The sequence below is a fragment of the uncultured Cetobacterium sp. genome (genome assembly GCF_945952365.1).
Taxonomy (GTDB): domain Bacteria; phylum Fusobacteriota; class Fusobacteriia; order Fusobacteriales; family Fusobacteriaceae; genus Cetobacterium_A.
Window position 1 is genome coordinate 57672 of record NZ_CAMFHX010000001.1, and the last position, 57671, is coordinate 115342.

General features: G+C 30.7%; 57 protein-coding genes and 2 riboswitches (2 of these 59 cut by a window edge). Of the genes, 19 read left to right on the plus strand and 38 right to left on the minus strand.

Annotated elements, in window-relative coordinates:
• The 11 genes from smc to pssA form a co-directional block, all read right to left on the minus strand.
• Positions 1-2356, minus strand: the 5' portion of a protein-coding gene (gene smc / locus Q0O83_RS00295; RefSeq protein ID WP_294092927.1) for a chromosome segregation protein SMC. It extends 1160 nt beyond the left edge of the window; 2356 of the gene's 3516 nt are visible here — the first part of the coding sequence; its start codon is at positions 2354-2356; the stop codon falls past the left edge of the window.
• A 49-nt stretch (positions 2357-2405) separates the two neighbouring features.
• Positions 2406-2996: an XTP/dITP diphosphatase gene (locus Q0O83_RS00300; RefSeq protein ID WP_294092929.1), complete on the minus strand. Its 591-nt coding sequence runs from the start codon at positions 2994-2996 to the stop codon at positions 2406-2408.
• Positions 2996-3727, minus strand: a complete 732-nt coding sequence (gene rph, locus Q0O83_RS00305; protein ID WP_294092931.1) for a ribonuclease PH — start codon at positions 3725-3727, stop codon at positions 2996-2998. Before rph ends, Q0O83_RS00300 begins: the two co-directional genes overlap by 1 nt.
• Before the next feature lie 13 nt (positions 3728-3740).
• Positions 3741-5582 (minus strand): ABC transporter ATP-binding protein, encoded by a 1842-nt coding sequence (locus tag Q0O83_RS00310; protein ID WP_294092934.1) that lies wholly within the window; start codon positions 5580-5582, stop codon positions 3741-3743.
• A 1-nt stretch (position 5583) separates the two neighbouring features.
• On the minus strand, positions 5584-6654 hold the full coding sequence (lpxB, locus tag Q0O83_RS00315; protein ID WP_294092936.1) for a lipid-A-disaccharide synthase: 1071 nt from the start codon (positions 6652-6654) through the stop codon (positions 5584-5586).
• Positions 6651-7454 (minus strand): UDP-2,3-diacylglucosamine diphosphatase LpxI, encoded by an 804-nt coding sequence (gene lpxI, locus Q0O83_RS00320; RefSeq protein WP_294092939.1) that lies wholly within the window; start codon positions 7452-7454, stop codon positions 6651-6653. Before lpxI ends, lpxB begins: the two co-directional genes overlap by 4 nt.
• The gene (lpxA, locus tag Q0O83_RS00325) at positions 7454-8227 is read right to left on the minus strand and encodes an acyl-ACP--UDP-N-acetylglucosamine O-acyltransferase (protein WP_294092941.1); all 774 of its coding nucleotides are present in this window, start codon (positions 8225-8227) and stop codon (positions 7454-7456) included. The genes lpxI and lpxA overlap by 1 nt, the downstream gene beginning before the upstream one ends.
• Positions 8228-8246: 19 nt before the next feature.
• Complete coding sequence (gene fabZ / locus Q0O83_RS00330) at positions 8247-8672, minus strand: 3-hydroxyacyl-ACP dehydratase FabZ (RefSeq protein WP_047384272.1); 426 nt, start codon at positions 8670-8672, stop codon at positions 8247-8249.
• Positions 8666-9508 carry a UDP-3-O-acyl-N-acetylglucosamine deacetylase gene (gene lpxC, locus Q0O83_RS00335; RefSeq protein WP_294092944.1) on the minus strand — a complete coding sequence of 281 codons (843 nt, stop codon included), beginning with the start codon at positions 9506-9508 and terminating at the stop codon, positions 8666-8668. Before lpxC ends, fabZ begins: the two co-directional genes overlap by 7 nt.
• Before the next feature lie 18 nt (positions 9509-9526).
• Positions 9527-11716, minus strand: coding sequence for a UvrD-helicase domain-containing protein (locus Q0O83_RS00340; RefSeq protein ID WP_294092946.1), 2190 nt, complete (start codon positions 11714-11716; stop codon positions 9527-9529).
• Between the two features lie 109 nt (positions 11717-11825).
• Entirely contained in the window at positions 11826-12542 is a 717-nt protein-coding gene (gene pssA, locus Q0O83_RS00345) for a CDP-diacylglycerol--serine O-phosphatidyltransferase (protein WP_294092949.1), read from the minus strand.
• A 107-nt stretch (positions 12543-12649) separates the two neighbouring features.
• On the opposite strand from pssA, the gene Q0O83_RS00350 reads away from it, so the two are divergent.
• The gene (locus Q0O83_RS00350) at positions 12650-13426 is read left to right on the plus strand and encodes a YlmH/Sll1252 family protein (RefSeq protein WP_294092951.1); all 777 of its coding nucleotides are present in this window, start codon (positions 12650-12652) and stop codon (positions 13424-13426) included.
• Positions 13427-13434: 8 nt separating this feature from the next.
• On the plus strand, positions 13435-14448 hold the full coding sequence (locus Q0O83_RS00355) for a molybdopterin-binding protein (RefSeq protein WP_294092953.1): 1014 nt from the start codon (positions 13435-13437) through the stop codon (positions 14446-14448).
• 60 nt (positions 14449-14508) lie between these two features.
• On the opposite strand, the gene Q0O83_RS00360 is transcribed toward Q0O83_RS00355, so the two are convergent.
• The 10 genes from Q0O83_RS00360 to Q0O83_RS00405 all read right to left on the minus strand — a co-directional run bounded on the left by Q0O83_RS00360 (position 14509) and on the right by Q0O83_RS00405 (position 23268).
• Positions 14509-15225, minus strand: a complete 717-nt coding sequence (locus tag Q0O83_RS00360; RefSeq protein WP_294092955.1) for a hypothetical protein — start codon at positions 15223-15225, stop codon at positions 14509-14511.
• Between the two features lie 3 nt (positions 15226-15228).
• Positions 15229-15846: a hypothetical protein gene (locus tag Q0O83_RS00365; RefSeq protein WP_294092960.1), complete on the minus strand. Its 618-nt coding sequence runs from the start codon at positions 15844-15846 to the stop codon at positions 15229-15231.
• Positions 15847-16258: 412 nt separating this feature from the next.
• Positions 16259-17146, minus strand: coding sequence for a hypothetical protein (locus tag Q0O83_RS00370; protein ID WP_294092962.1), 888 nt, complete (start codon positions 17144-17146; stop codon positions 16259-16261).
• A 22-nt stretch (positions 17147-17168) separates the two neighbouring features.
• A complete protein-coding gene (locus Q0O83_RS00375) occupies positions 17169-17711 on the minus strand; it encodes a peptidylprolyl isomerase (protein ID WP_294092964.1) in 543 nt (180 codons plus the stop codon).
• Between the two features lie 126 nt (positions 17712-17837).
• Positions 17838-18491 carry a hypothetical protein gene (locus Q0O83_RS00380; protein ID WP_294092966.1) on the minus strand — a complete coding sequence of 218 codons (654 nt, stop codon included), beginning with the start codon at positions 18489-18491 and terminating at the stop codon, positions 17838-17840.
• Positions 18492-19724 carry an NAD(P)/FAD-dependent oxidoreductase gene (locus Q0O83_RS00385; RefSeq protein WP_294092969.1) on the minus strand — a complete coding sequence of 411 codons (1233 nt, stop codon included), beginning with the start codon at positions 19722-19724 and terminating at the stop codon, positions 18492-18494.
• Entirely contained in the window at positions 19724-20857 is a 1134-nt protein-coding gene (locus tag Q0O83_RS00390) for a class I SAM-dependent RNA methyltransferase (RefSeq protein ID WP_294092970.1), read from the minus strand. Before Q0O83_RS00390 ends, Q0O83_RS00385 begins: the two co-directional genes overlap by 1 nt.
• Positions 20858-21937 (minus strand): AI-2E family transporter, encoded by a 1080-nt coding sequence (locus Q0O83_RS00395; RefSeq protein WP_294092972.1) that lies wholly within the window; start codon positions 21935-21937, stop codon positions 20858-20860. It abuts the gene before it with no gap.
• A gap of 27 nt (positions 21938-21964) precedes the next feature.
• The gene (locus Q0O83_RS00400) at positions 21965-22363 is read right to left on the minus strand and encodes a NusG domain II-containing protein (protein ID WP_294092974.1); all 399 of its coding nucleotides are present in this window, start codon (positions 22361-22363) and stop codon (positions 21965-21967) included.
• An 8-nt stretch (positions 22364-22371) separates the two neighbouring features.
• Positions 22372-23268 carry a phosphatidylserine decarboxylase gene (locus Q0O83_RS00405; protein ID WP_294092976.1) on the minus strand — a complete coding sequence of 299 codons (897 nt, stop codon included), beginning with the start codon at positions 23266-23268 and terminating at the stop codon, positions 22372-22374.
• Positions 23269-23336: 68 nt separating this feature from the next.
• On the opposite strand from Q0O83_RS00405, the gene mgsA reads away from it, so the two are divergent.
• Positions 23337-23705 carry a methylglyoxal synthase gene (gene mgsA, locus Q0O83_RS00410; protein WP_294093113.1) on the plus strand — a complete coding sequence of 123 codons (369 nt, stop codon included), beginning with the start codon at positions 23337-23339 and terminating at the stop codon, positions 23703-23705.
• A gap of 31 nt (positions 23706-23736) precedes the next feature.
• Here mgsA and Q0O83_RS00415 read toward each other — a convergent pair whose 3' ends face one another.
• Positions 23737-25245, minus strand: a complete 1509-nt coding sequence (locus Q0O83_RS00415) for a nicotinate phosphoribosyltransferase (RefSeq protein WP_294092978.1) — start codon at positions 25243-25245, stop codon at positions 23737-23739.
• 98 nt (positions 25246-25343) lie between these two features.
• On the opposite strand from Q0O83_RS00415, the gene dtd reads away from it, so the two are divergent.
• Genes dtd through tpx form a run of 3 tightly spaced genes read left to right on the plus strand, consistent with a single transcriptional unit; the run spans position 25344 to position 27400 of the window.
• Complete coding sequence (gene dtd, locus Q0O83_RS00420) at positions 25344-25790, plus strand: D-aminoacyl-tRNA deacylase (RefSeq protein WP_294092980.1); 447 nt, start codon at positions 25344-25346, stop codon at positions 25788-25790.
• 41 nt (positions 25791-25831) lie between these two features.
• The gene (locus Q0O83_RS00425) at positions 25832-26857 is read left to right on the plus strand and encodes an alpha-hydroxy-acid oxidizing protein (RefSeq protein WP_294092982.1); all 1026 of its coding nucleotides are present in this window, start codon (positions 25832-25834) and stop codon (positions 26855-26857) included.
• Positions 26858-26893: 36 nt separating this feature from the next.
• Positions 26894-27400: a thiol peroxidase gene (gene tpx, locus Q0O83_RS00430; protein WP_366515938.1), complete on the plus strand. Its 507-nt coding sequence runs from the start codon at positions 26894-26896 to the stop codon at positions 27398-27400.
• A 50-nt stretch (positions 27401-27450) separates the two neighbouring features.
• Here tpx and Q0O83_RS00435 read toward each other — a convergent pair whose 3' ends face one another.
• Positions 27451-28194, minus strand: a complete 744-nt coding sequence (locus tag Q0O83_RS00435) for a DUF368 domain-containing protein (protein ID WP_294092984.1) — start codon at positions 28192-28194, stop codon at positions 27451-27453.
• A gap of 8 nt (positions 28195-28202) precedes the next feature.
• Positions 28203-29264: a helix-turn-helix domain-containing protein gene (locus tag Q0O83_RS00440; protein ID WP_366515939.1), complete on the minus strand. Its 1062-nt coding sequence runs from the start codon at positions 29262-29264 to the stop codon at positions 28203-28205.
• 169 nt (positions 29265-29433) lie between these two features.
• Between Q0O83_RS00440 and ptsG the strand changes: the two genes are divergently transcribed.
• Positions 29434-30909, plus strand: a complete 1476-nt coding sequence (ptsG, locus tag Q0O83_RS00445) for a glucose-specific PTS transporter subunit IIBC (RefSeq protein WP_294092988.1) — start codon at positions 29434-29436, stop codon at positions 30907-30909.
• A gap of 33 nt (positions 30910-30942) precedes the next feature.
• Here ptsG and Q0O83_RS00450 read toward each other — a convergent pair whose 3' ends face one another.
• From Q0O83_RS00450 to polA, 5 genes are read right to left on the minus strand one after another with little or no spacing between them, the layout of a single operon-like run.
• Positions 30943-32481 (minus strand): TaqI-like C-terminal specificity domain-containing protein, encoded by a 1539-nt coding sequence (locus Q0O83_RS00450; protein WP_294092989.1) that lies wholly within the window; start codon positions 32479-32481, stop codon positions 30943-30945.
• A gap of 1 nt (position 32482) precedes the next feature.
• Positions 32483-33163: a ScpA family protein gene (locus Q0O83_RS00455; RefSeq protein WP_294092991.1), complete on the minus strand. Its 681-nt coding sequence runs from the start codon at positions 33161-33163 to the stop codon at positions 32483-32485.
• Entirely contained in the window at positions 33138-34097 is a 960-nt protein-coding gene (locus Q0O83_RS00460; protein ID WP_294092993.1) for a bifunctional riboflavin kinase/FAD synthetase, read from the minus strand. The genes Q0O83_RS00455 and Q0O83_RS00460 overlap by 26 nt, the downstream gene beginning before the upstream one ends.
• 10 nt (positions 34098-34107) lie before the next feature.
• Entirely contained in the window at positions 34108-35010 is a 903-nt protein-coding gene (gene whiA / locus Q0O83_RS00465; RefSeq protein ID WP_294092995.1) for a DNA-binding protein WhiA, read from the minus strand.
• An 11-nt stretch (positions 35011-35021) separates the two neighbouring features.
• Positions 35022-37769: a DNA polymerase I gene (polA, locus tag Q0O83_RS00470; RefSeq protein WP_294092997.1), complete on the minus strand. Its 2748-nt coding sequence runs from the start codon at positions 37767-37769 to the stop codon at positions 35022-35024.
• Positions 37770-37917: 148 nt separating this feature from the next.
• On the opposite strand from polA, the gene Q0O83_RS00475 reads away from it, so the two are divergent.
• The 7 genes from Q0O83_RS00475 (at position 37918) to Q0O83_RS00505 (ending at position 43365) form a co-directional block, all read left to right on the plus strand.
• On the plus strand, positions 37918-38343 hold the full coding sequence (locus Q0O83_RS00475) for a single-stranded DNA-binding protein (RefSeq protein ID WP_047383136.1): 426 nt from the start codon (positions 37918-37920) through the stop codon (positions 38341-38343).
• 14 nt (positions 38344-38357) lie between these two features.
• Positions 38358-38447, plus strand: a riboswitch (TPP riboswitch).
• A 103-nt stretch (positions 38448-38550) separates the two neighbouring features.
• Positions 38551-39204 (plus strand): thiaminase II, encoded by a 654-nt coding sequence (gene tenA / locus Q0O83_RS00480; protein ID WP_294093000.1) that lies wholly within the window; start codon positions 38551-38553, stop codon positions 39202-39204.
• Position 39205: 1 nt separating this feature from the next.
• Positions 39206-39928: an ATP-binding cassette domain-containing protein gene (locus Q0O83_RS00485; RefSeq protein WP_294093003.1), complete on the plus strand. Its 723-nt coding sequence runs from the start codon at positions 39206-39208 to the stop codon at positions 39926-39928.
• A complete protein-coding gene (locus Q0O83_RS00490; RefSeq protein ID WP_294093007.1) occupies positions 39915-40655 on the plus strand; it encodes an ABC transporter permease in 741 nt (246 codons plus the stop codon). The genes Q0O83_RS00485 and Q0O83_RS00490 overlap by 14 nt, the downstream gene beginning before the upstream one ends.
• Positions 40655-41638: an ABC transporter substrate-binding protein gene (locus tag Q0O83_RS00495; protein ID WP_294093008.1), complete on the plus strand. Its 984-nt coding sequence runs from the start codon at positions 40655-40657 to the stop codon at positions 41636-41638. Before Q0O83_RS00490 ends, Q0O83_RS00495 begins: the two co-directional genes overlap by 1 nt.
• A gap of 49 nt (positions 41639-41687) precedes the next feature.
• Entirely contained in the window at positions 41688-43031 is a 1344-nt protein-coding gene (locus Q0O83_RS00500) for an MATE family efflux transporter (protein ID WP_294093011.1), read from the plus strand.
• A 1-nt stretch (position 43032) separates the two neighbouring features.
• Positions 43033-43365: an arsenate reductase family protein gene (locus tag Q0O83_RS00505; RefSeq protein ID WP_294093014.1), complete on the plus strand. Its 333-nt coding sequence runs from the start codon at positions 43033-43035 to the stop codon at positions 43363-43365.
• 54 nt (positions 43366-43419) lie between these two features.
• Here Q0O83_RS00505 and Q0O83_RS00510 read toward each other — a convergent pair whose 3' ends face one another.
• Entirely contained in the window at positions 43420-44262 is an 843-nt protein-coding gene (locus tag Q0O83_RS00510; RefSeq protein ID WP_294093017.1) for a WYL domain-containing protein, read from the minus strand.
• 113 nt (positions 44263-44375) lie between these two features.
• Here Q0O83_RS00510 and Q0O83_RS00515 point away from each other — a divergent pair, with 113 nt between their 5' ends.
• A complete protein-coding gene (locus tag Q0O83_RS00515) occupies positions 44376-45170 on the plus strand; it encodes a MurR/RpiR family transcriptional regulator (RefSeq protein WP_294093019.1) in 795 nt (264 codons plus the stop codon).
• A gap of 33 nt (positions 45171-45203) precedes the next feature.
• Here Q0O83_RS00515 and Q0O83_RS00520 read toward each other — a convergent pair whose 3' ends face one another.
• Positions 45204-45629 (minus strand): GNAT family N-acetyltransferase, encoded by a 426-nt coding sequence (locus Q0O83_RS00520; protein ID WP_294093022.1) that lies wholly within the window; start codon positions 45627-45629, stop codon positions 45204-45206.
• Positions 45630-45840: 211 nt separating this feature from the next.
• On the opposite strand from Q0O83_RS00520, the gene Q0O83_RS00525 reads away from it, so the two are divergent.
• Positions 45841-46488, plus strand: coding sequence for an N-acetylmannosamine-6-phosphate 2-epimerase (locus tag Q0O83_RS00525; protein WP_294093024.1), 648 nt, complete (start codon positions 45841-45843; stop codon positions 46486-46488).
• Between the two features lie 77 nt (positions 46489-46565).
• On the opposite strand, the gene fic is transcribed toward Q0O83_RS00525, so the two are convergent.
• The 6 genes from fic to Q0O83_RS00555 form a co-directional block, all read right to left on the minus strand.
• Positions 46566-47171: a protein adenylyltransferase Fic gene (gene fic, locus Q0O83_RS00530; RefSeq protein ID WP_294093026.1), complete on the minus strand. Its 606-nt coding sequence runs from the start codon at positions 47169-47171 to the stop codon at positions 46566-46568.
• 77 nt (positions 47172-47248) lie between these two features.
• Positions 47249-48400: an aminotransferase class I/II-fold pyridoxal phosphate-dependent enzyme gene (locus tag Q0O83_RS00535; protein WP_294093032.1), complete on the minus strand. Its 1152-nt coding sequence runs from the start codon at positions 48398-48400 to the stop codon at positions 47249-47251.
• Between the two features lie 14 nt (positions 48401-48414).
• Entirely contained in the window at positions 48415-49398 is a 984-nt protein-coding gene (locus Q0O83_RS00540) for an aspartate-semialdehyde dehydrogenase (RefSeq protein ID WP_294093034.1), read from the minus strand.
• A gap of 15 nt (positions 49399-49413) precedes the next feature.
• Positions 49414-50616: an aspartate kinase gene (locus tag Q0O83_RS00545; protein ID WP_294093036.1), complete on the minus strand. Its 1203-nt coding sequence runs from the start codon at positions 50614-50616 to the stop codon at positions 49414-49416.
• A 98-nt stretch (positions 50617-50714) separates the two neighbouring features.
• Positions 50715-50889: riboswitch (Lysine riboswitch) on the minus strand.
• A 36-nt stretch (positions 50890-50925) separates the two neighbouring features.
• Entirely contained in the window at positions 50926-52128 is a 1203-nt protein-coding gene (locus Q0O83_RS00550; protein WP_294093038.1) for an argininosuccinate synthase, read from the minus strand.
• An 11-nt stretch (positions 52129-52139) separates the two neighbouring features.
• The gene (locus Q0O83_RS00555; protein ID WP_294093041.1) at positions 52140-52853 is read right to left on the minus strand and encodes a basic amino acid ABC transporter substrate-binding protein; all 714 of its coding nucleotides are present in this window, start codon (positions 52851-52853) and stop codon (positions 52140-52142) included.
• A 435-nt stretch (positions 52854-53288) separates the two neighbouring features.
• Here Q0O83_RS00555 and Q0O83_RS00560 point away from each other — a divergent pair, with 435 nt between their 5' ends.
• Genes Q0O83_RS00560 through Q0O83_RS00570 form a run of 3 tightly spaced genes read left to right on the plus strand, consistent with a single transcriptional unit; the run spans position 53289 to position 57385 of the window.
• Positions 53289-55310, plus strand: a complete 2022-nt coding sequence (locus Q0O83_RS00560) for a urocanate hydratase (protein WP_294093118.1) — start codon at positions 53289-53291, stop codon at positions 55308-55310.
• Positions 55311-55322: 12 nt separating this feature from the next.
• Positions 55323-56267: a formimidoylglutamase gene (gene hutG, locus Q0O83_RS00565; RefSeq protein ID WP_294093044.1), complete on the plus strand. Its 945-nt coding sequence runs from the start codon at positions 55323-55325 to the stop codon at positions 56265-56267.
• Between the two features lie 20 nt (positions 56268-56287).
• A complete protein-coding gene (locus Q0O83_RS00570) occupies positions 56288-57385 on the plus strand; it encodes an SLC13 family permease (protein WP_294093047.1) in 1098 nt (365 codons plus the stop codon).
• Positions 57386-57420: 35 nt separating this feature from the next.
• On the opposite strand, the gene Q0O83_RS00575 is transcribed toward Q0O83_RS00570, so the two are convergent.
• Positions 57421-57671 carry the 3' portion of a metallophosphoesterase gene (locus Q0O83_RS00575; protein ID WP_294093049.1) on the minus strand. The gene runs 721 nt beyond the window's last position, so the window shows 251 of its 972 coding nt (coding positions 722-972); its start codon lies beyond the right edge, outside the window; its stop codon occupies positions 57421-57423.

The following is a 57671-nucleotide window of genomic DNA, read 5'->3' on the forward strand; positions in this document are numbered from 1 at the left end:
TTTTCAATTCAAGAACTATTTTTTCTGTTATCTCTTTTTCACTTTGTGAACTTTCAACTCTTTTAGCATACTCTTTGCTATAATTTTCCTCTTCTGCTATCTCAATAGTTATTACTCTACTATCTTTACTTAGTTTTTCACCTTTAGATTTCAAATCATTATATAGCTCTTCTGCTAGCTTCGATTGTTTTCTTAGCGAATCTTCTAAAGCATCTATTCCACCGATTTCATCTTCATATTTTTCAAGCTTATCACTCATTATAGTAACTTTTTCGTTCCACTCTTTTAACTTTGATGTCATCTCTTTTATACTATCTTCTAAAATTTTTATCTCTTTTTTTCTCTCAAAAATTTGACTTACTATAGAGTTAGTATTTTCTCCACCTGTAATTCTTCCTCTAGAGCTCAGCAACTCTCCAGATAGCGTTACAATATTTCCACTATAACTATTACTTTTTAAAATCTTTAAAGCGATATCTGTCTCTTTTACAACTAAAATATTTCCTAGTAACATATCTAATACTTTAGAATATTTTTTTTCAGCTGAAACTAAATCACTTGCTCTTCCAATAACTCCATCTAGTTTAGGAACATCTTTAATTCCTCCAACTTTTATTGTATCTAATGCTAAGAATGATGCTCTTCCAGCTTTTTTCTCTTTTAAAACTTCAATACCTTTTTTTGCAACTTCACTAGTTGTAACAACTATATCTTGTAGATTTCCTGGAATAGCTGCTTCAATTGCTTTTTGATAATCTTCTGGAACTGTTATTAAAGATATTACAGCACCTTCTACTCCGGCTATCTTAGCATTTAAAACCTCTTTAACCCCTTTATAGAACCCTTCATTACTCTCTTGAACTCTATAAAGACCTCCAAGTCTTGCAGAAGCTCTTTTCTCTTCAAACTCAGCATTTCTTATAAGTTCAGCAGCTTTATTCATATCACGGCTTAACTCACTAATCTCTTGCTCTAGCTTTATCTGTCTCTCTTCTGTCTCTTTTAGCTCTTTTAACTTTAAATCTCTATTTTTTAAAGCTTTCTCTAGCTCTACTGAATTCTCATCAATTTTTTTCTGGAATCCTTCTTGCTCCTCTTTTAAAGAGTTAATCTTGAATTCGCTTCCCTTCATTCTTCTTGTTGAACTCTCTATCTCATTTAATAGCTTTAGTTTTTCAACTTCTAAATCCATTATTTTTCTCTTTTTTAGCTCAATACCAATCTCTTTATCTTTTTTACCGCTCTCTTTTTCTTCGATAGCTTTTTCAAACTCTCTGTTTTTACCCTCTATCTCAAGAACTCTCTCTTTTACTCTCTCTTTTTCCTCTTCTAACTTTTGAGCTATCTCTTTTTTAGAAAGAATTGTTTTTTCAATTGAAATTAACTCTTCCTCTTTTTGTTTTAACTCTCTAGTGTAAGATGTAGTTCTTTCTCTTACTCTTATCTCCTCTTTTTCTAAAACCTCTATCTCTGATTTTAAAGAGGTATTACTTTCTGAGAAGTTTTCTATTTTTTCATATAACTCTTTTCTTCTAGAATCTATACTATTCAATTGTACTTCAGCTTTCTTTAACTCTTCATCTAAAGTTGAAGTCATACTTTGAAGTCTTTCCTGCTCTTTCTCTCCAGATTTTAGAATCTCCTCTTTCGAAGTTAAATCAAATGTTAAAACTCCCTTTTGAAGAGTATTTTTTTCATCTTTTATCTCTAGATACTCCACTGCTTTTTTAGATTGTCTCTCTACTCTACTTCTATTTTCTCCAATTTCAGTTAAAACTAGCTCTATTTTCTCAAGTTCATTTTGAACTTTTTCCAATCTTTTTTCAGCTTCTAGTTTTTTATATTGGAATTTTTTTACTCCAGCAGCTTCCTCGATTATACTTTTTATCTCTTTATTTGAAGATGATATTATTCTTTCAACTTTTCCTTGTCCAATTACAGAGTAAGCACTTTTTCCAACTCCAGTATCTAAGAATAACTCTCCTATATCTTTAAGTCTAACCTTTTTATCATTTATTAAATAATCATTATCACCATTTTGTGACATTTTTCTTGTTATCTTTATATTTTCAGCTTCTATCGGGAAAAAATTATCTTTATTGTCTATAAAAAGTGATACCTCAGCATAACTAGCAGGTTTCTTTCCTTCTCCACCTGAGAATATAATATCCTTACTCTCTTTTGCTCTTATATTTTTATATGATTGTTCACCTAAAACCCATAATATTCCATCTAATATATTTGATTTTCCACTTCCGTTAGGTCCTACGATTGAGGTGATTCCACCATCAAAGTCGATTCTTATTCTCTCTCCGAAAGATTTAAAACCATAAATCTCTACACCTTTTAAGTACATTTCAACTCCCTAATAACTTCTTTTATCTTAAAAAAAGCTAACCCTTAGGTTAGCCTCTATTTAATATTTTATCAATTCCACTTTTTAAGGCTTCTAAAGCCTTTGCTCTGTGACTAATTTGATTTTTTATCTCAGGCATCTCTGCAAATGTTTTATCATACTCTGGTAAATAGAAATGAGGGTCATAACCAAATCCTTCTTTCCCTCTTGCTTCATCTACAATTACTCCTTCAATCTCTCCTCTGAAAGAGTGTGACTCTCCATTTGGCATTCCTAAAGTTATAACTGTTACAAACTTAGCTTTTCTATTCTCTATACCTTTCAGATTCTCTATAAGCTTTTTGTTGTTAGCAGCGTCATTGCTATCCTCACCAGCATATCTAGCAGAATAAACTCCCGGCTCACCATTTAAGGCTTCTACACAAAGCCCTGAGTCATCTGAAATTGTAATCATATTTGTAAACTTTGCAAGTTCTAGAGCTTTTTTCTTTGAGTTTTCTTCAAAAGTATCTCCATCTTCTATAACCTCAGGAATCTCGATTCCATCTTTTATAGAAAGTATCTCAAAATTAGAGTTACTTAAAATTTTAGACATTTCATCTATTTTTTTCTTATTTCCTGTGGCTAAAAATATCTTCATTACTTTGAAAACTCCTCCTCTATCTCTTTTCTTTGGATATCTATTAACTCGTAGATACCTTTTTCAGCTAAATCTAACATAGCATTTAACTCTTTTCTTGAGAATGTTGATTCCTCTCCAGTTCCTTGAATCTCAACAAACTCTCCTTTGTCGTTCATGATAACGTTCATATCAACTTCAGCTTCTGAATCCTCTGTGTACATTAAATCTAAAATTGGAGTTCCTTTTACAACACCTACTGAAATTGCTGCTAAATTAGAAACGATTGGATTCTCTTTTAAAGTTCCAGCTTCCATAAGTCTTCTCATAGCCATCTCTAAAGCGATAAACCCACCTGTTATAGAAGTAGTTCTTGTTCCACCATCAGCTTGAATAACATCACAGTCAACAGTGATTGTTCTTTCTCCTAATTTCTCTAAGTCTATACAAGCTCTTAAAGCTCTTCCTATAAGTCTTTGAATCTCCATAGTTCTTCCACCAAGTTTACCTTTAGCAGCTTCTCTTTGATTTCTCTCTCCAGTCGCTCTTGGTAACATTGAATATTCAGCTGTTATCCAACCTTTCCCTTGATTTCTTAAGAATGGAGGCACTTTATCTACAACTGTTGCTGTACATATTACCTTTGTATTTCCCATCTCTATTAATACACAACCTTCTGCATACATTGTGTAATTTCTCGTTATTTTTACTGCTCTTTTTTCATCTGTTTGTCTTCCGTCTAATCTTATCATCATCTCTTCCTTTCTATACGTACTGCTCTAACTCTTCAAGCTTTTGAGCTTCAATTAAATCCACTATCTCTATTGGTTCTATCTTCCCAAATTGAATTTCGTAAAGTTTTCTGTATATTCCATTATTTTGTAGTAATTCTTTGTGGTTTCCAACCTCTTTTATCTCTCCATTTTCCATCACAACAATCTTATCAGCATTTATTATTGTTGAAAGTCTATGAGCTATAACAAAAGTTGTTCTACCTTTCATCAATTTATCTAAAGCGTCCTGTACCAATCTTTCTGATTCAGTATCTAGAGCTGAAGTTGCTTCATCTAATATCATTATACTTGGGTTTTGAACTAAAGCTCTAGCTATAGCTATTCTTTGCTTTTGTCCTCCAGAAAGAAGAACACCTCTTTCTCCAACCTCAGTATTAAATTGATTTGGTAACTCCATTATGAAGTTATAAGCATTTGCCATCTTAGCAGCATTCATTATCTCTTCCTCAGTGACATTATCTTTTCCAAATCCTATATTTTCACCTATAGTTCCACTGAATAAGAAAGTTTCTTGTGGAACTATTCCTATATGGTTTCTATATTGTTTTAGTGACATCTCTCTTATATCTGTTCCATTAATTTTAATACTTCCCGCAGTTATATCGTAATATCTTGGCAGTAAGTTTACTAGAGTAGTTTTTCCACTTCCACTTTTCCCAACTAAAGCTACAACCTCTCCTGCTTTTACATTCAATGTAAAGTTTTTAAGAACTTTTTCATCTCCATCATCATATTTAAAATCAACGTTATTAAACTTAATAGTTTCTATAATCTCTGGAACCTCTTTTGGAGTTTCTCCTATATAATCAACCTCTAAATTTACATCTAAAATCTCTATAACTCTATCAGCTGAAGGTAGTGCTTCTTGCAACTCACTATTTCTTTTTATTAAAGTTTTCAGTGGTTGTTGCATAAGTCCTATCGCTGTTATAAATGATATTAAATCTCCTGGAGTCATTGTTTGAGCAACTATTATTTGATATCCTCCATAAGCTGCAACTAACAATATCATTATTGTTGATAAAACCTCATTTATCGGTGAAACTTTTGCTTTTATCTTTGTAGCTTTATATATCTTATCAAACTCGTCCTGAGTTACACCTCTATAGTTATCTATCATCTTCTCACTTCTATTAAACCCCTTTATAACAGAGATTCCAGATAGTGACTCTTGAACGAAAGCTGTTACATCTCCAACAGTATCCTGTCTAATTCTTCCAGATTTTCTAATCTTTTTAGTATACTTTTTTACCAATGATAAAATAGCTGGTAAAACTGTCAGTGATATCAATGCCAAAATGAAATCCACTTGGAACATTCTAACTAAAAGCGCTATAACTGTCACAAACTCTTTTAGCATATCAAATAACATAAACCCAATTCTTCCTAAAGTTGTTGAATCTCCAGAAAGTCTAGCCATTAAATCCCCAAGCTTATTTTGTTTGAAATAAGCTAAAGGTAAGTTTTGTAGATGCGAAAAAACATCTATTTTAATATCTCTTCTAATTTTTTCTGTTATGTATCCAGAATAAACATCTGAGAAATAGTTTGTAATAACTTTTAAAATTGTAGAAAAGAATATAGCCCCTATTACAATTGACATCATTTTAGAATTTTTTGCAACAAGAACATCATCTATTAAATATTTACTAAGCCAAGCTGGTACAGCACTCATTAAAGAGGTAACTGTAGATAATATTATTACACCTAACATAGCCATTTTATATTTTAAACTATATCTTAAAAAAGTTTTTAAAGATTTATTTTTAAAAAACCCCATTATTTTCGAATCTATTTTATTAACTTTTTCCATTCTATTTTCCTTTCAATAAAAATTCAGCATACCTTTTTGTAATGTCTGTACCTGAAAGTTTCTCTCTTATTCTCTCTATATCTTTTTGAACAGAGTCTAAATCTTTTAAAATTATTTTCATGCTCTTTTCTATCTCATTTGCATTACACTCTTTTTGAAGTAGCTCTGGGAAAACTTCCTCATTCAATGTTAAGTTTGGCAGTGATACAAAACCAACATTCAGAATATATTTGGCTATAAAATAGTTTATAAAATTAGTTTTATAAACAACAATCGTAGGTATACCTAGCAGTGCTAACTCTAAAGTTACCGTTCCTGACGCTGCTATTGCAATTTTACTTTTTCTTACTGCTGATGATAAAGTCAAATCATAACTAATCTCTAAGTTACTATATTTTGTTAAATCCTCATCAATCCATTTCAGATGATCTTTCGAAGATAGTTTTAAAAGATAACTTTCACTTTTATTTCTTTTTACAATCTCTAAGAAATCAGGCATTAAAGATTTTATCTCCTGTTTTCTACTTCCAGGCAATAAAAGAATACTTTTATTTTCTCTTTCTATATTTTGATATCTCTCTGTGAAAGGATTTCCATAATAAATCGCATCCACTCCATGACTCTTATAAAAATCAACTTCCCAAGGAAATATAACCATTATATGGTCAGCTAATTTTAACTTTTCAATTCTTTTCTCCCCCCAAATCCAAAGTTTTGGTGGAATATAGTAAAATACTTCGATATCCTCAATCTCTTTTTTTAGCATCTCTAAAAATTTAAGATTAAATCCTCCATAATCTACCATAATAACTTTTTTTATCTCTTCTTTTTTTATAAACTCTAAATACTCTAGTGCTTTATTTTTTAGATAACTATATTTTTTTATAGCTTCTGTAAATCCCATAATTGAGAGTTCGTCTATATCTTGAATAATATTGACACCTGCATTTTTAGAGTGCTTTCCAGCAACTCCATAAAATTGCACACTTCCATCCAACTCTTTAGCCTCTTTAACTAAATAAGATAGATGTAAATCTCCTGATACCTCTCCTGTTGAAACAAATATTTTCATATTTTCACTCCAATAATAAAGATATTATTTTTTTCTGCTAACTCTATACACTCTTTCATATCCAAGAATAACATTTTATTAGCTTCTGCTACTATCCCTTTAGCTTTTATTTTAACAGCTCTTTTCACTGTTTCAATTCCTACAGCAGGAATATCTACTCTCATATCTTGTTGAGGTCTTGCCATTTTTACTATCACACAACCCTCGCCTGCATACTCTCCAGCTCTATCAATTGTTTTATCAGTTCCCTCTATTCCTTCTAAAGCAACAACAGAGGATTCTTTACAAACAACAGTTTGCCCTGCATCAACTTCACTTAAAGCTTTTGCAGCTTCTGTTCCTATTTTGAGTGTTTTCTCATCCTCTTTAGTAGGTTTAATAGACGTGTAACATCTCTCTTTAAACATCATATCACCTAAAAGATGATTTTGAGGTAATACTTTTATTTTGTTTAATCTTAAAAAAGAGATTACTCCAAATAAAAGTGTTTCATCTTTCTTATCTGGTAGCTTCTCCATTAATCCTTCACCAAAAGAATCTAACTTCATCTCTTGGAAGAGTATTGACTTTTCAACTTTTCCAAGCATAACTACCTCTTTAATATCATTTAACAGTAAAAATTTTGTAATTTTTCCAATCTCTCCAATATTAAATCCTCTATAATTTTTATGAGATTTAATCTCCTCTTCGATAGTTTCAAATAATCCTATTAAGTATACCTCTATCCCTTTAGCCTCAGCTTCTCTAAGGAAATATAGAGGTAACTTCCCGTTACCTACTATTATTCCAACTTTTTTCATTATCTTGTAATCCCCCTATTACTATCTTTTATGAAGTCTACAAGATATTTTATATTTTTATCCTCTGGGAATGTAGCCTCTAATTCAGCTAAAGCATCCTTCAGTGGATTTCCATTTCTAAATATTATTCTGTAAGCTTTTTTCAGATTTGAACGATCCTCTTCTGTGAACCCTTTTCTTCTAAGCCCAACTGTATTCAATCCTCTTATTACAGCTTTGTTTCCTTCAGCCATAACAAATGGACAGATATCCTGGTTTATTGCACTTCCTCCACCTGTCATAGAGTATGATCCTACTCTACAGAATTGATGAACTGGTGTTAATCCACCTATTATTGCAAAGTCATCCACTGTAACATGACCAGCTAAAGTAACTCCATTAGCTAATATGCAATTGCTTCCAACAATAACATCATGAGCAACGTGAACGTAAGCCATCAATAAGTTGTTACTTCCAACTCTTGTTTCCCATCTATCATCTGTTCCTCTATGAATTGTTACAAACTCTCTAATACTATTATTATCTCCAATTATAGTTTTAGTTGGTTCTCCTTTATATTTTAAATCTTGAGAAGCCTTTCCTATTGAAACAAAAGAGTAAATTGTATTATTCTCTCCTATCTCTGTTATTCCTTCAACTACAACGTGAGATTGTAACTCTGTATTTTTTCCTATTTTAACATCTTTCCCCACTATACAGAAAGGACCTATCTTAACTCCAGGTTCCAGTATCGCTCCATCCTCAACTATAGCAGTGCTATGTATTTCAGCCACTATTTTTTCACCCTACTCTCTATTTGTCCATTATAGTAAATGTAAACGATGCTTCTGTTACAACTTTTCCATCTACTTTTGCTACTCCTGTAGCTTTTACTATATTTCTTCTTAATTTATCTACTTGTACTTCATATATTAATTGGTCTCCTGGTCTAACTGGAGCCTTAAATTTTACTCCTTCTATAGCTGCGAAGTAAGGAACTTTTGATCCTGAATCATCAAGTATTAAAACTCCTAAGCATTGAGCCATTCCTTCAACGATTAAAACACCTGGCATAATTGGATGTCCTGGGAAGTGACCATTAAAAAACTCCTCATTTACTGTTACGTTTTTTAATCCTCTTATTTTTTGTCCTTCTACATCCATCTCTAAAATTCTATCAACTAATAAAAACGGATATCTGTGTGGTATTCTCTTCATTATCTCCATAACATCTAACATATTTCTTCCTCCTGCTTTTTAAGTAATTTTGCAAATTCTATATCTAAAGCATGTCCTGCTTTAATAGCTATTATGTGCCCTTTGATCGGTTTGTTTAAAACCTTTAAATCTCCAATTAAATCAAGTATCTTATGTCTTACAAACTCATCCTCATATCTCAATCCACTTGGATTTAAAACACCATCTTTTTTTACAACAATAGCATTATCTAAAGTTCCACCTAAAGCTAAGTTGTTTTTCTTTAAATAATCAATCTCATAGTCAAATCCAAAAGTTCTAGCGTTAGCTATCTCATTTTTATAAGACTCCATATTTAAAACAACTTCTAACATTTGGCTTTTTAAAAACGTATGATCAAACTTTATAGTGTAAGTAACTTTATATCCATCAAATGGTAGTGCTACAATATGTTTATCTCCTACCGTTAAGTTCAGTGGTGATTTTATAACAATCTCTTCAATCTCCTCTTCTAACTCTTTCACTCCAACACTCTCAATAACTTCTATAAAAACTTTAGCACTTCCATCTCCTATTGGTAATTCGTTACCATCTAGTTCAACTACTAAATCTGTTATTTCTGCTATATAAAGTGCTGATAAGAAGTGTTCTATTGTATAAACTGCTGCTCCGAACTCGTTTTTCAGATTCGTTCCTCTTGTTAGATCAAACGTATTTTCTAAAGACATTGAGATTATATTTTTTCCCTCTTCTAAATCAACTCTTTTAAAAATTATTCCACCTTTTTGGGCTGGAACTAATCTCATTTTAATCTCTTCTCCTTTATGAAGTCCAATCCCGTTATATTGAACCTCTCTGTTCAGAGTTTTTCTTTTCATAAAATTCTCTCCTTTGAACTATGCTTTAGTTAAAAATTTCGTAGCTAAAACTAAAGCAATCTCTTTTTTCCCATCTACAAATTGAACTCCTATTTTTTTCTCTGATATCTCTACCACTTTTCCTAGTCCAAATTTTGTATGCATTACTTTCTCACCCATTTTAAATGGCGAATTTGCAATATTTTTCATCTTTTTTAAATCACTTGCATCTATAACATTTTTAAACCCTGTTACTTTTTTTGTTTCAGTTGAAATTCTTGATTTAGGCAGAAGCTCTTCAACTTTTCTTTCCTCTTCAACAACCTCTCTAGGTAACTCATCTATAAACCTAGACTTTATCTTACCTAAAAACTCGCCATATACAAATCTACTTTTAGCATAACTCATATATAACTTCTCTTCAGCTCTCGTTATAGCTACATAACAAAGTCTTCTTTCCTCTTCTAACTCTTCAGGATTGAAGAGAATCTTTTTAGACCCTGGGAATATATCATCCTCTACTCCAGTTAAAAATACAACTGGAAACTCCAATCCTTTTGAGTTGTGAATAGTCATAAGTTTTACATAGTCTACATCAGTATTTAAATCATCTGTTGCACTCACTAAAGAGATATTCTCTAAATACTCTCTTAAAGTTAGGAAATCTACTGTTTTTTCTAACTCGACGATTGAGTTCTTCAACTCTTCAACGTTTTCTATTCTTCCCTCAGCTTCAACTCCATAAGTTGAATTTAAGTATGAGAAATATCCGACTCTTCTTATAAGTTCGTCATATATCTCACTCACAGACCCATCATTTGTTAGCTCTATTAAATCAGTTAGTGTTGTATACAGCTCATCTAAAGCAATTTTAACTCCAGCTGTCAATCCTGGAATATCACTTCCTTTTCCAAGAGCTTCAAACATTGAAATTCCACTTTCATTTGCAAAATCTCTGATTTTCTCTATACTTTTATCTCCTATTTTTCTTTTAGGAACATTTATTATTCTATTTAAATTGATTGTATCTTGAGGATTATTTATAACTGTTAAATAAGCTACAACATCTTTTATCTCTGCTCTTTGATAGAACTGCATTCCACCAAAAACCTTATATGGAATATTGTATTTTAATAACCCTTCTTCAAAAAGTCTTGACTGAGCATTTGTTCTATAAAGAACTGTAAAATCTTTATAAGCTTTTCCAAGATTTTTTCTTTTTATAATCTCCTCGATTACATAGTTTACTTCTGCTCTTCCATCTAGACACTCTTTAACTGTTATAAGCTCCCCTTGAGGTTTCTTAGTCCAAAGGTTTTTATCTTTTGAAGTTTTGTTATTTTTTATTACCTCATTTGCTGCTGTTAAAATTGCAGATGTCGAACGATAATTTTCCTCTAGTTTTACAACTAAGGCATCTTTATAATCCTTCTCAAAATCAAGTATATTTTTTATATTAGCTCCTCTAAATCCATATATACTTTGATTTTCATCTCCAACTACACATATATTTCTATACTTAGCAGCTATTTTAGTTATAATGTTGTATTGGATATTATTTGTATCCTGATACTCATCCACCATAACATATTGGAATTTATCCTGTAACTTCTCTAAAACTTCAGGTACATCTAACAATTTATGTAGATTTACCAATATATCTGAGAAATCCATTCCATTATTTTCTTTTAAAACTCCATTATATCTTCTATAACACTCTAAAATTATTTTATAGTTGTTATCAAATCTATTTTCTTTTTCATAATCAGATACACTTACACTATTTTCTTTTAACTTTGAGATTATTGATACAACTGCACCCTCTGTTAAAGTTTTATCTCCAACAACAAGCTCTTTCATTATAGCTCTAATAACTCTTTTCTGATCGTCTGTGTCGTATATTGTAAAGTTAGCTCCATAACCTAGTTTATCTCCATAAACTCTAAGTAATCTTACTCCAAACGAGTGGAATGTTGATATCATAGCTTTATGTGCATCATCACCTATCAGTGACTCAACTCTCTCTCTCATCTCTTTAGCGGCTTTATTTGTAAATGTAACTGCCAGTATTTTATACGGAGAGATACCTTTTTCATTTATCATATGAGCTATTCTGTAAGTTATTGTTCTTGTTTTCCCTGACCCAGCTCCCGCTAATATTAGAAGTGGACCCTCTATTTTTTGAGCTGCTGCTCTTTGCTTTTCATTTAATTTATCTAATATACTCATTTTTTTCTCCTTTAAAATTATACCATAGAAACGTATTATTCTTCAAATAAAATACCCGATTTTCCAATAGTTTTTTTGGATTTTATCGGGTATCATCGTTAATTATTTTCTATTCAAGTTCCTCTTTTGATCTCTCCGAGAAAAACTTTATTAAATTTACTAAAATATAGTAACATGTAACTATAAACATACTATATTTCAGCGTAACTAATATTACCACAACAAATGGTAACATAAGTTTTTTAGGAACAAATCCAAACACCTTATCTGGAGTCTTAAATGGAATTGTACTTACCATCAATATGGCTGCTAATAAAGTTAACCCTACAAAAGCTTCTATTGAAAAGAGATTCATTCCAAAACTTTCTTTCATCGCTTCAACAAACAGAAGATATGAACAAACTACTGACGCTCCAGACGGAATAGGCATTCCACTAAAGTCATCTTTTTCACTTGAAGCTGTCGTCACTATGTTAAACTTTACCAATCTCATAACTCCACATAACGCATATATAAACGATATAGGAACTACAAATGATTTTATGCTATTTAATCCTAGTGCATTAAGACGTGAGTAAACTAATATTGCCGGTGCTAATCCAAAAGTTATTGCGTCACAGAAAGAGTCAAACTCTTTTCCGAATTCACTAAATGCATCTAATTTCCTTGCTGTTTTTCCATCCAAACCATCGCAAACCATCCCCAAAATTATAAACCAGATAGCTTTTGAATAATCCCCCGCTATAGAAGCTGTGATGCTTAGATATCCTAAAAACATATTCGCTGCTGTAATTGCATTAGGTGCAATATACTTTCTTTCTACCATCTTTAACCATCTCCCTATTTTTACAAATCTATTTGATTTTATCACAAATGTACGATAAAATCAACTTATCTATGTTTTTCAAAATATTTAAGAGAAAGAGAGATTTTATGAATAAAAACTATTTTTTTAATCTTTTCAAAGGAGAGGATGAGTTTCTAATTGCGTCTATTTTCGAGGATATATCTCTATGTATAGATATCGATTACCCTGTTTATGGAACAACTTTTTTACCACCTCAAATTGCGAGTAAACTTTGTGAATTTTGTAGCTCTATCGGGCTCCAAACTAAGAGTTTTAGTTTAACTCAAAGTAGTGAAAAAAAGCTGATTGTATTCACTCCAAAAGATTTTGATATCTCTACACTAGATTCACCTGTAACCTATTTTAAAATCGACGCCAGTAATAAATTCAAAACTTTACAGCATAAAGATTTTTTAGGATCAATTATGAGTCTTGGTCTAAAAAGAGAGGGGTTAGGTGATATCTTAGTTAAAGATAATATCGGTTACTGTGTCGCTTTAACTGATATTTACAATATTATTTTTAACTCTTTAGAAGGAATAAATACAATCCCTATAAAAATTAAAGAGCTTTCCTCTTCAGAGATTCCAGAACCTCAATTTAAAGAGTTCACTGATACAATTCCATCTTTTAGATTGGATTCTATAATTGCATCTATCGGTAATTTTTCAAGAAATGTCAGTGTAAATTTGATTGAAAGTGGAGATGTTCTCGTTAACTACTCTATTGAAAAAAGTAAAAGTAAAACTGTTGAAATTGGCTCAGTCATAACTATCAGAAAAAAAGGAAAGTTTATCTTAGAGCAAAATCTAGGGGAAAACAAAAAAGGAAAATTTAAAATTCTAATCAAACAATACATTTAGGAGGAAAAATGAAAACTGTTAAAACTGTAGATGCTGTTGGTATGATTTTATGCCACGATATAACAAAAATTGTCCCTGGTGAATTTAAAGGTGTTGCTTTTAAAAAAGGACATATTATCACTGAAGAGGATGTTCCTGAACTTTTAAAGTTAGGTAAGGATAATCTTTTCGTTTGGGAGCACATAGAGGGAACACTTCATGAAAATGATGCTGCTATAAGAATTAAAGAGCACACTGCTGGTTGCGGTTTAGATTTTTCTGCTATCAAAGAGGGTAAAATAGATTTTTTAGCTGCTGAAGATGGTCTTTTAAAAGTTGATGTTGACGAGCTTTTAAAAATTAATAGTCTAAGAGAGATTGTTATTGCAACTTTACACAACAATACTCCTGTAAAAAAAGGAACTAAAGTTGCTGGGACTAGAGTTATTCCTTTAGTTATAAACGAAGAGAAAATTCTAGAGATGGAAAAAATCTCTAAAAAAGAGATTATAAAAGTTTTACCTATAAAACCAAAAAAGGTTGCTATAATTACAACTGGCAACGAAGTTTTTTATGGTAGAATCACAGATAAATTTGGACCTATTCTAACTAGAAAAGTTAATGAATACGGATGCGAAGTTGTTTATCACACATTCTCATCTGATGATAAAGAGATGATAAAAGAGAAAATTGCTCAAGCTTTAAACTCTGAGGCGGAAGTTATACTTTGTACTGGTGGAATGTCTGTTGACCCAGATGATAGAACACCTCTTGCTATAAGAGAGATGGGTGGAGAACTTATAACTTATGGATCACCCGTTCTTCCAGGAGCTATGCTTCTTTTAGCATATCATGGTGAAAAAGCAATTCTTGGACTACCTGGATGTGTTATGCACTCTAAAAGAACTGCTTTTGATTTAGTTCTTCCAAGAATTTTAACAGATGAAAAACTTACTTTTGAAGATATAGCAAAATATGGTCATGGTGGACTTTGTCTTGATTGTCCAATCTGCACATATCCTCACTGTTCATTTGGAAAATAATTTTTTTATATTTTAAAATAAAAAATAGCAACTCACGTCATTTTTGTGAGCTGCTATTTTTTATATTTTTATTTCATTCTTAATCTTATTCAACTTTTGTAAAAAATTTTTATCTCCTATTTTTTTCAATTCTAATTTCATTTTTTTTATGCTAACTTTCAAGTTATATAATTGATGTAATTTTTTACCTTTTATTTCATCCAACTCTTTATTTAATAGATTGATTTCAAAATCTATATGTCTATTTAACGGTGTATCCTGTTTCTCATCTTTTTTTATCAGTTTTGAAATCTTTTTTACCTCTGATAATTTCTCTCTTAATTGAATTAACTCTTTCTCTAAATCTTCTTTTAATTTATCAATATCCTTTAGATTTTCCATATTTTGCAACAAATCATCTTGTAGATTTTCTTTTCTTGAAATTAAACTAATTTTACCTAAAAAATCTTTTTCATTGTAAGAATCCGCATTTTTAATATTTTCCTCTTCTTTCTCTTTCAAGAAATAATTTTTTTCAATTGAATCAAAAAACTTTTTCTTTCCAACAACCTGAATATCTTCATAAAATCCATCATACTCTTTTACGGCATTCCAGCCAGAATCTTTCGTAGTTAGAAAATATATACCGTATTTTGCATTTGTATATTTAGTTTTTAACTCATCTTTCATTTTTTTGGCTTCTATCAAAAATTTTTGTGAGTTATCCTCCTCTATATGATACCCTATTCTTTTTCCAGAATTATAATCACTAAAAACAAAAATATAATGTCTATACATAAACTATTCACCACCTTTATAAACAAACGGAGCTTTTACATAACCTATTTTATATTTTTTATGAGATTCTAAATTCATTTTCTCATTTTTAACATCCCAAATTTGAACTTCAATATGAAATACAAAATTATCTTTTCCTTTTATATATATGTGATGAGCTCTATAATCTTCACTCGGATTATTTTTGGGTAAAAAACGATAATCTCTTTCTTTACACTTTAATTCCAACTTTTCTATAAAACTATCTACATCAGTAACTATACACCTTACTCCAAACAAATCATTTAGAACCCTTGAAACCATAATATGATCTTTTGAATTTCTTATTATTTTACTCATTATTGAGTCTGGACTCTTTTTTCTCATATTTACTTTAAAATCTTCACTTATATATTTAGATGAAATTTCTAAAACACGAAATTCAAAATCATCTATTTTATCTAAATAATACTGTAATTCCTTATTAAATTCACCATTTAAAGATTCGTTAGTGTATATTTTATTTGTTCTTAACTTATGTATATTTAAAGATATTTTTACATCTTCATGAAATGATAGATACTCTTTCTCTACATCTAAAATAAATTCTAAAATTTTATTTAATGTAATTTCCTTCTCCAAATTTAACCTCCTATATATCACAACCTAAGTTAGCTCTTATTTCTTCTAGGTGCTTACTCTTTAGAAATCACTCACATAGAATTGTCCTTCATTTTTCCCTCCGAGTTAGTAAACTTTTCTAAGAAAATTCATAAACTTAACCAAGTCCATCTTGCCCTTTATCTGTTTTAGCCTATAAGTTAATTCCACCAACTATATCTATCAACTCTCTTAGCTTTCCTTTATTTAAAAGAGAGTTTGAATACATCTTATATATTTTAAAAATACCAATCCTAGTGGCTAACTTTAACAAGTCTATTCATACATAGTATACCATATTTAAACTATCTATTTTAGATTTATTTTATAGTTGAAATAAACAAAAAGAGTGCTAAAAGCACCCTTCTAATTGTTCTTAAATTTTGTATACTTCCTAATACACTCTTATTATTTGAGTATGTTTTTTCTGCTCGTTTGAATTTAACTTTTGGATGTGCTTTTTCTCTTCAACTCTATTAGAGTTTTCAGTGAAATCAGTTATTCCAGCCCAAGGCTCTAAACAGATAAATTCGCTCGAATCAACACTTGTCCATACAGCTAAAGTATCTAGTTCTTCAAAAGTAAACTCAACACCATGTGATGATTTTGTATGCTTTATATTTACAGTGTTGCTCTCTAAACCTTCAAATACTAAAGCATCTTTTAAGAACTTCTCTTTAGATAACATAAACTTTTCTGGCAATCTATACTTTTGAATTTCTGATGATAAGAAGCTATTATTTCTAGCATCTATCATATATAAATCGCACTCTTGTTCTTGAAACTCAATATAATAATTTTCAAAGTTTTTATCCCCGTTATAGTTACAATAAAAAGCTGTATGTCCTCCTATGTGGTAGTACATCTCTATGACACCATTGTTTTTCACGTAATAGTTGTGATAAACTTTGTCTTCAACTAAGATATATTCTACTATTAAAGAGAAATTATACGGATATCTTTCCTCTGTATAAGCATTTGGTTTCAATTGAAACTTTGCTGTACTCTCTGTTATCTCTAAAATCTCAAAGTCTACATCTCTAGCAAAACCATGCTTAGTCATTGGAAGAGTTACCCTTTCATTTTTACCTAAAGGATAATCAATTGTCCCTGTAACTATATTTCCAATAAATGGAAAAAGATTGGGAGCACTTTTTTTGAAAGAACCCTCTGTTCCTGGCCAAATATATTCAATACCATTCTCTTTATTCGTTATACTTTTTAGTTCTGCACCGAATTTATTTATCAGTACAACCAACTTTTCATTCTCTATTCTTATCACGAGAATCTCCCCCTGTTTAAAATTAGTATTGTACTAAATTTGGAAATTGAGCGTCTAAAGCGTCATCCATATCAGCTATTATCTCTGCGTTTTCTTGACTCTTTAAGAACTCTTGAACATCTCCAGTTATTTCGATTTTCTCGATTATATCTCCTTGCTTTATAGAGTCTACAACTTTTTGGTCAGCTTCAGAAACAACTTCTCCAAATATTGTATGCTTATAGTTTAACCAAGGTGTTGGAACGTGAGTGATGAAGAATTGAGAACCGTTTGTTTCTGGTCCTGCATTAGCCATAGCTAAAATTCCTTTCTTATCAAAAACTACTCCTTCTTGGAACTCATCTATAAAGTTATATCCTGGTCCACCTGATCCAGTTCCTGTAGGGTCTCCACCTTGAACCATGAAGTCCTCAATCACTCTGTGGAATTTAATTCCGTTGTAGTACTCTCTCATTGCTAAATGAGCAAAGTTTAATACTGTTATAGGTGCTACTTCAGGGAAAAGAGTTAAATTAACCTCTCCTCTTGTTGTAACTATTTTTGCATTTAATTTAACTTGTTTCATAATTCTTACCTCCGTATTTTTTCCTAAAACTACTTTTTGTTTTGCAAACATCTTTTTCGAAAGAAAAAAGACAATAAATACTGCCAATAAAATTAAAATCTGTTTGAACCCTTTTTCCATTTCTAACTAGTCCTCCATTTTAAAAGCTTCTTTATATGTTTCTAAAAGTTCCTCCTCTGAAACAACCCCATACATCTCATAAGGCCATTTTGATTCTAACTTTCTTTTTAACTGATTAATATCTCTTTCTACTGATAGATATCTCTGTTCTATTTCTCTCAGTTTTTCTCTCACCGGTTGCAGCTTATAAATTATATCAAATTGTTCCTCTTCTTGTATAGTCTCTTTTAATAAGTTTTCTAAATTTTGTTCTTCTAAAGCTAACTCATTATATTTCTCAGTTATTTTATCCTTCTTATCTAAAAGTCTATTCAAGTTATATTTGAAAAATCTTTTTACTACTGTCGCTCCTGAAATTCCTTTTAACTTCTCTCTTTTCTCTAAGTTTTCCAATACTTTTTCCACTGATAAAGAGTTTTTCTCTCTTATCTCTTCTACCATCTCTTCAAAAGGTTTAAACTCATCATCTGACATGTTTTCAACCTTCATCTCTAAAAGAGCACCGTAGATTTTTTCGTAAGGAATAACAACCTTCTCTTCCAATATCTCTACTCCAGATAGATCTCCCATCTCTCTTAGTTTATCTATCTGTACAGAAGTCATCTTTAAAACTGTTAAAATAACTTCCTGTGCATATACTCTAAATCTTTCTCTCTCCATCTACCTCATCTCCTTTTTCTTCATAGACTTAGCAGCTAAAACTCCCATAGAACATGCAGCTTGAATATTATATCCACCTGTATCTCCATCTATATCTAAAATTTCACCAACTAAGTACAGTCCTGAAACTTTTTTAGATTCCATTGTTTTAGAATTTACCTCATCAATAGCTACTCCACCTCTAGTTACCATAGCCATTTCAAAGCTTCCAACTTTTGTTACCTCCATTTTATTAGATGATAACATTTTTACTAAATTTTCTCTTTTCTCTTTTGATAACTCAGATAGTTTCAACTCTTCAGATATCTCTGCTAAATATAAAACTCTTCTTATGAATCTATCCGGTAAGAAATAGCTATTTAAAACTCTTTTAACAGTTTTCTTTCCATCTTTATTCATCTCTTCAATTATCTCTCTATTCAAAGTTTCAAAATCTTTATCCACATAGTTTATCTCTAAGAAACTTCCGTTTTCTATGTATCTAGAGTTGTCTAAAATTCCTGGTCCACTAAAATTAGTATGTGTAAATAATACTGGCCCTCTTTTCTCAACAACTTTTTTATTCTCTCTCCAAACTGTCACTTTAACATCTTGGAAACTTATTCCAGATAACTCTTCAAACATATAGTCTCTAACAAAAACTGGTGTCAAAGCTGGTTTTGGTGGAACGATTTTATGCCCTAGCTCTTTAGCCATAACGTATCCATCCCCTGTTGTTCCAACTCCTGGATATGATTTTCCTCCAGTAGCTAAAGCCACATTGTCAGATATATATGTATCTTTATCTGTTGTTATTATAAATTCATCCTCTGATTTTGTAACGTTCTCTATTTTTATATTTTCAACTATTTTTACACCTAGATTTTCCATTTTTCTTTTTAATAAAGCTACTACATCTAGCGAACTAAACGTTTGTGGGAAATACTTCCCACTCTCCTCTACTAAAACCAAAGGTAATCCATTCTCTTTAAAGAAAGTTTTCAACATCTCTGGTGAAAATTTATTTATAGCTTCTTTTAAAAATTTTCCATTCATACCATACTTATCTAAAAATTCTTTTGGCTTTCCTGTATGAGTTAAATTACACTTTCCACTCCCAGCAACAAGGATTTTATTTCCAATACGTTTATTTTTTTCAAGCAAAGCAACTTTCAATCCTTTTTCTGCTGCTGTTATAGCTGTAAAAATCCCACCAGGACCTCCACCAACTACTATTAAATCAAATCTATTCATTATCTAGCTCCGTAATATTGGTAATAGTGACACTTTATTCCACCATTATATAACTTTCTATTTTTTGTAGCTTTCTTTCCGAAAGTTTTTTCAAAGTTTTCATACGATGTAATTATGTAGTAAGACCATCTAGGGAATCTCATTTGGAAAATATCTCCCATAAGTCCATATAATCTTTCTACTGCATCCTCATCTAAAAGACGATCTCCGTAAGGTGGGTTAGTTACTATACAACCTTTTTCTATTGTATTTTCTAATTCTAGGAAGTTCATACATCTAAACTCTATCTCTTCATCTACTCCAGCTCTCTTTGCATTTAATTTCGCAACTTCTACTGTCTCCTCATCTATATCAGAAGCATAGATAGTTACCTCTTTGTCGTAGTCCTCTCTTGAGAAAGCGTCATCTCTTAAATCAACCCAAAGATTTTCAGGTATGATTGGCCACTTCTCAGATGCAAAGTTTCTATTTACTCCTGGAGCAACATTTCTAGCTATCATAGCTGCTTCTATAGCTATAGTTCCCGTTCCACACATTGGATCTATAAGTGGTCTATCTCCACCTTTCCAACGACTTAATAAAACTAAAGCCGCTGCCATAGTCTCTTTTAATGGTGCTTCATTTATTAGGTTTCTATACCCTCTTTTATGTAGCCCCTCTCCACTTGTATCTACCATAACTAAGAATATATCGTTATGAGCTTGAATCTTAACTCTATACGCTCCTCCAGTTTCTGGCAATCTTTCCGTTTGATAAGCTACTCTAAGTCTTTCAACAATCGCTTTTTTTACAATCTTTTGAATATCTGATTTTGAGAATAACTTACACTTAACTGAACTAACCCAGCTAATTGGAAACTCTCCATCAGCAGATATTATATTTTCCCAAGGTAATCTTTTAATATTTTCAAAAAGATTATCAAATGTCAGAGCTTTAAACTCTCCCATTTTTATGAAAACTCTATCAGCACATCTAAGATGTAAGTTTGCTTCTACAATTTCTTTTTCATCTCCATCAAACTCAACTCTTCCGTTGAATGTCTCAACATTTTCAAATCCTAACTCTTTACACTCATCTTTTACAACACTTTCTAATCCCATTGTTGCTGACGCTATTAATCTGTACTTCTTCATCTATTCACTCCTTCTTTTTAAACACTCTAAATATATAAATTTTATAACCACAAATATAGGTACTCCTAAGAACATCCCTAGTGGTCCAAAAAAGTTTCCACAAACCATTACACCTATGATAGTCCAAAAACTACTCATTCCAACTGACTCTTCCATAATTTTAGGCCCTATTACAAATCCATCAACTGTTTGCCCTATAGCGATTGCTATAAATAGGTAAATCACTTTTAAAGGCGCAGCTAACAGTATTAAAAATGTAGCTATCGTTCCAGCTACTATAGAACCTACATACGGAATCATATTTCCAACTCCAACCATCACACCACTAAGTAAGGCATATGGTACTTTTGCTATGAATAGAACTATAAATACTAAAAGTCCTACAACTGCTGAAGTTAAAACTCTTCCTAAAACATATTTCAAGAAAACATCATTTACTTTTCTTACAAAGTCAACACCATATCTAGCATTTTTCTTTGTCATAAATAATAAAAATAGATTTTCTAAAAACTCCATAAAATACTCTTTACTATACATTAAATATAGTGAAATAAAAACTCCAATAAAAAAGTTTAATACTCCAACTAAGCTTCTTAAAACTCCTGCACCTAATCCAAAAGCTAAGTTTTTAAAATTACCCAAATTCGTTTTTATAACTGAAATCAAATTAGCTTCTATCTCCTTTGGATCAAAAAATAATAAATCTTTCGCCTCTAGAAAATGGATAACATTCTCTGTATTAGTTGTTAAAGTTCCTAACATTGTTGGAAATTTCTCAACTAAATCTGAAATACTATTAATTATATTTGGAATTACAATTAAAAACAACCCCAAAATAGTTGTAAAAACAATTATTAAACTTAATCCAATTGATGTAGCTCTTTTCAATTTAGTTTTACTCTCAAAAATTTTTACAAGAGGACTCACTAAAATCGCTATAAAAATAGCATATATAAATGGCTTTATAGAACTTACAGCTTGACCTACAATTGATGTAAAAGCGTCGTTATATTGAAAAAACGTTTGAATTAAAACTAGAATTACTCCAACAATAAAAAGATGTAAATACTCTTTTTTCATAAACTTACTCATCTCCTATAACTCTAATTACTTTATAATAAAATCAACCTCATCTGATCCTTCACTCTTTTTTCCAACTATTTTTATTATAAGTTTATCCGGAACCCCTATTATAACCTCACCTGGTTGTCCGATCCAACCCTGTTTGACATTTAATTTCAAAGGTGAATTTGATGTTATAACTCTTATTTTTTTATCCTTAATTTTTATATTTACTCCACCTATATCGGTTGGAACAAACATATCTTTCTCTTCATTTTGTAATGGATATACATATTTCAGAGAGTTATTTACATATATCTCTGCGTTAGCTGCATCTGCTGCTTTAAACTGCGTTATTCCATAGCCCAATGTAGAGAATGTAATTATTAAAATAAGATAGATTAATATATCCCCTTTTCTAAAATATTCCCTTCGTCTTTTCACAACTACACCTACTTAGCTTTCCCTATTTTTTCACCCATGTAAACTTTTGTTTCTAATCCTTTTTTACTATTTTCTAAAATATCCTCATCAAATTGAACTTTATCTTTCTCAAATAATAACACACAAGATGACCCTCCAAAGAAGAAGTATCCCTTTTCATCCCCTTTTTTTACAAAGCCCTCTTTATAAGTTTGCTCTATTCCACCAACCATAGTTGCACCAATCTCACTTAAAACTATCTCTCCAAACTTTTCTGTTTTTAAAATTGAAACCTCTCTTTTATTTTCACAGTAAACTCTAAAGTTCTTCTTTATAGCATAAGGAGAAACTGAATAGTAATATCCATCTATCAATTTAGATTTTCCAATTTGACCTGTAGCTGGGAAATGGAATCTGTGGTAATCAACAGGAGCTAATCTTATTATAAGAATTGTTCCTCCATGGAATTTTTTAGCTTCATCTTTATCCATTAAAAACTCTTCTATTGTAAATTCGTCACCTTTTAAAAAGAATTTTGTTGTTTCCTTTAAATCATTAAAAACTAAAACTTTACCATCAGCTGGAGATACAAGAGCTTCTGGATTATTATCAATCTCTCTTGCTCCTTCTTTTAGCTCTCTTATAAAAAAGTCATTAAATGATGTAAAATCCTCTACAGATTTTTTTGATTCCTCCATATTTATACAATTTTCTTGAACAAATGGCTTTATTTTTTCTTTAGATGAGGCTTCTGACATCTTCTTTCCATAAAAATCTGTTAAAAACTTTTTTCTAACTACTAAATTCAAAGGTAATTTTCCTAATGGATTATAATATAAAAACTTTAAAAATCCTTCTCCTGGTGGATTTTCTGTCTTTAATTCCTTAGTTTTTCTCTCAATATAATTAATTTTATCAAAATTCATACACTTACTCCTTTTACATATTAATTTTTTGTTGTATAATAGTTATAGCAAAACTTATGGAGGTCCAAATGAAAAAAATAGCATTAATCGCTCACGACAACATGAAGCCGGAAATAGTTAGCTTTGCACAAAGACATGAGCACATACTAGCAAAATATCCTCTAGTTTCTACTGGTACAACAGGACTTAGAATTATGGAGGCTACTGATTTAGAAATCCATCGCTTTAAATCTGGTCCCATCGGTGGTGATCAACAAATCGGTGCTGAAGTAGCTACAGATAAAATAGCCGCTATTTTATTTTTCAGAGATCCGCTAACTTCACAGCCACACGAACCAGATATCTCCGCTCTTATAAGAGTTGCAGATGTTCACAAAGTACCAATTGCTACAAACTTAGCTACTGCTGAACTGCTTATTTTAGGTTTAGACAAGTGATTATAATAGGCTGACTAAAGTCAGCCTATTTTTAATTTATCTGATTTTTTATTTTTTTAATTAAGTTATACTTTAATTCCAATAGATCTTTAGATAAATCAACTTTATACTGATGAGGGTTCTCAAGTCTTTTTCTTTCATCTGAAACTTTTTCTAAAGAGCTTAAGTAATACTTTCTCGATGATACAACATCATTTAACTGTGAAGCCTCTGGTTTTATAACTCCATTTTTTACAAATTCATTAGTTATTTTTCTAAATGAGTATTCTCCATTTTTTAATAAGCTCGATTTGAACTCATATTTTTCATCTCTTATAGTTAAGTCGTCCCCATTTAATAGTTTAACTTTATCTGTATCTTTATTTACAAGCGTTATTAAATCTGCGTATGCAAGACCTTCGCTATCATAAATTCTATAAACCTCTTTGAATCCTGGGTTTGAAATTTTTATTACATCTTCAGATAGCTTTATAACTGGATTACTATCTATTTCAACTATTTTATAAACTCCACCAAAACAAGGATTTGATTTACTCACTGCAATAGCATCTCCAACCCCGAATATATCCACTGCTGCTCCTTGCTCTTTTAAAGATTTAATCAACGACTCGTTTAAAGAGTTTGTTAAAAATATCTTTGCTTTTTTTAGCCCAGCCATATCTAAAGCTTTTCTACATTTTTTAGAAAGATATGCCAAATCTCCAGAATCTATTCTTATTCCATATATCCCTTCATATGAATCATCTATCCCACTATCTTTAAAACTTTGAATAGCATTTTTCAATCCAATACCTACTGTATTGTAAGTATCTATCAGTAAAATAAGCGAATTTGCTTTTCTTTCTCTTCTATGTTTTATAAATGTATCGAAAGCTTTTTTTTCAGCTTCAGCTCCAACACCAAAAGCTTGTATATAAGAGTGCGCCATTGTCCCAACACTTGGAACACCATATTTATACTCTGTCACTAAATTAGAGTGTGATAAACACCCTCCTATTATAGACGCCTTTGTTCCTGCTACAGCACTGTCAAAACCATGAGCTCTTCTACTTCCAAATGATGTAACTGGAATTGGTGAAGCTGCTCTAGTTATTCTAGAAGCTTTTGTTGCTATAGCTAGTTGCATATTCATCAAGTTTAAAATTGGAGTTTCCAATATTTTTGCTTGAATCAATGGTGCCTTTATCGTTATTATTGGCTCATTTGGATATACAATCTCCCCATCTCTCATAGCATATAAATTTCCAGTAAATTTCATTTTAACTAAGTACTCTAAAAGATGTTTCTCTTCTATTATTTTAGAAAAATACTCTCTTTTTTCATCCTCACTAGTTCTATTTAAAATATCAATAAGCTCAATTACTTCTTGTACTCCTGAAACAACTGCAAAACCACCATCTTCAGTTTTTCTAAAGTACATATCAAATATAGCTTCCTTCTCCTGCATCTCTTCCATTAAAAAAATGTCACTTTCAGTATATTGATATCTATCTGAATTAATAACCTTTGCAAAATCCGTTAAAACTCTTTCTCTCCCCATTTTGTACCTCTTTTTAAATTGTTAGTTTTTTATTTTTTCTTAATAATTATATCATTTTTATGGTATAATTACCAATAAAAATAGAAAAGGAGATATTGATGAGAGCTGTTATACAAAGAGTCAAACATGCAAGTGTTACTGTAGATAATGAAATTACTGGAAAAATAAACCACGGATTCTTAATACTTTTAGGTGTTACACATAGCGACACTGAAAAAGAGGTGGATTGGTTAGCTAAAAAAATAACTGATTTAAGAGTTTTTAATGATGCTGATGACAAAATGAATCTTGGATTAAAAGATGTTGATGGAGAACTACTTGTAATCTCACAATTTACGCTTTATGGAAACTGTATCAAAGGACGTAGGCCAGCGTTTATTGACGCTGCTAAACCAGATATGGCGAACGAGCTTTATGAAAAGTTTTTAGCAAAATGTAAAAGTCTTGGTTTCAAAACTGAAGCTGGTATTTTTGGTGCTGATATGAAAGTAGAACTTTTAAATGACGGACCTGTAACTTTAATTATTGATACAAACGACAGATAATTAATTTTGAAATAAACTATGAGTATTTTTTGGAGGGGATTATGGATATAAAAGAGATTAAAAAAAATGCAAAGGAAAGAATGAAAGATTTTTGTATACTATGTCCAGAGTGTAACGGACGTTGGTGTGCTGGAAAAGTTCCTGGCATGGGTGGAGCTGGAAATGGTGGAAGTTTTAATAGAACTTATGAAAAACTTAAAGAGGTTAAAGTTGCAATGAGAACTCTTCATAATGTTTCTGATCCAAAACTCTCTTGCTCTATATTCGGTGAAGAACTTTCTTTCCCAGCTATGATTGCACCTATAACAGGAACAAAATTTAATATGGGTGGATATGTTAACGATATTGAATATTCTGATGATGTTGTTTTAGGAGCCCTTGACGCTGGAACAATAGCTATGATTGGAGATACAGGAGACCCTAACTGTTTTGCAGCTGGAATTGAAGCTATAAAAAAAGGAAACGGAAAAGGAATCGCTATAATAAAACCTAGAGAAAATTCAGAAATTATAAAAAGAATTAAAATAGCTGAAGCTGCTGGTGCAGTAGCTATTGGAGTGGATGTTGACGGTGCTGGATTAGTTACAATGAAACTTTTCAACCAACCCGTTGGTCCTAAATCACTAAATGATTTAAAAGAGATTATCTCTTCAACTAATCTTCCATTTATAGTAAAAGGAATTTTAACTGTAGATGAAGCTAAACTTTGTGTTGCTGCTGGTGCTGCTGCTCTTGTCGTATCAAATCATGGTGGTCGTTGCTTGAATGAAACTTTTGCACCTGCAGAAGTTTTAAAAGATATTGCCGATGCTGTCGGAGACGAAATTATTGTTTTAGCTGATGGTGGAGTTAGAGAAGGTGTGGATATTTTAAAATATCTTGCTCTTGGAGCTAAAGCTGTTTTAATTGGAAGACCTATCATTTGGGGTTCGATTGGCGGAAGACAAGAGGGTGTAAAAGTTGTTTTAGATACTTTCAAATCTCAACTTTATCAAAGTATGATACTTACTGGTGCAGAGGATGTTAAAAATTATAAAAATTTCTCTTGCATTTTATACACTAAATAAGTATAATTTAAATACAAAATTTAGGGAGGTTTTATCATGGAAAGAAAAGATGTTATTACATTCGCAGGAAGTCCACTAACATTAGTAGGAAAAGAGGTAGTTGTTGGAGATGTAGCTCCTAACTTTACTGTTACTAAAACTGATTTATCACCTCTTTCTTTAGCAGATTTAAAAGGAAAAACAATAGTTATTTCGGCTATGCCATCTATTGATACTCCTGTTTGTGAGTTACAAACAATCAGATTCAACAAAGAAGCTGCTGCATTAGAAAACGTTGTTATTTTAACAGTTTCAATGGATTTACCATTTGCATTAAGCAGATTCTGTGGAGCAAAGAGTATAGAAAATGCTATAACTACTTCAGATTATAAAGATAGAGATTTTTCAAACAACTACGGATTATTTATCAAAGAGCTTGCACTTGTTTCAAGAGCAGTTATCATCGTTGATAAAGATGGAAAAGTTGCTTACACTGAATACTTAAAAGAGATTACTGAAGAGCCTAACTACGATTTAGCTTTAGAAGCATTAAAAAAATTATAATAAAAAAATAACCCCACTCAGATATATTTTATATCTGGGTGGGGATTTTTTTATATAAATAAAGTTTGTATAATTTCAAACAGTGATACTATAATAATTCCTACTATAAAGTTTAATGTGTAACTTCTATATCTATTTAAAAGTATATTTATTCCTTTTGAAACTAAAACCAGTCCAATTCCTGTTCCAGCTGCAAAAAAGATTAATGGCAGTATCGCAAAACTTTTTATATATCCTAAAATATTATAATACTCACCTAACAATATAAGAAGTAACGATCCTGAAATTCCAGGGATAACCATTGCTCCCGCAGCAACTAACCCACATAAAAACAGTTTCATACCATATCCAATTGTAAATAAACTTTCAGCTGTTCTAGCTATCTCCTCTCCTGCTATAGCTTTTGTTAAAAACATAAAAGCTCCTGTAAAAGCTACTCCGCCAAAGAAAGCAATCAGATTATCTTTTTTAAAGAACTTCTCTCCTTTTAAAATAACAGGAATCGAAGGTAAAATTAAAAATAAAAATACAACCGTCGTTCCTTTAGGATAAAGTTCATACATCTTAGATATAACTCCTGCAAATGCCACTATTCCTAAAGCTGCACCCGCACCAATCTGAGATAAAAATTTAGCATACTCTATCTTTTTTTCAATTGAGGCTGTTAAAAAATTCCCCACCGCTTCTGTCAAATTATCATAAATGCCTAATACTACTGCTAATGTTCCTCCTGAAACTCCCGGCAATACATTTGCTATTCCTATTACAATTCCTATTAAAAAATTTCTTATCATAATCTCTCCTAGTATTCTTTTATCAATTTAGCACTACCTATAAACTTATCTTTTAAATATACATCTACACATTCATTAGTAAATTCACTATAAAAAACATCTGCAATTTCACCCTCATACTCCTTCAATATAGGGCTATTATATAAGTTATTTTTCACTCTAACTCCATTATTATAGATTTTCCTTTTATATCTATTTAAAAAATACAACAACTTTTGAATCTCATCGGGTAAAACTTTCTTTTCCTCATTTATTTCAATAAATAGATATTTTTTTATAAAAATACAAATTTTTTCTAATGTTATCATTTTTTCTTTATTAAACTCTTTCAATATATCTGTATCTATATATCTAACAAAGCCAAGCATATTTTCATCTGGTTCCTCTTGAAGAATATTTATTTTCGTTTCAAAATATATACTTCTTAACAGGTTTTTAGAAACCCCATCTATTTTGAAATCTAAAGATATATTTTTTGGATAGGCTCCCTCAATTATAATACTTTCTCTTATAAAATTAAACAAATTTTTTAACTCTCTTTTTTTTTCTTCAAAAATAAAATTAATCATTTTATAATTTTCTTTATTATAAAAAATAGTTAAATAAAATATTTTATTTTTATTATTAAAAAAAGGAATTGGAACTGCTTTTTGTATAATAGCATATTCATACACTTGATTTTTTTTTACAGATTTTATTGAATTTAGTTTTATATTTTCATCTAGATTGTTTATTATTCTAAAAAAAGTTGGATAACTTATCATGCTATTATATGAGTTTAAGGTTTTCTTTGCTTTTTCATATAGCTTTGTAATTGGCAGAGTGTGATACTCTTTATATAGAGTTTTTAGATGATCTAAAGCATCATCATTGACTTTTTTAAAGGTGTTTTTATCTGCTCTTATTTTTTTTGCTAAACCTTTTTCTCCAGAATCTTTATATTGACTCACCCATCTTTTAAGAGTAGCATAGGATATTTGAGTTTCTCTCTCTATCTCCCTGAGCTTTTTCTCTTTCTTGAAAAAGGGCTCAAGTATCTTATATTTTTTATTTTTTTCGTCCTGTTGCATAACTCGCTTACTCCCTTTTAAATTCTTTTGTTAAATTATAACACAGATGATGCGTAAAAAAAAGGCTCATTTATTTTGATAATTTTCTTGACTTTTTTTAAAATAAAATGTATTCTTTTAGTGACTTAATGATTCTTTATTATCACAATATAATATATGGAGGAGTTTTATGAAATTATTTGCTGAAGTTCAAAAAATCGGTAAAGCTTTAATGACACCGGTTGCAATTCTACCAGCTGCTGGTATATTCCTTGCTGCTGGAAACAAATTAGGAATACCTTTAATGGAACAAGCAGGGGGAATAATATTTGGTAACTTACCACTTCTATTCGCTGTAGGAGCTGCTATCGGTCTTGTTGGAGGAGACGGAATCGCTGCCCTTGCTGCTATTGTTGCTCTTTTAATAATGAACACAACTATGGGATCACTTACAGATGCTGCTAATGGAATCGCTGCTGGAAACCCAGCTTTCGCTGAAGTTTTAGGAATCCCTACACTTCAAACTGGAGTTTTTGGAGGATTAATCGCTGGTATTATCGCTGCTATTTGTTATAAGAAATTCTACAAAACAGAATTACCTGCATTCTTAGGATTCTTTGCTGGAAAAAGATTAGTTCCAATTATGACTGCTGTTCTTGCTTTCTTAGTTGGTTTAGCTATGCCATACATCTGGCAACCAGTTCAAGCTGGACTTGCTCAACTTTCTTTCCTAGCTAACGAAACAAACACAAACGTATCAACATTACTATTTGGTATCACAGAAAGAGCGTTAATCCCATTCGGATTACACCACATCTTCTACTCACCATTCTGGTACCAATTTGGTGAATATACAAACGCTGCTGGACAAATCGTTAACGGAGACCAAGGAATCTGGTTTGCAATGTTTAAAGATGGAGTTCACTCATTCGATTCAGCTACTTATTCTGGTGCTGGTAAGTTCTTAACTGGTAAGTTCCCATTCATGATGTTTGGATTACCTGCTGCTGCTCTTGCTATGTATCATGAAGCTAAATCTGAAAACAAAAAAATGGCTGCTGGAATTTTATTCTCTGCTGCTCTTACTTCATTCTTAACTGGAATAACTGAGCCTTTAGAGTTCTCATTCCTATTCGTTGCACCTGTACTATACGGAATTCACTGTGTATTCGCAGGATTATCATTCATGTTAATGAATATGTTTAAAGTTAGAATTGGTATGACATTCTCTGGTGGAGTTATTGACTATATCATGTTCGGTGTTTTACCTGGAACTGAAGGATTCAAAACTAACTGGCCAATGGTTATCGTTATCGGATTAGGATTCTCTGTTATATACTACTTAGGATTCAGATTCTTCATCAGAAAGTTCAACTTAGCTACTCCTGGAAGAGAAGCTGGAACTGATATGGACGATGCACCAAAAGCTGAAGGAAGCGAATTAGCTGCATTAGTTCTTGCCGCACTTGGTGGAAAAGAAAACATAATCTCTGTTGACGCTTGTATCACAAGATTAAGACTTGAGGTTAAAGATTCTTCAATCGTTAACGACGCTGAGTTAAAAAGATTAGGAGCTTCTGGAGTTTTAAAAGTTGGACAAAATGGGGTTCAAGCTATATTTGGTGCTAAAGCACAATTTATCGCTAACGACATAAAAGCATTATAATTAAAATCATAAAATAAAACTAAAGGGAGGAGCTTATTGCTCCTCCCTTATATCTATATTCATAACTTTACTAAAGTATAAATCTATCTCTTCTTGAGTTTCATCACTATAATTTTCTAACTGCTTTTTTACCAAAGAAACAACTTCTATTAACTCTTCAGATTTTTCTGGATAATAAAGCGGACACTCTTTTAAAGGTGTCGAATAAAACTCTAAATTCTTTCCTTTTTTCTTTCCTATATAATTAAACCAATAATAAAAAACTTTCGAATTTAAATAACCTAGAATATAAAATAGATTTACCTCAGAGGCTTTAGCTGTTAAATAGTATACATCAGCACTACTATAAAACGGATCCTCAGTATACCCGAAATTATTTGTCTTACATCTTTGTCTAACAACAATTTTTGGCTTTAAGAAAATCTCCTCATCTCTTCCCCATTGTAACTCCCACCAATTTATTCTGTTATTAACGACCTCTCTTCTCAAAGATAATTTTGCTTTATATTCCAATAGATAATTCATTAAATTCTCATCCAAAGTTGATTTTCCATTTAGATATATTATCCAAAATGGTGGTTTTTTTGAAACTTCATACTTTCCTATATCTTTATTTTTATAAAATGGTTTCAAATAGTTTTTAAACTCCTCTTTATACTCGTCAAAAACAAAGACCTTATCTGCTCCACTAACTATCCCTTGATTCACTTTCAATAGTTCTCCTAAAGTTCTATTGCTATTATCTCTTATTTTTTGAATATTTTTTTTACAAAATGGTGGTATCAAAATTATTTTACTGTGCTCTTGTGCAAATATATTGTTTTGCTCAATCGTATAGTCTATATTGTCATCATTTATAAAAACATCACTATTTTCCTTAGATTTCTGCCAATAAAATATGATATTATGTTGACCTATCGCATCTTTAAAAATAGAGTGACTATAGTTTTCAATTCTAAAAAATTCACCTTCAGCTCTCAATTTATCTCTCAACCCTTCTGCACTATCAGCTTTTAGCCAATAGTTAGTTGTAAGATAAACTAAAATTCCATTCTCTTTTAAAATATCTACTCCTTTTTCAATGAAAAAGTAAAAATAGTCCATTTTAGGTTTATAATATTTTTTCCCAAAATCAGTTTCTTTTATCGTATGAAAAATCTCTTTATGGTTTTTTTCACCTAAATAGGGTGGATTTCCAATAACTATATCATACTTTTCATCTATTATTTCATAAAGTGAATCACACTCTTTTAAATTTAAGTTGCCCTTTATACCATATGTAAAGAAAAGAGCCTCCGCTCTTTTTTTTAAAATATTTAATGCATTCGAATCTATATCATATCCTGTTAACCATTTTTCACTGTATCTATATTCTCCAAATACTTTCTTTGAAGTTTTCAATAACTCCTCTAACATAGCTAAAAGTAGATTTCCTGATCCACAAGATATATCTACTATTTTTATATCTAAAATATTTTCATTACAATTTTTTTCTAAATATTTAGCTAATGATATTTTTGCCATGCTCACAGCATATTGTTCTGGAGTATATATTTTATAATTATATTCCAAATCAGCCCCTCCTAAAGAGTTTTAAGCTACCTTCACCCTCTATTGATATAACCCCATCTCTGTACAAATCTAGAACCGCTAAAAATATATATACCAAGTGAGTTCTATTCTCTGCTCTTCTAAAAAGATCCACTACATTTTTCTCTGCTGAATAAAGTATTACTTTTATTCTATCCATCTCCTCTTTTAAAGAGTATCTTTTCTCCACTTCAATCTCTAAAAACTCCTCATCTTTTGGAAGATATTTAACATAGCTATTAAATACATCCTGAAGTTTTAAAGTTGTCAAATCAAACTCTTTAGGGATATTTTTTGTTATCTTTCTTCCCTCTCCTCTTGTATAAGCAATATTATATTCACACTCTATAGTAGCTATAACTGTCGCTACCTCTTTAAAGACTTTATAGTCCTCTAATCTTCTTTTTAAATCCTTTTCTTTTTCCTCTTCTTTATTTACACTTAAAATAGACACTGCTTTTATCTCTAAAAGTTCAGAAGCTATCTCTAAAAACTCTACCTTTATACCTAAATTGTCAGTTTGTGCTTTTTCTATATAGTGAATATATTCATCTATTATCTGAGATATTTTTATTTCAGATATTTTCATTTTTTTCTTTTCGATAAGATGTAGTAGAAGGTCTAATGGACCTTCAAAATTATCTATCTTTAGTACTATCTCCATCCTCTATTACCCTAACCTTAGCTCTCCAATTAAGAACATCATTTTTTATTGTTTCTTTTAACTCATCCATTGAATTAAATTTTTTCTCTTCTCTTAAAAACTCCATTAAAGATACATATATTCTTTTTCCATAAATATCTCTATCAAAATCTAAGATATGTACTTCTATACTTCTTTCATCAGGCTTTAGTGTTGGATTTTTACCAATATTAATGACAGCACTCCAACTTCTCTCTTCCCCTTCTACTACTACTCTTCCTCCATATAATCCAAATGGAGGATATATTTTATTTAAAATTTTCAAATTAGCTGTTGGAAACCCCATAACTCTTCCTAATTTTCTTCCATGTACAACCTCACCAATAATTAAAAATGGTTGCCCTAAACATCTATTTGCTATATCCAAATTCCCTGTTGCTAACATCTCTCTTATAAAAGTTGAACTTATTACCTGCTCTTGAAGCTTTATTGGCTCAATCACATTTACGTTCATATCTAAATTTTTTGCAAAACATTTTAAGTTATGAACTGTCCCTTTCCCACCTTTTCCAAAAGAAAAGTTAAATCCTACATAGATCTCTTTTGTATTTAAAGTTTCCTTTAACACTGTCTTTATAAATTGCTCAGGGCTCATACTTGAAAACTCTTTAGTAAAAGGTTGTAAAATTAAATAGTCTACTCCTAAAGATTTTATTATATGTACCTTCTCCTCTAAAGAGCTAATTAACTTCGGTGCTTTTATACTATTTGTCACCTCTAAAGGATGGTTTAAAAACGTAAATACCGCGGATTTACCTCCAGCTTTTTTCGCCTCTTCAACTGCTTTAGATATCAACTCCCTATGTCCCATATGAATTCCATCAAAAGCACCGATAGCAACATAAATATTTTCAAATTTTTCTTCAGTTAGCAAAATATTATCTATTATCTTCATAGTACTCCCCTTATGCCTCTCTATCTTTTTCTAAAAGTTCATTGTGTATATCTTCAATTCTTCTAAATCTGTTTCTTATTCCAGATTTAGATATTCCTATTATTTCTGCTAACTCTTGCAAAGAAGCTTCTGGATTTTCTAATCTCAAGAATGCAATCTCTTCAAGAACAGGACTAAGGTTATTTAGCCCCATTCTATTTCCTATTAGGTTTATCATTTTTATCTGTTTTCTCGCTGTATCCAATGTTTTCGTTTCATTGGCAACTTCCCAGTTCATCTCTCTAATAGTTTTATTTTTCAAATCTTTAATCATAGTAGTCTCTTCATAATTATAAAACTCTTTCATCGATCCTATTAAAACTATTATATCCATAATATCTTCAGCGTTTCTCATATAAACTAAAGGTTTATTTCTCTTGATTGTCTTATATGCTCTTTTCTCCATCTTTATTAAAAGATTATATAGTTCATCAGCTAATTCATCACTATCTACGAAAAAGTCTAATGCATACTCTTTTTCAGGAGATTTTATATATCCACACCCTAAGAACATCCCTCTTATAAATCCTTTTTCTATTGTCTCATTTATATTTTCACTATGTAAACTATACCTATCTAAACTATCTATAAATCTCTTTACACCTGGTTGAGACGGAATAGTTATTACATATGTATTATGTTCTCCAAACTTTTTACTTTTAGAAAATTTTATGAATATCTTTAATTTTGTTAATTCCTTTAGCATTGTGTATATTCTTTCAGCTATCTCTTTATTCTCTAGCTTCAACTCTATACTATTTTCATTTATGGCGTGTTTTAACAAGAGTATCGCTCTTATTTCAGCGTACTTTTCATCTTCTAATAGTTCACACCTATGAAGTATCTCATTTTTCACTTTATAAGTATACGACACAATTTTTCCTCCTACTTCGTTTCAGACCAATTCTGTCCTATAGAGCTATTTACCTCTAGATTTACTTTAGAGAACTTTATACTTTCTCTCATAACTTTCTCTATTTCAGTTTTATACTCTAAGGCTTTATCTTTTTCCACTTCGAATATAAGTTCATCGTGTACTTGAAGTAACATATGAATATCATTTTTATCTTTTAAAAGATTATATAAATTTATCATAACTTTTTTTAAAACCTCAGCAGCTGTTCCTTGAATCACTGTATTTACAGCCATTCTTTCAGCCTGACTTTTTATAACTCTATTGTTTGAATTGATTCCATCTATTATTCTTTTTCTTTTGAAATATGTTTCTACATATCCATTTTCTTCAGCAGACATTATAATCTCTTTCTCTAAATGTTTCACCGAAGGGTATTGTTCAAAATATCTACTGATATAATCAGACGCTTCTTTTGGAGTTATCTTTAACTCTTGAGATAATCCAAATGCTGTCTTACCATATATTATACTGAAGTTTACTGTTTTTGCTGCATCTCTTTGCTCTCTTGAAACACTCTCTTCATCTGACAATTGGAATAACTTTCTAGCTGTTAAACTATGTAAATCTAAATTTTCAGCATAAGCTTTTATCAGATTTTCATCCTGTGATATCTCTGCTAAAACTCTCAACTCAATTTGAGAGTAGTCTATACCTAAAAGTACACATCCCTCTTTAGCTACAAATCCAGCTCTTATCTTCATTCCCTCCTCTGTTCTCACAGGGATATTTTGAAGATTTGGGTCTGATGATGACAATCTTCCTGTAGCTGTTCCTGTTTGATTGAATGTCGTATGAAGCCTATCATTTTCATCAGCCATCTTTGGAAGTGGATCTACATATGTAGATTTCAGTTTACTCAGTTTTCTATATTCTAAAATATACTTAGCTATTGGGTAGCCTTGTTCATCTAACTTTTCTAAAACTTCACTGTCTGTTGAGAACCCTGTTTTTGTTTTCTTTACAGGTGGAATATTTAAGTTGATAAACAGAATCTCTCCTAGTTGCTTTGGAGAGTTAATATTGAACTCGCCCTCTGCTTCCTCATATATTTTAGCTGTTAAATTTTCTAGTTTTACTTCTAGCTCTGTACTATACTCTGCAAAATACTTTGGACATATTTTTATTCCCTCTATTTCCATAGCTGCTAAAACTTTTATTAAAGGCATCTCTGTATCTTTTAAAACTTCATATAGATTGTTATGCTTTAACTCTTTTAAAAGCTCTGGATATGCTAATAGCATCCCTCTAGTTCTCTTTGCTAAAAACTTTCCATACTCTTCAGCTGACACATCGTCTATTTTTGTTTTTCCAAATACCTCTGAATATTTCTCAATATCTTCCTCTATAACATTTCTTAACATAACCTCAATCTCTTCTCTAGTTTGAGATGTTAAAAGATGATAAGCTAACATTGTATCAAACTCCATATTTTTTATAGAGTAACCTTTTCTTAAAATATTCTTAAATCCGTAAGAGATAAATTGAGTATCTGATTCTAGTAGTTTTTTTAATGAATCAATACTTTCGTTATCATCTAGTGGTAAATAGTAATCTCTACTTTTTAAAGAAGCTGCCACTCCTTTATCACCTAAATATATTGCTACTTTCTCATTTGAAGATAACTTTTTAAAAATCTCTTCTCCTTTTAAAATGAAAAAACCTTTTTCTTCAGGAGATACAATTTCTGTAGAAGCCATAAAATTAAACAATCCAAGTTGCATTCCACCACTTGCAGGAGCTGAAGCTACAACCTTCTCTTCTGCTGGTTCTATACTCAATGTCATCTGTGTTTCAGATTTTTCTTCAGAAGATGTTTGTGATATTTCTGTACTCACTAGATTTTCAAGTCCTAACTTTTTTATTAGAGATTTAAACTCTAACATCTTAAAGAACTCCAACAACCTTGCATTATCCCTTTTATATTCCAACTCTTCATCTTTTAAATCCAAATGGATATATTGAATAGTAGCTAACTCTCTACTTAAAAATGCCATCTCTTTATCTTCAATTAAATTATTTATTAATGATTTACCAATTCCAGGAAGTTCTGTTAAAGAATCTATATTTTTATATACACCCTCTAGATTTCCATACTTTTCTAACATCGGTATAGCTTTTTTTGATCCTATTTTTCTAACACCTGGTATTCCATCACTTGTATCTCCAATTAATCCAAACAGATCAGGAATCATATCTGGTTTTACACCTAGCTGTTCTATTACATCCTCTTCAGTTCTAAGTATTTTTAAACCTCCACCATCTCCTTTTCCTAAAAGAGCTATATTTACGTGGTCATTTAATATTTGAGATAAGTCTTTATCTCCTGTTATCACATATGACTCGATTCCTTTCGCTGCTAAATCTTTAGCTAAACTTCCTAAGACATCATCTGCTTCATAGCCATCTATTTTAAATTTCTTTATTCCAAAACAATCTAAAAGTTCCTCTATTCTTGGAATTTGAACTACTAAATCCTCAGGGGCTGCATCTCTTTTTGCTTTATAATCCTTATACATCTCACTTCTTTTTAGAGTCGCTCTTTTAACATCAAAAGCAGCTCCTATATAATCAGGTTCTAACTGATTTATTACACTTAACAGTGTGTTTATGAATCCATAAACCGCTCCTGTCGGTTCATTTTTAGTTCTAAAATTAAGATTCCCATAAAAAGCTCTGTACATTATTGCACTTACATCTAATAAAACTGCTTTTTTCATCTTTGTCCCCTTTCATTCTTTTTACATTTTTCATATTATTATACCATACAGACTAACTTTATAAAAAAAATTATTTTATAAATAAATATTATTTTTTCTATTTTTCTGTTATAATTTGAATGTATAAACTAAAATATAGGAGGTATTTATGAATCTAGTTGTATTAATTGGACGTTTAACTAGAGATCCTGAACTTAAATTTGGACAAAGTGGTAAAGCTTACTCAAGATTTAGCTTAGCTGTTGACAGACCTTTCTCTAAAGGTGAAGCAGATTTCATCAACTGTGTCGCTTTCGGAAAGACAGCTGAACTTATTGGTGAGTACCTAAGAAAAGGAAGAAAAGTTGCTGTTAACGGTAGACTTCAAATGAATAGATATGAAGTAAATGGAGAAAAAAGAACTAGTTACGATGTACTAGTTGAAAGTATGGAGTTTGTTGAAGGAAGAGGAGAGGCTTCTCCATCAAATGACTTCGCACCAACACCATCATACTCAGCACCAAGAGCTGCTGAGGCACCATCAAAAGATGACTTCGGTGGATCATCTTTCGATGAGGACGAATTCCCGTTCTAATAATTAAATAATTTATAAACTACTAGGGGTGCCTTCGGGCTGAGATTTTACCCTTAGAACCTGATCTAGTTAATACTAGCGTAGGGAAGTAGTCTTAACACACATTTATCTTCTATAATTGTGTTCTAAAAGCTATTTTCCTAATTTTTTGGAAAATAGCTTTTTTTATTTTTACAAAATTTTCGACAAATTTTACAGGAGGATTTTATGTTTTCAAAAGAGTTATATTTAAGTGCAAAAGAGATTTGGGATAGCTACTACGAGCATCCGTTTGTAAAAGAGATAGGTGAAAATAGTTTAGAAAAAGAGAGATTTAAATTCTATATTATTCAAGATTATCTGTATCTTTTAGAATATGCAAAACTTTTTGCTCTTGGAGTTATAAAAAGTAAAAATGAAAGTGATATGAAAAAGTTTGCAAAACTTACTGATGGAATTTTAAACTCTGAGATGGGAATACATAGAGTTTATATGAAAAAATTAGGTATAACCGAAGAGGATATTTCAAAAATAAAACCAACTTTAGATAATGTCTCTTATACAAGTTATATGCTTTCAGTTTCACACTGTGGAGATATAAAAGAGATTGCTGTTGCTGCTCTTTCATGTATGTGGAGTTATAAAATGATTGGTGATAAATTAAAAGAGCTCTATGGAACTGAACAAGATTTTTATGGAGATTGGATTAAAACATATTCATCTTCTACTTATGAAGAGCTTACAAATTGGAATATTGAACTTGTTGAAAAATATTGTATAAATATCTCTGAAGAGGAGAAAGAGCATCTAAAAACTATATTTATCAACTGTAGTATCTACGAGTATAAATTCTGGGATATGTCATATAAGGGGTCTCATTAAAATGGATATTCTTAATGTTAGCAATCTTACTTTTAATTACAATAACAACTTAGAAAATTTGCCGATTTTAAAAAATCTATCATTTAATGTCAAGAGTAATGAACTAGTAAGTATAGTTGGTGGAAGTGGTTGTGGAAAATCAACTATCATAAAACTTTTAGCAAGTATTGAAAAACCTATTCAGGGTGATATCGTTATAAACAGCATCTCATACATGCCACAATCGGATACTCTGCTACCTTGGAGGACTATCCTTCAAAATATTCTTCTTCCAATTGAGATTGAAAAAGGAGATTTGATTAAAGAGAAAGAAAACGCTTTAAACCTTTTAAAAAGGTTTAATCTTTTACCCTATGCTGATAATTATCCAAAAGAACTTTCTGGTGGAATGAAACAGCGTATCTCTCTAATTAGGACTCTTATGAACAAAGGTGAACTTTTACTTTTAGATGAGCCTTTCTCTGCTCTTGATGCTATTACACGTGAGGATTTACAAAAATGGCTTTTAGATAGTTTAAACTCTCTTCAAAAAAGTATGATTTTTATTACTCATGATATTGATGAAGCTATATTTTTATCCGATCGTATCTTAGTTTGTAATGAAAAACCACTTTCATCTTTTAAGGAGTTTAAAGTTCCTAAAGATATAACTTTTGAAGAAACAGCAAAATTAAAAAAAGAGATTTTGAAATCTGTGAAAGGTGTTGAAGATGAAAAAATTTAATCCTGGAACAATATCTATATCATTATTTTTTATATTCTGGGAGATTTTAGGACGAGTTATAAATAAAGGGTATATTCTTCCTACTCCTATAAATATTCTTCTAAAAATATGGGCTTTAAAGGAAAGTATTTTTCTAACTCATCTACCCGCTACTTTAACAATAGCTGTTATTGCTTCTATTTTGACTTTAATTCTAGGTGTTGCCTTAGCTATTGCTATGGATTCTAACAAAACTGTTTATGACTCAATCTATCCTTTGATTGTCACAAGCCAGACTATTCCAATAACTGCATTAGCACCAATTTTTATTTTATGGTTTGGCTACTCTATTTGGAGTAAAATTATTGTTGCAGTTATAATCTCATTTTTTCCAATAACCATAACTATTTATAACGGATTTCAAAACATTGAAAATGATGAGATTAACTATTTTAAAAGTTTAAAAGCTACAAAGACTCAGATTTTTTTCAAATTGAAACTACCGAGAGCACTCCCGAACTTTTTCTCGGCTTTAAAAATGAGTGTTCCTTTAGTTTTAATTGGTTCTGCCATAGGAGAATGGCTTGGAGCTACATCTGGACTTGGATATTTTAGTAAAAGAATGATGTCGCAACTTGATGGAGCAGGAGTATTTGCTCCGATTGTAGTTATCTCTCTTTTAGCAATCATTTTAGTGAGAATAATTACAAGCTTAGAAGATAAAATTTTACATTGGAGGAAAAAATAGTGAAAAAATTACTAACTTTATTTATTTTAGCAACTCTATTTTTTAGCTGTAACTCAAAAAGTTCAGAAAAAACAAAAAATTTAAAAGAAGTTTCTATAATTTTAGATTGGTATCCAAATGCTGTTCACTCTTTTTTATACACAGCTATTGAAAAGGGATATTTTGAAGAGGAGGGAATAAAACTTAATATTATATACCCATCTTCTCCGTCTGACTCTCTAACTTTACCCGCTGCAAAAAAAGCTGATATTGGAATATCTTATTTAAATAGTGTGGTTATGGCTAAAGTAAACGAAAATGTTCCTGTGAAATCTTTTGGTGCTGTTCTTCAAAGGTCTGTAAATACAGTTATCTCTTTAAAAGAGAAAAATATAACTTCTCCAAAAGATTTCGAAAATAAAATTGCAGGAACAAGCGGTGGTGTTTTATCTGAAACATACCTTAACTCTATGATGAAATTTGAAAGCTTAGACCCTAAGTCTCTGAAAATAATTGATGTCGGTTTTGAACTTCTAACTGCAATGATAACAAATAGAGTTGATTTTACTATTGGAAATATGGTTAATCACGAGGTGCCTGTTATTAAGGAAAAAGGGATTGATATAAACTACTTCCTTATAGATAATTTTGGTATTCCTCAAGCTTATGAACTTATCTTAGTTGCAAATGAAGATCTTTTAAATCAAAATAAAGATATCTATGAAAAAGTTTTAAAAGCTATGAAAAAAGGGTTCTATGCTGTTCAAAATAACCCTGAAGAAGCTTTAAAACTTTTACTTTCAAAACAAGCCGTAGAACAGTTCCCTCTAAGTGAAAATGTTGAGAAAGAAAGCCTAGAGATTCTGTTACCAATTATGGAAACTGAGAGTGCCAAATTCTTAGAGCAAAATGAGAACATCTGGGAAAATAATATAAATTGGCTATATGAAAATGGTATTATTCAAAAAAAATTACCTGCTCAAAATTTTATATATCAATTTTAAATTTTTTAAAGTATAATACCCTTTAGAATGAAAATTTGGAGGGATTATTTTGAAACAACTTCGCTCTTTATGGAGAGAAAACAAAAGTGAAATTTTATCAATTTTTACAATTGCTTTACCAACTATCGTCGATATGTTTGTACAAACATTACTCGGTTTCTTCGACTTAATTATGGTTGGTAGACTTGGACCTGAGGCAATTGCTGCTGTCGGACTTGGAACTGCACCTATCTTAACTGTAATACCAATATTTTTTGCTATAAGTGTGGGAACTACAGCTATGGTAAGTAGAGCGTACGGAGCTAAAAACTACTCTGAAGCTCGTGATGGTATGAGTCAAAGTTTAATCTTGGGGATTCCTGCTGCTCTTATTGTTACAATTGCTTTTATCATTTTTGGACAAAATATTTTAGGGCTTATCAGTAAAAATCAGCCGATTGGTGATGCTTTAAGCTACTTAAAAGTTGTTTCATTGGGAATTCCATTTCTATGTTTCAATATCATTTTCTCTTATGGATTTAGATCTATAAGTAAGTCTAAAATTCCAATGATAAACAACACTATAAGTATTTTTTCGAATATACTTTTGAACTACATATTTATTTTCGTATTAAATCTTGGAGTTTTTGGAGCTGGAATTGCAACTACAATATCAAGAGGAATAGTTACACTTATCTTCTCTTTCCTTATAATATATAAGAAAAACTATTGTATTTCTTTAACTAAAAAGGATTTTAAAATAAAAAAAGAGGTTTGTAAAAGACTTATAAAAGTTGGATTACCATCTGCTGGTGAGCAGAGTATATTTAGAATTGGAATGCTTATATTTGAAGCTATGGTTATAAACTTAGGAACACTTCAATATGCAGCTCATAAAATTGCCCTTACAGCTGAATCGTTCTCTTTCAATTTAGGATTGGGATTCTCAGTTGCAGGAACTGCTCTTGTTGGTCAACATCTTGGAGCTAAAAAATACCAAGATGCTAAAAAAGCTGGTTATCTGAATATGTTTTTAGCTATGTTTGTTATGACTGCATTTGGATTTATCTTTATGGTATTTCCTAAATTCGTTATATCAATGTTTACAAAAGAGCAAAACATTGTTCCTATGGCTAGTTCTGCACTTAGAATAGTTTCAATAGCTCAACCTATTCTTGCAGTATCTATGGTTTTGAGTGGTGCTTTAAGAGGTGCTGGAGATACTAAATCTGTTCTTTGGATAACATCTTTAGGAATGTTTCTTATTAGAATCCCTATAACATATCTGTTCCTTTATGTATTTAACTTTGGATTAAATGGTGCTTGGATGGTTATGATTATAGATTTAACTTATAGAGGAATTGCTTGTTTATACAGATTCAGACAGGGAAAATGGAGATATATAGAGGTGTAATATGATAATACAAATTTTTGGCAGAAAAAACTGCAATGAAACTAAAAAAGTTCAAAGATTTTTTAAAGAGAGAGGAATAAAGTTTCAATTTATTGATCTTATTGAAAAAGCCCCTTCTAAAAAAGAATTAGAAACTTTTTTAAGATATTTTGATATTGAGGAGTTATTAGACAAATCTAGTAATGAGTACAAAAAAAGAAACTTAGAATATATGGTTTATGATACCGAGGAACTTCTTTTAGAAAGTCCTGTTCTATTTAAAACTCCTATTATTAGATGGGATAAAGGTGTTTCTTTAGGATATTGTCTTGACGAACTTAAAAAAATGTCTTAATTTTTAATTTTAATAAAAAAAGGAACCACGCTGAAATAATTTCAGCAGGTTCCTTTATTTTTTATACTGTTCTAAAGCTTTTATATATTTATTTTTAAACCACTCTCTCAACTCAATGGGCTCTAAAATCTCCACTTCATCTAAAAAGAAACTAAAGTATCTTTTAGCTTTCTCTTCAGAGCACTCTAAGATATATTCGTTTAATTTTTTTTGAATAACTTTAGGTCGATTTGTTTGAAGCTCTTTAAATAGATTTTCTCCAGAATTTGTTAATCTTATTTTTACTTTTTTCCCAAAGGAGATAAATGGATCGAAATCCTCTTTCATTCTTTGAACAAAATCTATATCTCTTATTTTAAAATTACTATTTTTTGTATAAACTGAATCTATATACTTTATTCTATAATTTTTCCACAATTTTTCTTTTAAATTATAACAAAACAGATAATTTGCAACCTCTAACTTTGAGCTCTCAATCAAATATGGTTCAACCTCAATACTCTTACCATCTCTGAAGTTTACTTTTATCAATTTTCTCTCAGCAATAGAATCATTAATTCTCTCTACTTTTTCTTTAAACAGAAAAAGTTCTCTTTTCTTTTTACAATTTTCAGAGTAATCACTTAAAATCTCTCTAAAAAATTCTGATTCATTTTGAATCTTATTCTCTTCTAAAAAATTATAATATCCTCTAAGATTTTTTTTGTTTAAATTGAACTGTATAACTGAAGTTTCACTTTTATCAACTTCAACTTCTACTCTTGTATAATTCTCTTTTGCATACTCTTCATATAAATAATTCAATAAAGTATTTTTTTTTATAAAAAACTCCTCAATATCACTCTCTAATATTTCAGCTATTCTTTTTGGTAATGTTACTCTTATTTTTTTTTCCATAAATCACTCCAATAGAATCTTTCTCAAAAAGAATTATATCATACAAATAACTGTTTTTTTAAGTAAATATTTATGATATTATTATATTATCATATTCTATAGGAGGATTTTTTTTGGATGTAATCTACGAAATAAAACAAAAATATAACAGCTTTTCTTCTAAAGAAAAAGAGATTGCAAACTATATTTTAGAAAATAAAAATAACATTGAAAATATATCTATTACAAATTTATCAAAAGCTATTGGAGCTTCAACTTCGACTATTACAAGATTTTCAAAAAAAATAAATTGTGAAAGCTTTGTTCAGATGAAGATGAAACTGAATGCTCACTCTGCTAACTCTTCTAGTAAAGAAGAGGATATCTTTTCTGCTGTTCACGATTATTATACAGAGGTTGTTGAAAAAACAAATCAACTTCTTAATAAAGAGCTTATTCTTAAAGTGATTGAAGAGATTAAAAAAGCTAAAAAAATATATATCTATGGGGTTGGAAGTTCTGGTTTAAGTGCCCAAGAGTTTATGCAAAGACTTTTAAGAATGGGATTCAATGTCTCTTCTATCACGGATTCACATATGATGATTATAAATAGTGCCATTCTAAAAGAAAGTGATCTTGTTATTGGAATCTCTATCTCTGGAGAAACTAAAGAACTTGTAGATTCTTTTAGAGTAGCTCGGAAAAATGGTGCTAAAACAATTGGAGTTACTAGTTTACCTAATAGTAGCTTAAAAGATTTTTCTGATGATTTAATTCTAATCTGTGCATCTAACTTTATAAATAAAAGAGATTTTATAAATACTCAATTTTCAACTATGTATCTCTTCGATCTAATCTCAACTATTTTATTAGAAGATTCAAATTTAAGAGATAAAATGCAACTAACCATTAAGGCAATTCTAAAATAAGACCAACTTTTGAATAGTTTGGTCTTATTTTTTCTATAACTTTTTCCATTTCATTACAAACTCTTTCTCAGATGTATCCTCATCAATTTTTTCAGATACAACTTTAAACCCCTCTCTTTCATAAAACTTCTTTGCTCTTTCATTTTTTTTGTAAACACTCAGTATTAAAATACTTTTATCATTTTTTAGATAATCTAATAATACTTTTCCAATGCCTCTCGATTGAGATAAATTTGACACAAAAATACCAGCTATATAAGCATCTACAACACCTACAAATGCTTCAATTTCACCTTGAACTTCATATACATGAACTTCTGCTTGAGGCAACATACTTTTTACCTCTTCATATTTACCTTCCCAATAAATTTCCGGAATAAAATTATGTGCTTCTTTATTTGCTTCAAACCAAATTTGGGCTACTCTATCTATATCTCTATTTTGTAATTTTCTTATCATTAATTTTCTCCTTTAGATATACTTTTATTTAAATGATTATATCATATATTCTAAAAACTTCATTCATTGTATTTTTATCATATATTTCGAACATATTTTTGCAACTTTTTCTTGTATTTTTAAAAGTTATATGATATATTCATACTACATTACAAGAAAACATTTTTCATTAATTTAAAAAAAATGAAAATAATTTTAGGAGGATACAACAATGAATAAAGGTCTTATTGTTTCGTGTCAAGCATTGGAGAATGAACCACTACATAGTTCTTTCATTATGGGTAGAATGGCTGTAGCTGCTGAAATGGGAGGAGCAGTTGGTATTAGGGCCAATGGTATAGAGGATATTTTAGAAATAAAGAAATTGGTTAATCTACCTATCATTGGTATTATCAAAAAAGATTATGAAAATATGATTTCATACATAACTCCAACTGAAAAAGAGTTAGAAGCTTTAATTGCGACTGATATAGATGTTATCGCTCTTGATGCAACTATAAATGCTGATATTGAGCTTTTAAAATCTTTAAAAATAAAGTATCCAAATCAAAAATTTATGGCAGATATCTCAACTGTTGATGAGGGAATTCGTGCTGAAGAGTTAGGGTTTGATTTTATTGGAACAACTTTAGTTGGTTATACTGAACATTCTAAAGGATTAAATAACTTTGATGTTTTAAAGGAGCTTATAGCTAAATGTAAAAAACCTGTTATTGCTGAAGGGAATTTTGATACACCTGAGAAATCTAGGTCTGCTATGGAGATGGGCTCATATGCTGTTGTTGTGGGTGGAGCTATAACTAGACCTCAGCTAATAGCTAAAAAATTCAGCGATGAAATAAACAAAGCAAATTTTTAAAATAATAAAAGAGGCTGATCCTTTTGATCAGCCTAAATTTTTTCCAAACTTTTCTTAAACTCCTCTAAATAAAAAAATTAAACCTCTTCTGTATTAAACTCACTATAGCCCTCATAGTAATAGCTAATATCTATCCCTTTCATAAACACATTACGATTATTGATTTCATCAGTTAAAGCTTGTTTTAAAAGATATTTAATCTCAATATCTTTAACAACACTTCTCTCCATAGCAGATAAATACTCATCTTTGTCAACTAAGTTCCAATCAACTACTTTTTTGATATTTACTTTTAATATAAGATCAAGCCAGATACGAGTCGCTCTTCCATTTCCTTCACGGAAAGGATGAGCTATATTCATCTCAACATATTTCTCAATAATTTCATCAAATGTTGATTGTGGCATAGTATCTATATATTTTAATGAGTGCTCAAGATACATTAGTGGTGCAAAACGAAAATTATTTTTAGCTATATTAACCGTTCTTATTTTTCCTGCAAAATCATAAATATCTTCAAATAGATATTTATGAATATATTGAAGTCCTTCAAATGTTCCTATTTCAATTTTATTGATATCTCCAGAATCAAAAAGCTGCTTAGCTTTTTGTTTACTAATTTTCTCCTCTACCTTTGAAAGCTCAATTTGATTATTAATTTTTAATTTATTTTCTAAAATCATTGTTAATCCACCTCAACCTCTATAATTATTTATTATATAATATTTACTTCAAAATACTAAGTATTTTTAGAGATGAATTAATTTTTACTGACAAAATCTACAAACCTATCAATAGCCTCATTTAAAATCTCTTTATCCTTAACCAAAGATATTCTGATATAGTTATCCATTCCAAAGGCAACTCCAGGAACAACAGCTACCCTCTCCACTTCTAAAAGTTTTTGAGCAAACTCTAAAGAACCTAGTTCAGTTATTCCATCCAATGAAATAAATATGTATATAGCCCCTTTTGGCTCTATTGCAGATATATTTGCTTCTTTCAATTTTTTATAAACTAACTGAGCACGCTCCTTATAAATTCCAACTTGCTTACTTATATCCTGACACTTTCTAGCAGCAATAAGAGCTCCCCTTTGAGATATAATACTTGGTGACGTCACCGCATATTGATGAACTTTAACAAGGTAATCTCTCAATTTTTTATGAGCTATAATATAACCTATTCTCCATCCTGTCAATGAATGAGACTTTGAGAATCCATTTACTAGAATTACATTCTCTCTGTATCTATCATCTAAAAACGTATTATGCTCAACATCAAAAACAAGCTCACTATAAACCTCATCACTGATTATATAGATATGATTCTCTTTTACAAACTCTAAAATTTCATCTCTATTCTTTTTCGATATCACTACTCCTGAAGGGTTTGATGGATAATTTAAAATTATAGCTTTTGTTTTTGAAGTGACGTATTTTTTTAAAGTTTCCACTGTCAATTCAAAATTGTCTTTCGAAGTATCTACTTTTACTAAATTAGCTCCTGCTAAATTTATTAGAGGTTCATATCCTGGATAAACTGGTAGAGGTGCAATAACCTCATCACCTGGTAAAATAACAGTTCTAATTGCTGTTGATAATCCCTCTGTACTTCCAACTGTTATTATTATTTCATCTGATCTTACATCAACTTTATATTTTTCTCTATAAAATTTTGCAATCTCATCTCTTAGCTCTATCATCCCACCAAGTTGTGGATAACCTAACTTCCCCTCTTGCATATACTCTATAGTTCCATCTATAATCTCTTTTGGCTGAGGTAAATCTGGTTCACCAATTGTTAAATTGATAAGCTCTTTCTCTCCACCTTCATACTCTCTACACGCTTCTGCTATTTTTCTAATAACAGATATCTCTATTTTATCTAAATTTGGATTTATTTTTAACATATTTTCTCCTCGAACTACTTTTTCATTAAAACCTCTGCAATCTGAATTGCATTCGTTGCTGCTCCTTTTCTTATGTTATCAGCTACAACCCAAAGATTTAATCCATTTTGAATACTAAAATCTTTTCTAATACGCCCAACAAAAACATCATCTTTTCCTGTTGCTGAAGCAGCTAAAGGATAAACACTGTTCTGTACATCATCCTCTAAAGTTATTCCATCAAACTCTCTAAATTTAGCTTTTAACTCCTCAATATTAGCTTCTCTTTCTAATTCAACATTTATAGATACAGAGTGCCCATTCATAACAGGAACTCTAACACAAGTGGCTGTTACAGGAAGCTCCCAGTTCCCTAAAATTTTACGAGTTTCATTTATCATCTTTTCCTCTTCTTTTGTGTACCCATTTTCTAGGAAAGAATCTATCTGTGGTAAACAGTTATTCACTATTGGATGAGGATAAGTTTTTGGTGCCTCTCCTCTAAGCCCTCTTTCTAGGTCCTCTATACCTTTTATTCCACTTCCAGATACAGCTTGATAAGTTGAATAAACAACTCTTTTTATTCCATAAAGATCATTAATCACTTTTAAAGGAACAACCGATTGAATCGTTGAACAATTCGGATTAGCTATTATACCTTTATTTTTAAATATATCCTCTGGATTTACTTCTGGTACAACTAAAGGAACTGTTTCGTCCATTCTCCAAGCACTACTATTATCAACTACAATCACACCTTTTTCACTTGCAATAGGTGCAAACTTTTTACTGATATCTCCTCCTGCTGAAAATAGTGCTATATCTATTTTTCTATCAAAACTATTTTCAGTTAGCTCCTCTATAACTAAAGTTTTTCCTTTAAAAGTAACCTCTTTTCCAGCCGAACGAGCTGATGCAAATAGATATAGATTATCTATCGGTAAATCCCTCTCCTCTAAAACTTTTAAAAATGTTCCTCCAACTAATCCACTCGCTCCAACTATCGCTATATTATACATTGCTTTATCCTCCTATTATATTGAAAATACTTCTGCTAATCTTTCTACTACTTTTACCGCTTCATCCTCTTTTATGATTAACGATATTGAAATCTCTGATGTTGTACATTGATAAAACTCTGCATCTATGTCTGCTAAAACTTCAAACACTTTTGCTGCTACTCCAAAGTTACTTATCATTCCTATTCCTACTAAAGATATTTTTACAACCCCTGTTCTCTTTGTAACCTCTATTGAAGGAATCTCTTTTCTAATATCCTCTAATGAATTATTTAAAAAATGATCATCCGTTAAAGGACAAGTAAATCCTATACTTCCTTTTATATTCTGAACCTCATTTTGTGATATCATATCTACATTTACACTGTGCTTTGCCAGATTATTAAAAACAGTAGCTACATTTTTAGGTATTCCTGAAAAATTCTCTAGATTTACCATTATAACATTTTTATTTATAGATATTCCAGTCACAGCTTTTTTCTCTATTATCTCATTACTGTCACAAATATATGTACCCGTTTCTACTCCTAAAGTTTGCCCTACATATATTCTCACTCCATACTTCTTTCCTATCTCAACCGCTCTTGTCTCCATTACACCAGCTCCTAAATTTGCCATCTCCATCATCTCCTCGTATGAAATTTTTTCTAGTTTTTTTGCATTTTTATAAACTCTAGGGTCTACTCCAAATATACCTGTAACATCTGTATAAATCTCACAATCACATTTTAAAGCTGCCGCCAAAGCCACAGCACTTGTATCTGAGCCACCTCTTCCAAGAGTAGTTACATCTCCATCTTCATTTATACCTTGAAACCCCGCTACTATAACTATTTTCCGATCTTCTAAGTGCTTTTCTATTCTATCTATCTTTATACTCTCTATCTTATTTTTGGTATGAACTCCACCAGTTCTGATTCCTGCTTGAGCTCCTGTTAAAGATATCGCCTTACATCCTTGCTCTTTCAAAGCCATACTCAAAAGAGAGGTTGTTTGTTGCTCTCCTGTAGATAAAAGAGAATCTAACTCTCTTACATCAGGGGTATCCGATATCTCCTTAGCTAACTTTATAAGTGCATCCGTTGTTTTACCCATTGCTGAAACTACAATTACAACTTCATCACCCTCTTTATAATTTTTAGCTATATCCATAGCTATATTTTTTATTTTTTCTGTTGTTGCAACTGAACTTCCACCAAATTTTTTTACTACTCTCATTAGTTCCTCCTCCGATGACATTATAATAAAAAAAACGATAGTTAAAAAATAACTATCGCCTGAAAAACTCATTTCAACTATGTTAGCTTAAAATAATAATCTACGATAGCACAACACCATTTCGGTGACAGTTGTATAAATCTTCTTTATACACCCAGCTCATCTTTCTAGTAGAAAAAGTTGAACTTCGGCGAACTTCCCTTTCAACAAACCTCTTTGACCTACTAAATCTTAGTTTGTTTACTTTTGAATTTCGCAACCTCTATCAAATATTAATTTAAAGTAGAATATCATTTTTCTTTTCGAATGTCAAAACTTTTTTCTTAATAAAGCTTCTATTTTTATTGGAAGTCCAAACAGATTTATAAATCCTTCTGCGTCCTGTTGGTTATAAACACTATCTTTTTCAAACGTTGAGTACTCCTCTGAGTATAAAGAAAATGGTGATGTTGTCCCTGCTAAAATTATATTTCCTTTATACAATTTTAACTTCACTTCACCTGTAACAAACTCCTGTGTAACATCTACAAAAGCTGAAATAGCTGCTCTTAAAGTTGTAAACCACTGTCCATTATAAACTAATTTTGAAAAATCGTGAGAAAGTTTTACTTTCTCTTGGTAGGTATCTTTATCTAAGCATAATCTTTCTAACTCTTCATGTGCAAAGTATAGAATTGTTCCACCCGGTGTTTCATAGACTCCTCTAGATTTCATTCCAACCAATCTATTTTCAATCATATCTAAAACACCAATTCCATGCTCCCCACCTATTTTATTAAGTTTTTTTATAATTTCAACACCTGACAGTTTCTCTCCATTTAAAGCTACAGGAACTCCTTTGATAAACTCTAAAGTTATATATTCACTCTTCTCGTTTGCAGCTTCTAAAGTTTTTACCCATTGCAATACATTTTCAAAATTTGGCTCTTTTGATGGATATTCCAAATCGAACCCTTCGTGGCTCACATGGAAAAGATTTTCATCTCTACTGTATGGAGATTTTTTATGAAACGGAAGAGTTATTCCTTTTTTCTCTAAATATTCTATCTCCTCCTCTCTAGATTTTATATCCCAAATACGCCATGGTGCTATCACCTTTAAAGATGGATCAAGAGCTTTTATAGCTAACTCAAATCTAACCTGATCGTTTCCTTTTCCTGTTGCTCCATGCGAAATATATTTCGCTCCTTCTTTGTGTGCTATTTCTACTAAGGCTTTTCCTATTACTGGTCTTGCCATAGATGTTCCTAATAGGTATTTATTTTCATATATTGCACCAGCTTTCAGGGTTGGAAATATATAATCATTTACAAACTCCTCTACTTTATCCACCAAATAAAATTTTGATGCTCCTGTCACATAAGCTTTCTCCTCAATGGCTTTAAAATCCTCTTTTTGTCCAACATCCACAGCAACAGCTATAACCTCGTAATCATAATTTTCCTTTAACCACGGTACTATAACCGATGTATCCAATCCCCCAGAATATGCTAAAATAACCTTTTCTTTCATAACTTTCCTCCCTAGTTAAAATATTTTATAATAAGTTTGTCGTAAGTTCCCTCTTCTTTTATCTCTTTTAAAGCTTTGTTTATCGATTCTAGAAGCTCTTTTTTTCCTTTAGCAACAGCTATAGCATACTTCTCCTCTTCTGCATCAATTTTTACTATTTTCAATCCTTTATTTTGTACTATATAACTTCCAGCTGGTGCTGAATCAAGAATCATAGCATCCACTTTTCCTGAAGTCAAAGCCATAATTGCTCCTGGGGCTGAGTTATACTGAACTTTATCTACTCCCTCTATTTTTGAAACCATCAAATCTCCTGTATACCCCAATACTACTCCTACTTTTTTCCCTTTTAATGAATCTAAATTTACAATATTTGAATCTTTTTCAGGTACTATTATCACTTGGTTAGCAACAAAATAATCATCCGAAAAATCTACAAACTTCTCTCTTTCTGCTGTCATAGTCATTCCAGCAATAACTAAATCCAATTTATTTGTTTGAAGTGCTGGTAGTAATCCATCAAACGTAATATTTTTTATTTTTATCTCTTTTCCAATTTTTTCTCCAACTTTATTTATCAAGTCAATATCAAATCCAACAATCTCTCCATTTTCTAAATATTCGAATGGTGCAAACTCTGCATTTGTTCCCACATATAAAACATCATTTCCAAAACTTAAAACTCCCATAATACAAAATAAAACCAACGATAAAATCTTTTTCATAACTCTCTCCTCCTAATTTTTATATTTTTATTTATTTTTTTGTATAAAAAAAGCCAGTGCTATAAAAACACTGACTCAAAATACAATTGTAGCTTTATAGAATAATAAAAAAATCTACAGCATAACAACATTCGTGAGATTGTTTTTTAGGGCACACAAAAACATATTTTTTTTAATCATTTTAGTTTGTGTCCTTAAAATCCTTCTCATAGTCATCTGCTTTCCTCCTTTAATTTTTTTATTTGAAATGATGATATCAGATTTAATATGAAAATGTCAATCTTTTTTTGAAAAAATTTTTTCATTTTTTATTTTTTGATTTTATTTATACTGTATATTTTTTTAATTATAATTCTATATAGAATATATTTTATTTTTCTGACTTTATGGGGTAATAAATTACTGTTCTTAAATATATTTTATTTACTGGAGGAGATTATGTTAAATCAAGAAATTTTCAATGCTATGACTATTAAATTAACTGCCCATGATATTCCTTTAGAGACTCAAAAGTTTGATCCTAAAATCAGAAGAGCTCCTAAAAGAGTTGTTCATTTAGAAAAAGATGAGATCGCACTTGCTCTAAAAAATGCTCTTAGATATATTCCAGAAGAGTTTCACGAAATGCTTGCACCTGAGTTTTTAGATGAACTTCAGACTTATGGAAGAATTTATGGATATAGATTTAGACCAACTGGTAATATCTATGGTAAACCTATATTTGAATATGAAGGTAAGTGTACTGATGCTAAAGCTATTCAAGTTATGATTGATAATAATCTTGATTTTGATATCGCTCTTTATCCTTATGAACTTGTTACTTATGGTGAAACAGGACAAGTTTGTCAAAACTGGATGCAATATAGATTAATTAAAAAATATTTAGAAAATATAACTATGGACCAAACTCTTGTTGTAGCTTCTGGTCATCCAACTGGAGTTTTTAAATCTCACCCTTCAGCTCCTAGAGTTATAATTACAAATGCTCTTATGATTGGAGCTTTTGATGATTATGACAACTGGGCTAGAGCCGCTGCTCTTGGAGTTGCAAACTACGGACAGATGACAGCAGGTGGATGGATGTATATCGGTCCCCAAGGAATTGTTCATGGAACTTATTCAACAATTTTAAATGCTGGTAGACTTTTCTGTGGAGTTCCTGCTGATGGAGATTTAAGTGGAAAACTTTTTGTTACGTCAGGTCTTGGTGGAATGAGTGGAGCTCAAGGAAAAGCCACTGTTATTGCTAAAGGGGTATCTATTATTGCAGAGGTTGATCTATCTAGAATTCAAACCAGATTAGAGCAGGGATGGATAAACAAGTTCCTTTCGACTCCAGCAGAAGTTTTCACTTTAGCAAAAGAGAAAATGGATTCTAAAACTCCATATGCAATAGCTTATCATGGTAATATCGTAGATTTATTAGAATACGCTGACAAAAACAACATTCATATAGATTTATTATCTGATCAAACCTCTTGTCATGCTGTTTATGATGGGGGATATTGCCCTGTTGGAATAACGTTTGAAGAGAGAACTAGACTTCTAGCTGAAGATAGAAAAACATTTAGTAAATTAGTTGATGAAACTTTAGAAAGACACTATAATGTTATTAAAAGTTTAACTAGTAAAGGTGTGTATTTCTTTGATTATGGTAATAGCTTCCTAAAGTCTATATATGATATAGGTATTAAAGAGATTTCAAAAAATGGAAGAGATGATAAAGGTGGATTTATATTCCCTTCATATGTCGAAGATATCTTAGGTCCTGAACTCTTTGATTATGGTTATGGTCCTTTCAGATGGGTTTGTTTATCTGGAAAAAAAGAGGATCTACTTAAAACCGATGCTGCTGCTTTAGAGTTAGTTGACCCAAACAGAAGATACCAAGATAGAGATAACTACGTTTGGATTAAAGATGCTGACGAAAATGGTCTTGTTGTTGGAACTCAAGCTAGAATATTCTATCAAGACGCTATGAGTAGAACTGCTATAGCTTTAAAGTTCAACGATATGGTTAGAAAAGGTGAAATTGGCCCTGTTATGTTAGGGCGTGATCACCACGATGTATCTGGAACTGACTCTCCATTTAGAGAAACTTCAAATATAAAAGATGGAAGTAACATCATGGCTGATATGGCGACTCAATGTTTTGCTGGAAATGCAGCTAGAGGAATGACTATGATTGCTCTTCATAATGGTGGAGGAGTTGGAATAGGAAAATCTATCAACGGTGGGTTTGGAATGGTACTAGATGGAAGCAAAAGAGTAGATGAAATTTTATCTACTGCTATGCCTTGGGATGTTATGGGAGGAGTTGCAAGAAGAGCTTGGGCTAGAAACCCACACTCTATTGAAACAGTTATCGAGTTCAACAGTAATAACTCTGGAACTGATCATATTACACTACCATATATTGCTAGTGAAGACTTAATTAATAAACTATTAGATAAATAACAGGAGTGAGTTATGTACTGGAATGGAAGAGTAGATGGAGAAGAGTTAGATGTTCTTAGGATTCATCAAGTTGTTAAAATTATGACTCTTGAAGAGTTAATAACTGTAGACTTCGATGAAAAAAAAGTTTGTTTTGTCAGTTTTAACTCGGATGAAGGAGTAAGAAGAAACTCTGGAAGATTAGGAGCTAAAGATGGATGGATTCAGGTTAAAAAAGCTTTATCAGGCTTCCCTATATTTAAAGAGGACTTAAAATTTTATGATTTAAAGTTTCCAATTGAAGTAGTTGGGCATGACCTTGAATCAGCCCATGCTGAACTAGCTAATATTGTCACAGAACTTAAAAAAAGAAACTTCTTAGTTGTACTTTTGGGTGGTGGACACGATGTCGCTTTTGCTAACTATAGTGGGATTTTACAATACGCTTCTGAAAAAAGTATAGCTCCAAAAATTGGAATTATAAACTTTGACGCTCATTTTGATATGAGAGAGTATTCTAACGGTAGAAACTCTGGAACTATGTTTTTACAAATAGCTGATATCTGTAAAGAAAAAAATCTTAGTTTTGACTACAATGTTTTTGGAGTTCAGAAATTCTCTAATACAAAAAGACTTTTTGATAGAGCTGATAGCTTAGGTGTTAATTACTATTTTGCAGAAGAGATAAGAACAATCCCTAACGATGAACTTTACTCTATTTTAAATAGAAATGATTATATTCATCTCACTTTATGTACAGATGTATTTCATATTACATCTGCACCTGGAGTTAGTGCACCCCAAACTTTTGGTGTAAATCCTAGAAATGCATTACCATTACTTAAAACAATTGCTAGATATTCTAAAAATTTAACAATTGATGTAGCTGAAATCAATCCAACATTTGACTATGATGATAGAACGTCTCGATTGATGGCTAACATAATATACGAACTTATTCTCTGTCATTTTGAATAGTATACTGGAGAGGATAAATTTTGAAAGAGTTATTTAATAGATTAAAATCTGAGTCGCTATTTCTTATAGCGACCCTTTTTGCTGTAATTACGAGTTTTATTTCATTGCCAAAATTTTCATATATTGATACTCATGTATTGATGATACTTTTTAATCTGATGGTTGTTGTTGAACTCTATAAAAAAGAGAATATTTTGGATTTTATAGCTATCAGTTTTTTAAAAAAGTATAGTAATCAAAGAGTAATTTGTGCAGTTCTAATATTTTTAGTTTTTTTCTTTAGTATGTTTTTAACTAATGATGTGGCACTTATAACTTTTGTTCCATTAACTATAATAATTGGAAAAAAATCCAATTTTTCTACTTTAAAAATTATTATTTTAGAAACTATCGCTGCTAATTTAGGCTGTGCTCTAACCCCTATGGGTAGTCCACAAAATATTTTCATATTTTCTAAATATGCACCTTCAGCTTTTGAATTTTTTAAAGTTACAATCGGTATATCCGCTTTAGGTTTAGTTATTCTTTTAACTATTAATTTTTTTACACCAAAGGATCAGCTATCTTTTGAGTTAGACATACCTATTTTGAATAAAAATTTAAATGTTTTATTTTCATCAACTATTTTTATTTTAGTTTTGATGAATATATTTTTTAAATTTCCAATAACCTATGTAACTCTTTTAAATCTAACTTATCTTATTTTAAGAAAAGAAAATATTTTTAAAGAATTAGATTGGATTCTTTTGGCTACTTTTGTCAGCTTCTTTATATTTGTTGGTAATCTTTCTAATATAACTTTTATAAAAGAGATAATGACAAATTTACTGGCAACTGATTTAGGAATATATTTAACTGGAATTTTTATGAGTCAAATTATCAGTAATGTTCCTGCTGCAATTCTTATTTCTGGTTTCACAGCAGAATGGAAACCTCTTCTTATAGGAGTTAATATTGGTGGTCTTGGAACTTTAATCGCATCGTTAGCTAGTTTAATATCATATAAACTATATCTTGATGAATATCCTGAAGATAAAAAAGAATACTTTAAAGTTTTTTCGATTTTAAATTTTTCAATTTTAATTCTTTTAGGAAGTTTATTTATACTTTTTATTTAAAACAAAAGCCTAGCATTTTTTTTGCTAGGCTTTTTTTAATAGTATAAATCTATAATATTTATCTCACTCGTGCTGTTTACTCTATATGGTACAAGCCATGAACTAAATCCTGCACTCACAAGTGTATGAGTTTCATCAAATTTTTTATACCCATGATAATTCTTATACATCTTTTTTACTATAAGATTATAAGGGAAAAATTGTCCTCTATGTGTGTGACCACAAAGCTCTAAATCAATTTTATTTAAAATTGCTTCCTCTATCGAATTTGGATTGTGATCTAGAA

Coding starts and splice junctions, on each gene's coding strand:
- Q0O83_RS00300 (WP_294092929.1), bottom strand. CDS start 2,996: ATGAAGATATTTTTAGCCACAGGAAATAAGAAAAAAATAGATGAAATG.
- rph (WP_294092931.1), bottom strand. CDS start 3,727: ATGATAAGATTAGACGGAAGACAAACAGATGAAAAAAGAGCAGTAAAA.
- Q0O83_RS00310 (WP_294092934.1), bottom strand. CDS start 5,582: ATGGAAAAAGTTAATAAAATAGATTCGAAAATAATGGGGTTTTTTAAA.
- lpxB (WP_294092936.1), bottom strand. CDS start 6,654: ATGAAAATATTTGTTTCAACAGGAGAGGTATCAGGAGATTTACATCTA.
- lpxI (WP_294092939.1), bottom strand. CDS start 7,454: ATGAAAAAAGTTGGAATAATAGTAGGTAACGGGAAGTTACCTCTATAT.
- fabZ (WP_047384272.1), bottom strand. CDS start 8,672: ATGTTAGATGTTATGGAGATAATGAAGAGAATACCACACAGATATCCG.
- lpxC (WP_294092944.1), bottom strand. CDS start 9,508: ATGAAAAGAAAAACTCTGAACAGAGAGGTTCAATATAACGGGATTGGA.
- Q0O83_RS00340 (WP_294092946.1), bottom strand. CDS start 11,716: ATGAGTATATTAGATAAATTAAATGAAAAGCAAAGAGCAGCAGCTCAA.
- pssA (WP_294092949.1), bottom strand. CDS start 12,542: ATGGTAGAAAGAAAGTATATTGCACCTAATGCAATTACAGCAGCGAAT.
- Q0O83_RS00350 (WP_294092951.1), top strand. CDS start 12,650: ATGAATAAAAACTATTTTTTTAATCTTTTCAAAGGAGAGGATGAGTTT.
- Q0O83_RS00355 (WP_294092953.1), top strand. CDS start 13,435: ATGAAAACTGTTAAAACTGTAGATGCTGTTGGTATGATTTTATGCCAC.
- Q0O83_RS00360 (WP_294092955.1), bottom strand. CDS start 15,225: ATGTATAGACATTATATTTTTGTTTTTAGTGATTATAATTCTGGAAAA.
- Q0O83_RS00375 (WP_294092964.1), bottom strand. CDS start 17,711: ATGAAACAAGTTAAATTAAATGCAAAAATAGTTACAACAAGAGGAGAG.
- Q0O83_RS00380 (WP_294092966.1), bottom strand. CDS start 18,491: ATGGAGAGAGAAAGATTTAGAGTATATGCACAGGAAGTTATTTTAACA.
- Q0O83_RS00385 (WP_294092969.1), bottom strand. CDS start 19,724: ATGAATAGATTTGATTTAATAGTAGTTGGTGGAGGTCCTGGTGGGATT.
- Q0O83_RS00390 (WP_294092970.1), bottom strand. CDS start 20,857: ATGAAGAAGTACAGATTAATAGCGTCAGCAACAATGGGATTAGAAAGT.
- Q0O83_RS00395 (WP_294092972.1), bottom strand. CDS start 21,937: ATGAAAAAAGAGTATTTACATCTTTTTATTGTTGGAGTAATTCTAGTT.
- Q0O83_RS00405 (WP_294092976.1), bottom strand. CDS start 23,268: ATGAATTTTGATAAAATTAATTATATTGAGAGAAAAACTAAGGAATTA.
- mgsA (WP_294093113.1), top strand. CDS start 23,337: ATGAAAAAAATAGCATTAATCGCTCACGACAACATGAAGCCGGAAATA.
- Q0O83_RS00415 (WP_294092978.1), bottom strand. CDS start 25,245: ATGGGGAGAGAAAGAGTTTTAACGGATTTTGCAAAGGTTATTAATTCA.
- dtd (WP_294092980.1), top strand. CDS start 25,344: ATGAGAGCTGTTATACAAAGAGTCAAACATGCAAGTGTTACTGTAGAT.
- Q0O83_RS00425 (WP_294092982.1), top strand. CDS start 25,832: ATGGATATAAAAGAGATTAAAAAAAATGCAAAGGAAAGAATGAAAGAT.
- tpx (WP_366515938.1), top strand. CDS start 26,894: ATGGAAAGAAAAGATGTTATTACATTCGCAGGAAGTCCACTAACATTA.
- Q0O83_RS00435 (WP_294092984.1), bottom strand. CDS start 28,194: ATGATAAGAAATTTTTTAATAGGAATTGTAATAGGAATAGCAAATGTA.
- Q0O83_RS00440 (WP_366515939.1), bottom strand. CDS start 29,264: ATGCAACAGGACGAAAAAAATAAAAAATATAAGATACTTGAGCCCTTT.
- ptsG (WP_294092988.1), top strand. CDS start 29,434: ATGAAATTATTTGCTGAAGTTCAAAAAATCGGTAAAGCTTTAATGACA.
- Q0O83_RS00455 (WP_294092991.1), bottom strand. CDS start 33,163: ATGGAGATAGTACTAAAGATAGATAATTTTGAAGGTCCATTAGACCTT.
- Q0O83_RS00460 (WP_294092993.1), bottom strand. CDS start 34,097: ATGAAGATAATAGATAATATTTTGCTAACTGAAGAAAAATTTGAAAAT.
- polA (WP_294092997.1), bottom strand. CDS start 37,769: ATGAAAAAAGCAGTTTTATTAGATGTAAGTGCAATAATGTACAGAGCT.
- Q0O83_RS00475 (WP_047383136.1), top strand. CDS start 37,918: ATGAATCTAGTTGTATTAATTGGACGTTTAACTAGAGATCCTGAACTT.
- tenA (WP_294093000.1), top strand. CDS start 38,551: ATGTTTTCAAAAGAGTTATATTTAAGTGCAAAAGAGATTTGGGATAGC.
- Q0O83_RS00485 (WP_294093003.1), top strand. CDS start 39,206: ATGGATATTCTTAATGTTAGCAATCTTACTTTTAATTACAATAACAAC.
- Q0O83_RS00490 (WP_294093007.1), top strand. CDS start 39,915: ATGAAAAAATTTAATCCTGGAACAATATCTATATCATTATTTTTTATA.
- Q0O83_RS00505 (WP_294093014.1), top strand. CDS start 43,033: ATGATAATACAAATTTTTGGCAGAAAAAACTGCAATGAAACTAAAAAA.
- Q0O83_RS00510 (WP_294093017.1), bottom strand. CDS start 44,262: ATGGAAAAAAAAATAAGAGTAACATTACCAAAAAGAATAGCTGAAATA.
- Q0O83_RS00520 (WP_294093022.1), bottom strand. CDS start 45,629: ATGATAAGAAAATTACAAAATAGAGATATAGATAGAGTAGCCCAAATT.
- Q0O83_RS00525 (WP_294093024.1), top strand. CDS start 45,841: ATGAATAAAGGTCTTATTGTTTCGTGTCAAGCATTGGAGAATGAACCA.
- fic (WP_294093026.1), bottom strand. CDS start 47,171: ATGATTTTAGAAAATAAATTAAAAATTAATAATCAAATTGAGCTTTCA.
- Q0O83_RS00535 (WP_294093032.1), bottom strand. CDS start 48,400: ATGTTAAAAATAAATCCAAATTTAGATAAAATAGAGATATCTGTTATT.
- Q0O83_RS00540 (WP_294093034.1), bottom strand. CDS start 49,398: ATGTATAATATAGCGATAGTTGGAGCGAGTGGATTAGTTGGAGGAACA.
- Q0O83_RS00545 (WP_294093036.1), bottom strand. CDS start 50,616: ATGAGAGTAGTAAAAAAATTTGGTGGAAGTTCAGTTGCAACAACAGAA.
- Q0O83_RS00550 (WP_294093038.1), bottom strand. CDS start 52,128: ATGAAAGAAAAGGTTATTTTAGCATATTCTGGGGGATTGGATACATCG.
- Q0O83_RS00555 (WP_294093041.1), bottom strand. CDS start 52,853: ATGAAAAAGATTTTATCGTTGGTTTTATTTTGTATTATGGGAGTTTTA.
- hutG (WP_294093044.1), top strand. CDS start 55,323: ATGTACTGGAATGGAAGAGTAGATGGAGAAGAGTTAGATGTTCTTAGG.